The sequence below is a fragment of the Haloarcula sp. Atlit-120R genome (assembly GCF_003665885.1).
GTDB classification, from domain to species: domain Archaea; phylum Halobacteriota; class Halobacteria; order Halobacteriales; family Haloarculaceae; genus Haloarcula; species Haloarcula taiwanensis.
Genome location: NZ_QPLN01000001.1, coordinates 499,998 through 556,596, shown reverse-complemented (window position 1 = coordinate 556,596; position 56,599 = coordinate 499,998). Strand labels below are relative to the sequence as shown.

At 64.7% G+C, this 56,599-nt stretch carries 52 protein-coding genes (2 of these 52 only partly in view); 18 read left to right on the top strand and 34 right to left on the bottom strand.

Annotated features, from left to right (window positions below; all coding sequences use genetic code 11):
- The 3 genes from DVK01_RS02895 to nth all read left to right on the top strand — a co-directional run.
- On the top strand, positions 1–83 hold the 3' end of the coding sequence (locus tag DVK01_RS02895; protein WP_101350808.1) for an S-adenosyl-l-methionine hydroxide adenosyltransferase family protein. The gene continues 694 nt to the left of window position 1, outside the view; only the last 83 of its 777 coding nucleotides appear in the window; its start codon lies beyond the left edge, outside the window; it ends in the stop codon at positions 81–83.
- A gap of 78 nt (positions 84–161) precedes the next feature.
- Positions 162–2,627, top strand: a complete 2,466-nt coding sequence (locus DVK01_RS02890) for a DUF5059 domain-containing protein (RefSeq protein WP_101350807.1) — start codon at positions 162–164, stop codon at positions 2,625–2,627.
- Between the two features lie 438 nt (positions 2,628–3,065).
- A complete protein-coding gene (nth, locus tag DVK01_RS02885; RefSeq protein ID WP_121535325.1) occupies positions 3,066–3,878 on the top strand; it encodes an endonuclease III in 813 nt (270 codons plus the stop codon).
- Between the two features lie 189 nt (positions 3,879–4,067).
- On the opposite strand, the gene DVK01_RS02880 is transcribed toward nth, so the two are convergent.
- Positions 4,068–5,099, bottom strand: a complete 1,032-nt coding sequence (locus DVK01_RS02880) for an aldo/keto reductase (RefSeq protein WP_101350805.1) — start codon at positions 5,097–5,099, stop codon at positions 4,068–4,070.
- Between the two features lie 63 nt (positions 5,100–5,162).
- The gene (locus DVK01_RS02875; RefSeq protein WP_121511545.1) at positions 5,163–5,579 is read right to left on the bottom strand and encodes a disulfide bond formation protein B; all 417 of its coding nucleotides are present in this window, start codon (positions 5,577–5,579) and stop codon (positions 5,163–5,165) included.
- A 111-nt stretch (positions 5,580–5,690) separates the two neighbouring features.
- Here DVK01_RS02875 and DVK01_RS02870 point away from each other — a divergent pair, with 111 nt between their 5' ends.
- Positions 5,691–5,990, top strand: a complete 300-nt coding sequence (locus DVK01_RS02870; RefSeq protein WP_121535323.1) for a hypothetical protein — start codon at positions 5,691–5,693, stop codon at positions 5,988–5,990.
- Between the two features lie 16 nt (positions 5,991–6,006).
- Here DVK01_RS02870 and hpt read toward each other — a convergent pair whose 3' ends face one another.
- Both hpt and DVK01_RS02860 read right to left on the bottom strand, forming a co-directional pair.
- Positions 6,007–6,555 carry a hypoxanthine/guanine phosphoribosyltransferase gene (gene hpt, locus DVK01_RS02865; protein WP_101350802.1) on the bottom strand — a complete coding sequence of 183 codons (549 nt, stop codon included), beginning with the start codon at positions 6,553–6,555 and terminating at the stop codon, positions 6,007–6,009.
- A 107-nt stretch (positions 6,556–6,662) separates the two neighbouring features.
- Positions 6,663–8,186: an NAD(P)/FAD-dependent oxidoreductase gene (locus DVK01_RS02860; protein WP_121535321.1), complete on the bottom strand. Its 1,524-nt coding sequence runs from the start codon at positions 8,184–8,186 to the stop codon at positions 6,663–6,665.
- 148 nt (positions 8,187–8,334) lie between these two features.
- On the opposite strand from DVK01_RS02860, the gene DVK01_RS02855 reads away from it, so the two are divergent.
- Together DVK01_RS02855 and eis are read left to right on the top strand one after the other, a co-directional pair.
- Positions 8,335–9,399, top strand: coding sequence for a Brp/Blh family beta-carotene 15,15'-dioxygenase (locus DVK01_RS02855; RefSeq protein ID WP_121511548.1), 1,065 nt, complete (start codon positions 8,335–8,337; stop codon positions 9,397–9,399).
- Positions 9,400–9,477: 78 nt separating this feature from the next.
- The gene (eis, locus tag DVK01_RS02850; protein ID WP_121535319.1) at positions 9,478–10,668 is read left to right on the top strand and encodes an enhanced intracellular survival protein Eis; all 1,191 of its coding nucleotides are present in this window, start codon (positions 9,478–9,480) and stop codon (positions 10,666–10,668) included.
- Positions 10,669–10,676: 8 nt separating this feature from the next.
- Here eis and DVK01_RS02845 read toward each other — a convergent pair whose 3' ends face one another.
- The 5 genes from DVK01_RS02845 to DVK01_RS02825 all read right to left on the bottom strand — a co-directional run bounded on the left by DVK01_RS02845 (position 10,677) and on the right by DVK01_RS02825 (position 18,117).
- Complete coding sequence (locus tag DVK01_RS02845) at positions 10,677–12,053, bottom strand: hemolysin family protein (protein ID WP_121535317.1); 1,377 nt, start codon at positions 12,051–12,053, stop codon at positions 10,677–10,679.
- A gap of 54 nt (positions 12,054–12,107) precedes the next feature.
- Complete coding sequence (locus tag DVK01_RS02840) at positions 12,108–13,697, bottom strand: oleate hydratase (RefSeq protein WP_101350797.1); 1,590 nt, start codon at positions 13,695–13,697, stop codon at positions 12,108–12,110.
- Positions 13,698–13,819: 122 nt separating this feature from the next.
- Positions 13,820–14,461, bottom strand: coding sequence for a helix-turn-helix domain-containing protein (locus DVK01_RS02835; protein WP_101350796.1), 642 nt, complete (start codon positions 14,459–14,461; stop codon positions 13,820–13,822).
- A 197-nt stretch (positions 14,462–14,658) separates the two neighbouring features.
- Entirely contained in the window at positions 14,659–17,091 is a 2,433-nt protein-coding gene (locus tag DVK01_RS02830) for a methyl-accepting chemotaxis protein (protein WP_233560748.1), read from the bottom strand.
- Positions 17,092–17,097: 6 nt separating this feature from the next.
- Positions 17,098–18,117 (bottom strand): glycine betaine ABC transporter substrate-binding protein, encoded by a 1,020-nt coding sequence (locus tag DVK01_RS02825; protein WP_232794478.1) that lies wholly within the window; start codon positions 18,115–18,117, stop codon positions 17,098–17,100.
- A gap of 410 nt (positions 18,118–18,527) precedes the next feature.
- On the opposite strand from DVK01_RS02825, the gene DVK01_RS02820 reads away from it, so the two are divergent.
- The 3 genes from DVK01_RS02820 to DVK01_RS02810 all read left to right on the top strand — a co-directional run bounded on the left by DVK01_RS02820 (position 18,528) and on the right by DVK01_RS02810 (position 20,423).
- Positions 18,528–19,184 carry a thioredoxin domain-containing protein gene (locus tag DVK01_RS02820; protein ID WP_121535315.1) on the top strand — a complete coding sequence of 219 codons (657 nt, stop codon included), beginning with the start codon at positions 18,528–18,530 and terminating at the stop codon, positions 19,182–19,184.
- On the top strand, positions 19,181–19,780 hold the full coding sequence (locus tag DVK01_RS02815) for a hypothetical protein (protein ID WP_101350794.1): 600 nt from the start codon (positions 19,181–19,183) through the stop codon (positions 19,778–19,780). The genes DVK01_RS02820 and DVK01_RS02815 overlap by 4 nt, the downstream gene beginning before the upstream one ends.
- 103 nt (positions 19,781–19,883) lie before the next feature.
- On the top strand, positions 19,884–20,423 hold the full coding sequence (locus DVK01_RS02810) for a hypothetical protein (RefSeq protein ID WP_101350793.1): 540 nt from the start codon (positions 19,884–19,886) through the stop codon (positions 20,421–20,423).
- 47 nt (positions 20,424–20,470) lie between these two features.
- Here the strand turns inward: DVK01_RS02810 and DVK01_RS02805 are convergent, their stop codons facing one another.
- The 3 genes from DVK01_RS02805 to DVK01_RS02795 form a co-directional block, all read right to left on the bottom strand.
- On the bottom strand, positions 20,471–22,108 hold the full coding sequence (locus DVK01_RS02805; RefSeq protein WP_121535313.1) for a methyl-accepting chemotaxis protein: 1,638 nt from the start codon (positions 22,106–22,108) through the stop codon (positions 20,471–20,473).
- A gap of 125 nt (positions 22,109–22,233) precedes the next feature.
- A complete protein-coding gene (locus DVK01_RS02800; protein WP_101350792.1) occupies positions 22,234–23,421 on the bottom strand; it encodes a redox-regulated ATPase YchF in 1,188 nt (395 codons plus the stop codon).
- Between the two features lie 83 nt (positions 23,422–23,504).
- Entirely contained in the window at positions 23,505–24,002 is a 498-nt protein-coding gene (locus tag DVK01_RS02795) for a GNAT family N-acetyltransferase (protein ID WP_101350791.1), read from the bottom strand.
- A 130-nt stretch (positions 24,003–24,132) separates the two neighbouring features.
- Here DVK01_RS02795 and trpC point away from each other — a divergent pair, with 130 nt between their 5' ends.
- The 4 genes from trpC to DVK01_RS02775 are packed head-to-tail and all read left to right on the top strand — an operon-like array spanning position 24,133 to position 27,867.
- Positions 24,133–24,948: an indole-3-glycerol phosphate synthase gene (trpC, locus tag DVK01_RS02790; protein WP_101350790.1), complete on the top strand. Its 816-nt coding sequence runs from the start codon at positions 24,133–24,135 to the stop codon at positions 24,946–24,948.
- Positions 24,945–26,207 (top strand): tryptophan synthase subunit beta, encoded by a 1,263-nt coding sequence (trpB, locus tag DVK01_RS02785; protein WP_121535311.1) that lies wholly within the window; start codon positions 24,945–24,947, stop codon positions 26,205–26,207. The genes trpC and trpB overlap by 4 nt, the downstream gene beginning before the upstream one ends.
- Positions 26,207–27,037: a tryptophan synthase subunit alpha gene (gene trpA, locus DVK01_RS02780; RefSeq protein ID WP_101350788.1), complete on the top strand. Its 831-nt coding sequence runs from the start codon at positions 26,207–26,209 to the stop codon at positions 27,035–27,037. The genes trpB and trpA overlap by 1 nt, the downstream gene beginning before the upstream one ends.
- Before the next feature lie 26 nt (positions 27,038–27,063).
- Positions 27,064–27,867 carry a 2-amino-3,7-dideoxy-D-threo-hept-6-ulosonate synthase gene (locus DVK01_RS02775; RefSeq protein ID WP_101350787.1) on the top strand — a complete coding sequence of 268 codons (804 nt, stop codon included), beginning with the start codon at positions 27,064–27,066 and terminating at the stop codon, positions 27,865–27,867.
- Here DVK01_RS02775 and DVK01_RS02770 read toward each other — a convergent pair.
- Positions 27,864–29,108: a P-loop NTPase gene (locus tag DVK01_RS02770; RefSeq protein WP_121535309.1), complete on the bottom strand. Its 1,245-nt coding sequence runs from the start codon at positions 29,106–29,108 to the stop codon at positions 27,864–27,866. The genes DVK01_RS02775 and DVK01_RS02770 overlap by 4 nt on opposite strands.
- A 240-nt stretch (positions 29,109–29,348) precedes the next feature.
- Between DVK01_RS02770 and DVK01_RS02765 the strand changes: the two genes are divergently transcribed.
- The gene (locus DVK01_RS02765) at positions 29,349–30,515 is read left to right on the top strand and encodes a 3-dehydroquinate synthase II (RefSeq protein WP_101350785.1); all 1,167 of its coding nucleotides are present in this window, start codon (positions 29,349–29,351) and stop codon (positions 30,513–30,515) included.
- 35 nt (positions 30,516–30,550) lie between these two features.
- Here DVK01_RS02765 and DVK01_RS02760 read toward each other — a convergent pair whose 3' ends face one another.
- From DVK01_RS02760 to DVK01_RS02730, 7 genes are all read right to left on the bottom strand, one after another.
- The gene (locus tag DVK01_RS02760; RefSeq protein WP_101350784.1) at positions 30,551–30,967 is read right to left on the bottom strand and encodes a DUF6677 family protein; all 417 of its coding nucleotides are present in this window, start codon (positions 30,965–30,967) and stop codon (positions 30,551–30,553) included.
- Positions 30,968–31,050: 83 nt separating this feature from the next.
- Entirely contained in the window at positions 31,051–31,740 is a 690-nt protein-coding gene (locus DVK01_RS02755) for a type I 3-dehydroquinate dehydratase (protein ID WP_101350783.1), read from the bottom strand.
- A gap of 36 nt (positions 31,741–31,776) precedes the next feature.
- Positions 31,777–32,805 (bottom strand): site-specific DNA-methyltransferase, encoded by a 1,029-nt coding sequence (locus DVK01_RS02750; RefSeq protein ID WP_121535307.1) that lies wholly within the window; start codon positions 32,803–32,805, stop codon positions 31,777–31,779.
- 117 nt (positions 32,806–32,922) lie between these two features.
- A complete protein-coding gene (locus DVK01_RS02745) occupies positions 32,923–33,888 on the bottom strand; it encodes a transcription initiation factor IIB family protein (RefSeq protein ID WP_004591241.1) in 966 nt (321 codons plus the stop codon).
- 257 nt (positions 33,889–34,145) lie between these two features.
- Positions 34,146–34,979, bottom strand: coding sequence for a DUF726 domain-containing protein (locus DVK01_RS02740; RefSeq protein ID WP_232794477.1), 834 nt, complete (start codon positions 34,977–34,979; stop codon positions 34,146–34,148).
- Between the two features lie 306 nt (positions 34,980–35,285).
- Positions 35,286–37,103, bottom strand: coding sequence for a flippase-like domain-containing protein (locus DVK01_RS02735; RefSeq protein WP_121535305.1), 1,818 nt, complete (start codon positions 37,101–37,103; stop codon positions 35,286–35,288).
- A gap of 68 nt (positions 37,104–37,171) precedes the next feature.
- Positions 37,172–38,890, bottom strand: a complete 1,719-nt coding sequence (locus DVK01_RS02730; RefSeq protein ID WP_101350780.1) for a radical SAM protein — start codon at positions 38,888–38,890, stop codon at positions 37,172–37,174.
- 148 nt (positions 38,891–39,038) lie between these two features.
- On the opposite strand from DVK01_RS02730, the gene DVK01_RS02725 reads away from it, so the two are divergent.
- Entirely contained in the window at positions 39,039–39,377 is a 339-nt protein-coding gene (locus DVK01_RS02725; RefSeq protein WP_121535304.1) for a hypothetical protein, read from the top strand.
- A gap of 59 nt (positions 39,378–39,436) precedes the next feature.
- Here the strand turns inward: DVK01_RS02725 and nhaC are convergent, their stop codons facing one another.
- From nhaC to DVK01_RS02710, 3 genes are all read right to left on the bottom strand, one after another.
- Positions 39,437–40,891 carry a Na+/H+ antiporter NhaC gene (gene nhaC / locus DVK01_RS02720; protein ID WP_121535302.1) on the bottom strand — a complete coding sequence of 485 codons (1,455 nt, stop codon included), beginning with the start codon at positions 40,889–40,891 and terminating at the stop codon, positions 39,437–39,439.
- Positions 40,892–41,157: 266 nt separating this feature from the next.
- Positions 41,158–43,080 carry an ABC transporter ATP-binding protein gene (locus DVK01_RS02715; RefSeq protein WP_101350778.1) on the bottom strand — a complete coding sequence of 641 codons (1,923 nt, stop codon included), beginning with the start codon at positions 43,078–43,080 and terminating at the stop codon, positions 41,158–41,160.
- Between the two features lie 68 nt (positions 43,081–43,148).
- Complete coding sequence (locus tag DVK01_RS02710; RefSeq protein ID WP_121535300.1) at positions 43,149–43,946, bottom strand: DUF429 domain-containing protein; 798 nt, start codon at positions 43,944–43,946, stop codon at positions 43,149–43,151.
- 104 nt (positions 43,947–44,050) lie between these two features.
- On the opposite strand from DVK01_RS02710, the gene DVK01_RS22070 reads away from it, so the two are divergent.
- Together DVK01_RS22070 and DVK01_RS02705 are read left to right on the top strand one after the other, a co-directional pair.
- Positions 44,051–44,209 (top strand): hypothetical protein, encoded by a 159-nt coding sequence (locus DVK01_RS22070; protein ID WP_004517194.1) that lies wholly within the window; start codon positions 44,051–44,053, stop codon positions 44,207–44,209.
- The gene (locus DVK01_RS02705) at positions 44,206–44,718 is read left to right on the top strand and encodes an Hsp20/alpha crystallin family protein (RefSeq protein WP_101350776.1); all 513 of its coding nucleotides are present in this window, start codon (positions 44,206–44,208) and stop codon (positions 44,716–44,718) included. Before DVK01_RS22070 ends, DVK01_RS02705 begins: the two co-directional genes overlap by 4 nt.
- A 30-nt stretch (positions 44,719–44,748) precedes the next feature.
- On the opposite strand, the gene DVK01_RS02700 is transcribed toward DVK01_RS02705, so the two are convergent.
- From DVK01_RS02700 to DVK01_RS02680, 5 genes are all read right to left on the bottom strand, one after another.
- A complete protein-coding gene (locus DVK01_RS02700; RefSeq protein ID WP_121535298.1) occupies positions 44,749–45,852 on the bottom strand; it encodes an FAD-binding oxidoreductase in 1,104 nt (367 codons plus the stop codon).
- Entirely contained in the window at positions 45,853–46,638 is a 786-nt protein-coding gene (locus tag DVK01_RS02695) for a luciferase (protein ID WP_101350774.1), read from the bottom strand.
- 70 nt (positions 46,639–46,708) lie between these two features.
- On the bottom strand, positions 46,709–47,329 hold the full coding sequence (locus DVK01_RS02690) for a CoA pyrophosphatase (protein ID WP_101350773.1): 621 nt from the start codon (positions 47,327–47,329) through the stop codon (positions 46,709–46,711).
- 91 nt (positions 47,330–47,420) lie between these two features.
- Positions 47,421–47,891 (bottom strand): hypothetical protein, encoded by a 471-nt coding sequence (locus DVK01_RS02685; RefSeq protein ID WP_101350772.1) that lies wholly within the window; start codon positions 47,889–47,891, stop codon positions 47,421–47,423.
- Between the two features lie 32 nt (positions 47,892–47,923).
- Entirely contained in the window at positions 47,924–49,060 is a 1,137-nt protein-coding gene (locus tag DVK01_RS02680; RefSeq protein WP_101351468.1) for an MFS transporter, read from the bottom strand.
- A 119-nt stretch (positions 49,061–49,179) separates the two neighbouring features.
- On the opposite strand from DVK01_RS02680, the gene DVK01_RS22065 reads away from it, so the two are divergent.
- Positions 49,180–49,350 (top strand): HVO_0758 family zinc finger protein, encoded by a 171-nt coding sequence (locus DVK01_RS22065; protein WP_198560187.1) that lies wholly within the window; start codon positions 49,180–49,182, stop codon positions 49,348–49,350.
- On the opposite strand, the gene DVK01_RS02675 is transcribed toward DVK01_RS22065, so the two are convergent.
- The 6 genes from DVK01_RS02675 to DVK01_RS02650 all read right to left on the bottom strand — a co-directional run.
- Entirely contained in the window at positions 49,351–50,436 is a 1,086-nt protein-coding gene (locus DVK01_RS02675) for an aldo/keto reductase (protein WP_121535296.1), read from the bottom strand. It abuts the gene before it with no gap.
- Positions 50,437–50,508: 72 nt separating this feature from the next.
- Positions 50,509–51,687 carry a bifunctional oligoribonuclease/PAP phosphatase NrnA gene (locus tag DVK01_RS02670; protein WP_101350770.1) on the bottom strand — a complete coding sequence of 393 codons (1,179 nt, stop codon included), beginning with the start codon at positions 51,685–51,687 and terminating at the stop codon, positions 50,509–50,511.
- A 49-nt stretch (positions 51,688–51,736) separates the two neighbouring features.
- Positions 51,737–52,627, bottom strand: coding sequence for an SDR family oxidoreductase (locus DVK01_RS02665; RefSeq protein ID WP_121535294.1), 891 nt, complete (start codon positions 52,625–52,627; stop codon positions 51,737–51,739).
- On the bottom strand, positions 52,624–53,052 hold the full coding sequence (locus DVK01_RS02660; protein WP_121535292.1) for a DUF5791 family protein: 429 nt from the start codon (positions 53,050–53,052) through the stop codon (positions 52,624–52,626). Before DVK01_RS02660 ends, DVK01_RS02665 begins: the two co-directional genes overlap by 4 nt.
- A gap of 50 nt (positions 53,053–53,102) precedes the next feature.
- Positions 53,103–56,105 (bottom strand): hypothetical protein, encoded by a 3,003-nt coding sequence (locus tag DVK01_RS02655; protein ID WP_121535290.1) that lies wholly within the window; start codon positions 56,103–56,105, stop codon positions 53,103–53,105.
- On the bottom strand, positions 56,093–56,599 hold the 3' portion of the coding sequence (locus tag DVK01_RS02650; RefSeq protein WP_121535288.1) for a hypothetical protein. 354 nt of this gene lie beyond the right edge of the window; 507 of the gene's 861 nt are visible here — the last part of the coding sequence; the start codon falls outside the window, past its right edge; the stop codon is at positions 56,093–56,095. Before DVK01_RS02650 ends, DVK01_RS02655 begins: the two co-directional genes overlap by 13 nt.

The window sequence follows — 56,599 nt, the reverse complement described above, 5'->3', positions numbered from 1 at the left end:
ACGTCGAACTTGCCGTCAACCGCGGTCGCGGCGACGAAGCGTTCGGTGTCAGTACCGGGGATAGTGTGGACCTCTCGCTGTAAGAGCGCATTACTTCTCGTGGTTTAGGGACGCCAAAATATCGGTGGTGTTAAGTCTTTTAGGCCACCCTAATCATCTGTATGCCACAGAGACGTGACTTGCTGAAGACAGTGGGGATCGCTGCGACGGGACTGCTTGCCGGGTGTCCCAGCCAGGGGTCGTCAGAATCGAACACGGCGGCGAACACCGAAACGACAGCACAGGAAGCGACCGCAGGCACAGACAGTAGCGGCGAAAGCGGCGTTTCGGTCGGGCCGATGACCGCTGTCGCGACTGAGTGGAATGTCTATCGGGCGCGGCTGTACGATGCTGTCGCGCTGGGCCGGGCCGGTGCGCCCGGTGCCGGGGCGACCATCGCACAGAACATCTTCGCCCGCTTCGAGGGCGCGTCCGGTGAGTACGGTGCCCACGAACAGCTTGAATCTACGTCCAAGGCAGCATACGAGGGGTTCGAAGAGGCACTCGGCGCGGTCCAGTCGTCGCTGTCTGAGAGCGACGTGTCCGGAGCCGCGTCGGCCGCCAACGAGGCGTCAGGCCACCTCCAGACGGCCCAGCAGGCCGCTGCCGGACAGCGGGCTACCAGAGTGCTGGACCTGCTCTTGCTGGGCAGCCGGGCGAGCAATGCCGCCATGGCCGGGACCCTGGGCGCTTTCGAGGGGGCCGCCACTATCGCGGAGGAGACGATGACCGCGTTCGAGGACGCACTGGTCTACAGTCAGATTGAGGAGGCGGACGCGGAGTCGTACGAAGCCTTCGAGAGCGCACTGGCTGGCATCAGTTCCGCTGCGGGTAGTGAAGACGCGAGCGGTGTCACCGAACAGGCCCGTGCCGCGCTCGATGCGACCGTTTCGGGCGCGTATGCGCTGGCTCAGGAGGAGTCAGTCGCCGGCGCGGGCCACCTCGCAACGATGCAGGCCCGCGGCTGGGACGCGGCCGCGCTCGCCGCAGGCGGTGGTGCCGGGGCTGACTACGCCCACGCGACGACGCTGAACACGTACCGGGCTCGTGTCCACGACGCTGGGTGGCTGGCCCGTGCCGGGGAGCTGGACACCGCGGCGACGATGGTCGAGGACGTGTTCGCTCACTTCGAAAGTGCGGCCGCCCACGACGCCCTCGAAGAGGCGGACGGCGAGGCCTACGAAGCGTTCGAGTCCGGTCTGTCGGACCTCTCGTCGGCCATCGAGAATGAGAACACCGAGGGCGTCGCGTCGGCTGTCGAGACCGTCGACACCAACCTCGTCGCCGGCATCGAGGCGCTGGCCGGGGGCAACGCGCCGGTCCTCCAGTCGGGCTTCTTCAGAGCCCGCTTCGCCGACGCACGCGAACTGTACCGCCAGGGCAAGGCGAGCCGGGCGGCGACGCTCGTTTCGGACCTCTTCGGCCGGTTCGAGAAGAACCAGCTGGACTTCCACGAGACGCTGGAGGAGACCAGCGAGGACCTCTATCACCGCTTCGAGGAAGAGCACCTGGCGGGGCTCCAGTCGGCCTACGAGAACGGCGAGGACGACGCGGTCGGCACCCACCACGACGGTGTCCTCGCGGCGCTGCTGGAGTTCGAGTCGGCTCACAGCGCCGCCGTTGCCAGCGGGTCCGGCGCGACATACATGGCCGGCCTGACATTCGACGCGGCGGCGACAAGCACGCTCGGGAACGCCGACCGCGCGGCGTCGACTGCTCAGGAGGCGCTTGCGTTCTTCGAATCCGGGGCCGCCGGCTACCACGAGGCGCTGGAAGAAGCGAATGAGGACCTGTATCACCGCTTTGAGGACGAAGCGCTCGGGGGCGTCATCTCCGCTGCGAACGATGGTGGCGACGTGTACGCGGCTGCGAAGACGTTCTACGGCGCGGCCATCGAATCGGTGACGGCCGTCGTCGGGTCGAGCAGCGGCGAGACCGGTGCCGCGGCCGCGAGCATCGTCAGCGACGTGTTCGCGACCTTCGAGAACGCCGCGGTACACGACAAACTCGAGAACGCGGACGCGGCGGCGTACGAAGGCTACGAGGCCGCGCTGAACGACTATGTCGCCGGCCTGGAGAGCGGGTCGACCGACGGCGCGACCGCGTTCGCAGACGCCGCCCGAACTGCGGCCTTCGCCGTCGTCGGCGCTGTCGACAGCGCCCCGAGCGGTTCCAGCGGCCACGGCGGCGAGGCGTCCGAGGAAACCGAATCGTCACTGTCCGGCGGCCCGAACGTCGTTGAAGGCGTTCCAGAGGATGCCGACCACGTCGTTGACATGCAGGCCGTGGCGTTCAATCCAGAGGAACTCACCGTCAGCGTCGGCGACAAGGTCGCCTGGAAACACGCCGGTGGCGAGGCACACAACGTCGTCGCATACGAAGAGGAACTCCCGGAGGATGCGACCTACTGGGCCTCCGGCGGGTTCGAAACCGAGTCGGCCGCACGCGAGGGCTGGGAGAACGGTAAGGGGGCTGTTCAGTCCGGCCAGAGCTACGTTCACACGTTCGAAACGGCCGGCGAGCACGGCTACTTCTGTGTACCACACGAGGCCGCGGGGATGGTTGGCACCGTCGTCGTCGAGGAATAACTGACACCTTTTTTGGTCCGCCTAGAAACCGATGGCTTTTTGTGTTTTAGGGTAGCCTAAATAATTGTATGCCGGACGAACAGGCCACATCGAGGCGGGATATCTGTCGCCGTAGCGAGTCGGGTACTGCCGTCCCTGTCGTCCGCGCAAACGCCGCCCGACGGGAGGTGAGAGCCCAGGCCGTGCCCGCAGACTGACCTGTCAGTCTCGACCATCTTTCGCGGCGACGACCACCGTGGGCATAGCCCGTCGCCGCGCGCCACGAGCTTTTCGTGTCTGTCCCGTGGGCGTCTCGCCCCAAGGACGCCCCATTTCAGGTCCTTTACTGTGGACCACGCTGGAACACCGATTCTTCCTAGCGACCGGTGTCCGACGAATCTGAACTGGTCCCGGAATTTCGGGACAGGCGTTTTGGGTTCGCCAGCCCTGACATCGACTATGAGCGACGAGGAACCAGCGGAGAACATCAGCGGTGGGGCCGCTGGCGGCGGTCGGTCGGCCACGTTCGACCCGGAGACGGCGGGCACGCGGGCCGAAGCCGTCGTGGACCGCCTCGGCGACCTGTACTGGCAGAAGACCTACGGCGGCCAGGACGCCTTCGAATGTCTCGTCCGAACGATACTCAGCCAGAACACCTCCGACAAGGCAAGTCAGCCCGCTCACGACGAGCTGATGGCGCGGTACAGGGACGAGTCGGACGACGGGGACCTCGCCCGCACGCTGGCCGACGCCGACCAGCCCGAACTCGCCGAAACCATCTCCTCGGCCGGACTCTACAACCAGAAGTCCGAGCGCATCGTCGCCCTCGCCCAGCGTATCTGCGAGGAGTACAGCGGCGAGGACGGCTTCGACGAGTTCGTCAGGGAGGGCGACCCCGAGACGGTACGGTCGGCGCTGCTGGACATGAACGGCGTCGGCCCGAAGACCGCCGACTGCGTTCTGCTGTTCGCCGGCGGCCGCGGCGGCGTGTTTCCCGTCGACACGCACGTCCACCGCATCGCCCGCCGGATGGGGCTGGCCCCGGCCGACGCCGACCACGAGACCGTCCGCGAGTACCTGGAGCGGGACGTGCCCGCCGAGAAGTGCGGCTTTGGCCACACCGCGATGATTCAGTTCGGCCGGGAGTACTGTAGCGCCCGCAAGCCGGCCTGTCTGGACGACCCCGACGCCTGCCCGCTGGCGGGCCACTGCGACCAGGTCGGCGTGTATCCGGCTTCCGGCGAGGTCGTCGACCCCGCTGAAGTAGAGTGATTTAGCCACCCGGCTACGGGTGGGACTGAAAGGGGCCGCGCTATCGGCGAACCCCGACGAAGCAAGCACTGGAACGAGCGTAGCGAGTGAAGCGCGCAGCGAGTCGCGGAAGCCCGATAGCGCGGGGGCTTTCTGGCCGTTAGAAGGGACGATCTAAGAGAACCGGACTGAGAATACACTCCCTAGCAGTTACTCGCGGTGGCCCCAGCGCTCGCCGTCCTCGGCGTAGCGGGCGCTCACGATGCGGTTGAACTGCTCGTCGGACAGCGAGATGTCGGTCGCGCCGACGTTCTCGTCGAGCTGGTCGGCGGTGCGAGCGCCGACGATGGGGACGCAGGTGATGTCCGGCTGTTCGATGAGCCAGCGGAGCGCGACCTGGGCGGGCGTGGCGTCGAGTTCGTCCGCGACCGCGCGGAGTTCATCGAGGACGTGCCAGCCACGCTCCGAGAGGTAAAAGTCCTCGAAGCGGTCGGACAGCGAGCCGCGAGCGCCCTCCGGCCCCTCGAAGGCCGTCGGGTCGTCGTCGTCAGTGCGCTCGTACTTGCCGGTGAGGAAGCCACCGGCCAGTGGCGAGTACGGGCAGACCGCGATGTCCTGGTCGGCGCACACGTCGAGGTAGTCTTTCACGTCGTCGCGGTAGCCGGCGTGAAAGAGCGGTTGTGTCACCTCGAAGCGCTCGTAGTCCTCGACGTCGCTCTTCCAGAGGGCCTTGGTCAGCTGCCAGGCGGCCATCGTCGACGCGCCGAGGTGGTGGACCTTGCCCGAGCGAACGAGGTCGTCGAGGGTCGACAGCGTCTCCTCGATGTCGCTGTGCTCGTCCCAGCGGTGGATGTAATAGAGGTCCAGATAGTCCGTGTCGAGGCGGTCAAGCGTGCCCTGTATCTGGGCGCGGATGTGCTTGCGACCGAGGCCGGAGTCGTTGGGGCCGGGCTCGCCGCGGCCGTCGAAGGGGAAGTACACCTTCGACGCGATGACGAAGTCCTCCCGGTCGTAGTCCTCGAGCCACTCCCCGATGTACTCCTCGCTGGTCCCGTTGGGGTTGCCGTAGACGTTGGCGGTGTCGATGAAGTTGATGCCCCGCTCCCAGGCCGCGTCCAGCAGGTCGTGGGCCTGCTCGCGGTCGGTCTCGACCACGCCGCCGGTCTCCCGCCCGAAGCGCCAGGTGCCGAAACACAGCTGTGAAACCGTCGTCCCGGTCGAACCGAGTCTGGTGTACTCCATATCGGGGCCACGTCGGGCGACCCGAAAAAGGGGCGCGGTCCCGGCGAGGGCCGTCCGGTACTCCTACGACCGCACGGACGCCGCGACGACCAGGCCGGTCACCAGCAGAAACGCCGTCAGCGCGAGGTTCGGCACGGTCAGGCCGAGTACCCGGTACTGTATCTGGGCGCAGCTAACCGCCCCGAGGCCGCAGGTCGTCTGGCTCACCTGCAGCCAGGAGTGGAAGGCCGCGACGGCGGCCCCCGGCACCGCGAGCGGCAGCGCCGTCCGGACGACGCCGGGGCGGTTCTCGACGGCGGCGACGCCGAGGACGACCACCAGCGGGTACATCAGGATCCGCTGGTACCAGCAGAGCCGGCAGGGCGTCAGTCCCAGTCCCAGCGAGAGATAGAGGCTGCCGGCCGTCGCGACGGCAGCGACGGCTGTCGCCGCGGCCAGCAGGAGCCGAGGTCGGTCGAAGGCGGAGCGCGGGTCGGCCACAGCAAAGCCGGCGGCGGCCGCCGAAAAAAGCGTTCCGAGAGCCTTTCTCGGCTCCCGCTTGGTCGGAGCGCCAGCGCTCGCTTTTTCACTCCTGCCGCCGACAGCCAGCGTATGCCCGACGATTCGGACCCCGAGGCGAACCTCGAACAGTGGAAATCGGCGATGCAGGAAGAACACGCCGAGGCCATCGCGAACCCGGACCCCGACGAGACCCACCGCATCGAGGGCGTGGCACAGGTCACGTATCGGGTGACCTTCGACTACGACGCCGCCGAGGACGCGCTCGAACGGGCCAGCGCCGAGGAGGTCGACGACCTGACCGACCCCGAACTGCTCTCCTGTGTGTGCGGGGTCCGCGGGATGACCCCCGAGGAGGCTCGGGAGCACATGGCCGCCGTCGAACAGGGGTAGGTAGCCGCCCGGCGTCTCAGTCGTGGATTGTGACGCCGTCTTGGTCGACCGAGATGTCGACCAGGCTGGTCACCTCGTAGTCGGTGTCGTCCAGCGCGGACTCGCCCTGTTTCCGGAAGACGACGACGATATCGGAGATGTTCGCGCCGATGCCGTCCAGCGCCTCGCAGATGGCGGCCATCGTCCCGCCGGTCGAGAGCAGGTCGTCGACGATGAGCAGGTCGTCGCCCGCCTCAATGTCGTTGATGAACATCTCCGACTCGGAGTAGCCGGTGGTCTTGTGCAGCGGGACCTCGTCGTCGAGGCCGTAGGAGCGCTTGCGGATGACCACCAGCGGGATATCGGTCTGTAGCGAGAGCGCGGTCGCGATGTGGATGCCCATCGCCTCCGGCGCGACGATTTTGTCCACGTCGAGGTCGGCTGCCCGCGTCACGCCGACGACGACCTCGCGGAGGAGTTCCGGTTCCAGCATCGGCACGCCGTTGCTGAGCGGGTGGACCAGGTAGGAGTACCCGTCCTTGTCGATTATCGGGGCCTCGTGCAGCGACTCGCGAAGCTTCTCCATGCCTCCGTTTCCCGAAGGGGGACAATAAACCGTTCGAGGCTCCGGCGTGGTGTGTGCCGCGATAGCGCACTGTGAGCCGGCCCACGAACTGCCACTCGGTCGCGGCGTCAGTCGGCCGTCGAGGTCGAGCGGTCCCCCGCCGTCTCGAAGGGGCTGTCCTCGATGACGTCCCGGGCGGTGTGTTCGCCGCTGATGAGGCACATCGGCATCCCGATGCCGGGGGTCGTGTAGGCCCCGGTGTAGTAGAGCCCGTCCAGGCCGGCGCGGTGGCCGGGGCGGAGCGGTCCGGTCTGGAACAGGGTGTGGGCCAGCCCGAGCGCCGTCCCCTGCGGGTCGCCAAAGCGGTCTGCGAATTCGCTGACACACGCCGTCTCCTCAACGACGATGCGGTCGCGGAGGTCCACGCCGGTCTGTTCGGCGAGGTCGTCAAGAATGAACTCCCGGTATTCTTCGCGGACCTCGGGACCGTCGTCCAGCCCCGGCGCGATGGGGACGAGGACGACGACGGCGTGGTGGCCATCGGGAGCGACCGTCTCATCGGTCTGCGACGCGACAGAGAGATAATACGCGGGCTCGTCGGGCCACGCTGGCCGGTCGAATATCTGCTCGAAGTGGTCGTCCCAGTCCGTCGGCAGGACCAGTGAGTGGTGGGCCAGCGGCTCCACGCTCCCCTCGACGCCGAGATACAGCATGAACGCCGACGGCGCGTAGGTCTGGTCGTCCCAGTATTCGGGGTCGTGGTCGCGTGCGGCGGCGTCGAGCAGATTCTGCTCGGTGTAGGCCGGGTTGGCGTTGCTGACCACGAGGTCGGCGGTGACGACGCCGTTCTCGGTAGTCAGTTCGAACGCCCCCGCCTCGCCGGCGATGTGCTGGACCTCGGTCCCAGTCTGAATATCGACACCGAGTTCGCGGGCGAGCGACCCGAGGCTGTCGACGACGCCGGCGATGCCGCCCTCCGGGTAGAACACGTTCATGTTCAGGTCGACGTGGCTCATGATGCTGTACAGCGCCGGCGTGTTGTACGGGGCCCCGCCGAGAAACACCAGCGTGTATTCGAGCAACTGCCGGAGCTTTGGGTGGTCGATGTAGCGGCTGACGTAGTCGTCCATCGAGCCGAACAGCCGCGCCCGCGGCGCGAGCGGGAGGAGGTCGGTGTCGACGTAGTCCCGCAGGCGCTCGCGGCCCTCGTAGACGACCCGGTCCATCGCGAGGTCGTAGTTCTGTTCGGCCCGTTCGAGATACTCGGCCAGCGCGTCGCCGGCCCCGTCCTCGTAAGACTCGAACACCTCACGGGCGTTCTCTCGGTTGGGCCGCATCGTCACGCGGTCCCCGTCCTTCCAGAACACCCGGTACTGGGGGTCCAGCCGCTCCAGTTCGTAGTAGTCGCTCGGCTCGCGGTCGAAGTGCCCGAAGAACCGCTCGAACACGTCGGGCATCAGGTACCACGACGGGCCGGTGTCGAACCGGAAGCCGTCGCGTTCGAGGACGCCCGCGTGGCCGCCGAGACGGTCGTGGCGTTCGAGCAGTCGCACGTCGGCCCCGGCGTCGGCGAGGTAGCACGCCGCCGAGAGGCCGCCGAAGCCGCCGCCGACGACGGTCACCGTCCGGTCCTGTGAGAGGGCATCACGCATAACAAGCGCTAGCGACTATTGCTGAAAAAGGGTTGTCTGGATTCTCAGGACCTCACAACAGACACTGTCATCATTAATCCACTGGGCCGTTCCCAGTTCTCTGGAATCGCTTGTTTCGTTTATTGTGAATATTTCCCTAGCTCGCGATATGGCAACGACCGGCCTGGAGTCCCTCTGGCAGCGGCATCGGGATACCGACCGCCATCCGTCGCTCCTGCTCTCTCGGGCGAGCCTGCTGGTACTCGCTGTCACGTTCGGGCTCCTCGGCGCTGCCGAGGTCAGAGTTCCGCTCCGGGCCCAGATGGTGGTGTACCTCGTCGGGATGGTCGCGCTCAATCTCCCCCACGGCGGCTACGAGCACTTCGAGAACCTCCGCCGCCGTCGCCCATCGTTTCGCTGGCGCTACGTCGCGGTGTATCTGGCGGCTATCGGCGGGTTCGTCGGCCTGTTCCTCGCCGCGCCAGTCGCCGGCCTCGCGCTGGCGCTGACCGTCGCCATGGCGAAGGGTGGCCTCGGCGGCCTGCAGGTGCTGGAGGCCACGAGCGGTACCGCCCATCTCCAGACCCGGTTCCAGCGTGGTCTGGCAGCGGCCGTCCGGGGTGGCGCAGTGATGCTCGTCCCGATCGTGTTCTGGCCGGAGACGTTCCACGCGTTCAGTTCGTTGATGGTCGGCCTCGTCGAACCTGGTGCCCTCTCGTCGTACGCAGGGTCATTCGACACAACTCGGCTCGTCATCGGGTCGGGGTACGGACTCGCCCTGACGGCGCATATCGTGCTGGGCTACGTGCGCGGCGGCGGCCGCTCCTGGCTCGTCGACGCCGGAGAGTCGGTCCTGCTGGCGGCGTACTTCGCGTTCGTGCCGGTCCTCGTCGCCGTCGGCCTGTACTTCCCGTTCTGGTACTCCGCCCGGCAGGTGGCGCGGACGGCGTCCGTCGAGACAGAACCGGTCGGGGACGAGCGCTGGGACCTGCTCGGCGGCGCGGATGCCTCGACCGTCGCACTGCGCGCCTGGCTCGTCCTCGTCGTCGGGGCGCTTGCCACTTTCGGCGTCCTTGTCGCCGTCTACTGGGCGTTCCCGAACCCGCTGGGGACGGGCAACGCGCTTCCCGGCGCGGTAGCGTTCTGGAGTATGTTCATCAGTATCGTCGCGCTCCCGCACATCGTTGTCGGGTCACTCCTCGATCGGGGCCGAGGTATCTGGTACGTGCCGTGACGGCCCACTCCCGCGAAGGACTGCGACACCGACCCGCAGATGACTAGATTTCTGTAGCTGGCGGACACCCGGGACAGTATGTCCGAGTTCCGCCCCATCCCGACGACCGACCGCGAGGCCTGTCAGTGGATACTCCAGTACGCGTTCACGCCCGAAACAGGTCCGGTGACGCCGGACCCGGACGGCGACTGGCCGCCATCGCTGTTCGACCAGCGAGGCCTCTACGACGGCGACACGCTTCGAGCAGTCTGCAAACTGTACTATCTCGACACGACCGTTCGCGGCGAAGCGGCGACGGTCGGTGGCCTCGGCGCGGTCGCGACGCCGCCCGAGCACCGCGGGCAGGGATACGCCGCCGACCTCTGTCGGCACGCATTGCGTGAGTACCGCGAGGCCGAGGCCGGCTTCGTCACCCTCTGGCCGTTCTCGACCCCGTTCTACCGCCGTCTGGGCTGGGGGACGGCGAACACCTACCGCCGCTTCGACCTGCCGCCGTCGGCGCTCCCGGACCACTCCATTGCCGGGCAGCTGGTCCGCCTCGACGCCGACGACTGGGAGCGGCTCCGTCGGGTCGAGTCTGTTGCAGCCGCCGGGACGGCGCTTTCGCTCCGCCGCTCGGAGGCGTGGTGGCGCGAGCGGACGCTCGCCGACTGGGACGGCGACGGCGTCCCGTACTGCTACGGCTACGAACGCGACGGCGACCTCCGTGGCTATCTCATGTACACCGTCGCGGACGATGCTGCCCACACGCTCTCGGTTTCGAACTTCGCGGCCGTCGACGAGGAGGCCCGCCGCGCACTGCTTGCGTTCCTCGGGAATCACGGCGCGCAGGTCGAGCGCGTCACGCTCCAGTTGCCTCCCGACGCCGACCTTCTCCATCGCGTCGACGACCCCGGCGCGGTCGACTGCACGGTCGAGGCCGGGCCGATGGTTCGGCTTACCGACGTTGGGTACCTCGAACGTCTCGACTGGCCCGGGGGCGACCTCGACTGTACGCTCTCGGTCAGCGACCCGCTGCTGGACCGCAACGACGGCCTGTTCCGACTGTCTGTGAGCGGTGGGACCGCGACGGTCGACCCGCTCTCACCTGCCGACTCGCCAGCCGACGTGACCGTCGACATCGGGACGCTCTCCCAACTGGCGGTCGGAACACACGGGGTCGCTGCCGCTGAACGCCTGGCCGGGCTGGAGATACGGGACGCGTCCGCTCGCGATCCGCTCGCGGACGTCTTCGAGTCCGAATCCGTCTACCTAGGCGAGTTCTTCTGAGCGGTCGCTTACCCGGCCGACGGTGAGTCGTCAGCGCCGTTACTGATAACAACCGTCGAGATGCGGGTGCCGTCGACGCTCGTTACTTCGAACACGTATCCGCCCGCTTCGGCGGTGTCGCCGACCTCCGGGGCGCGGTCGAGTTGACTGAGCACCAACCCGCCGACGGTTTCGACCGCGTCCCTGTCGAGGTCGACACCGAGAGCCTCGCTCACTGTCGACAGCGGGACGCCGCCGTCGGCGTCGTAGCTCCCGTCGCTTTGCTTGCGGATGGCGTGCTCGCGGCCGTCGACGTCGAATTCGTCGCGAAGGTCGCCGAGGACGGCCTCGACCACGTCCTCGATGGTCGCGATGCCTTCGAGCGACCCCCATTCGTCGATGACCGCGGCCATCTGCCGGCGGTCCTGCCTGAACTGCAACAGGAGGTCGTTGATAGCTGTCGTCTCCGGGACGACCGGTATCTCGCGGGCGATGTCGCCGGCAGTCGCGTTCTCGGTGCCTTCCTCGCCGGCTCGCAGCACGTCCTTGACGTCGATGAACCCGACGATCTGATCGCTATCGTCGGCTTCGACCACCGGATAGCGGGTGTGTCCTTCGTCGAGAACGACCGCCCGGATATCCGACAGTGTGGCGTCGGCCGGCACGCTCACAACGTCGGGCCGCGGGACCATGACTTCCCGGACGACAGTATCGTCGAGGTCGAACACGCGCTCTATCATGTCGACCTCCGCCGCGTCGATATTCCCTTCCTCGCCAGACCGAGCCAGCACCCGGCGTATCTCACGCTCGCCGAGCGTCTCGTCCGTTTCCGAGGCCGCCGGGACACCCAGCAACTGCGTAAAGGCGTTGGCCGAGCCGTTGAACACGACGATACCGGGGTAAAACAGGTAGTAAAACAGCTTCATCGGCGGTGCGAGCAGCAGCGAGAGCCGCTCAGTCCGGGCAATTGCGAACGTCTTCGGCGCGAGTTCCCCGAAGACGACGTGGAGGAACGTGATGATACTGAATCCGACTGCGAACGCCACGAGGTGGAGGAGGCTCTCCGGCAGTAGCGGAGCCAGCACAGGTTCCAGCAGCGCCGCGACGGCGGGCTCACCGACCCATCCCAGCCCCAGCGAAGCAAGCGTAATGCCGAGCTGGGTCACTGCGAGGTAGTTGTCCAGGTCTGCCATCACTGCCTGAAGCGAGCCTGCGCCGGCCCGCCCCTCGTCGGCGAGCTGTTCGACCGACGTGCCGCGAACGCGAACAAAAGCGAACTCAGCGGCGACAAAAAAGCCGTTCAGTCCCACGAGCACCAGCGCTACGAAGAGTTGCGCCGCAGAAAGCGCGAGGTTTACCATCGAACCCTCCAGGCGGGGCGCGTCGATATGTACACACACACCCATCTCCGTCACCGCACTAAAATACTGGAATATCCGCGTCCGTACCGCGCTCGCTTCTCAGCGGTACGCGGCACGGACAGTGTCTGCGATGACACCCGGCTTCCGGTAGTGTTTGGTCACCGGAGGCACCTCCCGGTCGAGATCGAGCATCTCGTAGACGGCGGTCATCGCCGACCGGACCGAGTACTCGACAGTGAACACCACGTCCCGCGGCTGTTCGGCGTACTGTCCGAGGAACGCCAGATTGTTCGACCCGTCAGGAACGACTTCGGGTCGGTCACCGGGCTCCCGGGGCTGGAAGTGCGCCGTGATGAACGGCATCATCGCCGGGATACAGGTCACGTCGTCGAGTAGCTCCGGGAGCCGGTCCTCGCACTGCAGGTGGTAACACAGCTCTTGGAGGATCTCCCGGCCGGTACACTCGGACATCGGTTTCTCCACGTAGTTCCCCTCGCGGTCCGGGAACAGCGCGTAGCCCCAGAAGACCTTCACGTCGTCCGGCTGGTTCGCGAAGTGGGGCTGTGCGGCGACGACCGTCGACAACAGCCAGTTCGACCCGAGGTAGGTGACGAGCCCGTTGCCCGGTTCCTCGCTGGTGAAATCGACGATGTGGTCGAACAAGTCGGTGTTGTGCAGGGTAACGGTGAACGACTCCCATTTCGTCTCCGTGACGTTATCGGCGAACACTGACGGATTGCCGAACTGTGGATTGTCCTCGGCGATGGACTTCCACAGCTCCCACGACGCCCCGGTCTCGTTCAGCTCTGGGGCCTCGTCCATCCCGCCAATAGACGAACCGTCGGTCATCGACCCGTTCGTCACGAACACGAGGTCGGACGGCTCGACGGGGACCGACTCGGTGCCGCTGTTGGTCTCACAGTAGAGCCGCTCGACAGTGCGCCCCGTCCGCGACGGGACGATGTCCATATCGGTCACCTCGTGGCCGTACTCGAAGGAGACGCCCCTGTCTTCGAGCCAGCGCCGGAGTGGGAGAATCATCGAGTCGTACTGGTTGTACTTCGTCCGGTCGATGCCCTCCATGGTGTGCAAGCGCGGGAACTCGTGGAGGAACCGGTACATGTACCGCCGAACTTCGGCGACGCTGTGCCACGGCTGGAACGCGAAGATGGTCGCCCAGACGTACCAGAAGTTCGTCTCCAGGAACGACTCGTCGAACCACTCCTCGATGCGCGTGTCACCGAGTCGCGGTTCGGGCGTGAGGAGCAACCGAGCTATCGACTGTCGATGCTGGCTCGTCAGTCCGTACTCGCCCGCGTCGATCCGCTCGCCCTCGTGCATCAGCCGCGTTTTCGCGTACGAGGGGTGCGCTTCGTTGAACTCGTCCATCACGTCTTTGACCGACCGCGAGTCGTCTTCGAGTGACGGAATCGTCTCGAAGAGGTCCCACGTACATTCGTACGTCGGATAGTTGAACATCCTGCCGCCCCGGATCAGGTACGCCTCCTCCGGGTCGCCGGCACCGTCCATCGCGCCACCGACGACGTCCAGCTTTTCGTAGACATGGATGTTTTCGCCGGGCATGTTGCCGTCCCGTACTAGGAACGCCGCGCCGGCGAGAGAGGCGATACCGCCGCCGACGAAGTGTGCGTCGCGGTCAGTGACGTGTGGGTGCTGGTGGCCAGTCATATTGAATCACCGTCATGTAGTCCTACACAAGTCCCAGCCCTAACGGTTGCCAACATATGTACAGCAATTTATAAGAGGGGGTATCTCACCGGAACAGCTCCGCTCTGACCGGGCTGCTGTCACTATTCGGAACTGGCAATCGTGTGGTCGATCAACTGGTCCGTTCCACGACGGAGGCGCTCCGAGATGGCGGACGTGGTCGCGTCGAGTTCCCTCGCGAGTTCCGACAGGTCTGCCTCGCGGGGGACGGCGAAGTATCCCTGTCGGTTGGCTGCCAGTAGTGCTTCTCGTTGCGGGGCGGTGAGTCCGTAGTCGTCGCCGCCGTGTTCCGTCTCACAGAGCCGGTGCGGGCGGAACGTGACACTGCTTGACTGACAGGCGTCACGGAACGCTTCGAGGTCCGCTCGGTCGGCGAACTGTGTGCTCACCTTCCACCCGTGCTCGGTCACGAGCGCACCCATCGGATACGTCTGCCGGTCGACGAGCTGGGTGTACATCTCGACGTAATCCGTATCGAGGACGACCCGATACCGCGACTCGACGATAGCCGAGTCCATGGCGACAAACTCCACGACCGACTCGTCGCCGAGCAATGCCGATTCGAGCGCGTCCGGTTCGACGCCCGTCGCAGAGAACACGAGTGCCGGCTCGTCGGTCGTCCCGGAAACGACGTTGTCGACGATCAATCGGGTGTTCAGCTCAGCGGCGACCGCACAGAGCGGCATATCCGCGGACTGCAACTCGAATTCACAGATGACGCTCATGTGTATTATTCAGCCGACCGAAATAAAGGCATACTGGGGATTCTCACGCGCCGAAACTGACCGCCGGTATCGGAGTCGTTCGACGAACATCTACTGGGACGCGTTGCGCGTTGTGGTGGCTACACGTAGCGAAACGTCACAGGAAAACGGATGTTCCGGGCTTCCCCGAGCGTCAATCTGTGTTTCCGCTGTTACCGTCAGCGGTGTCGGGACTGCTCGTTCCCATCGACCGCGACGTCAAACTCCGACAGGAGTGCCTTGAGCTGCTCGGCCTGTCCGCTCAGCGATTTGATGCTGTCGTTGATTTCCGACATCGAGGCCGCCTGCTCCTCTGCGGCGGCGGACACGCTCTGTACCTCGTCGGCGGTAGATTCACTGAGGTCAGCAACCTCCTCGGTCATCGATACCGCTTCTTCAGTGCTGGCGGCCTGGTCGTCAGTCGTGTCACTGATTTCCTGAACGCCGGCGTCCGTTTTGTCGGCGTACTCCGATACCTCTGTGAACGCCGACATGACCTCTTCAACTGCATCGATGCCTGCCTCCATCGATTCTTCAGCCACTTTGGCTTCGTCGACAGTTGTCTCCGTCTGTGACTGGATGTCGGTAATGAGTTGTTCTATTTCGGTCGCCGATGCCTGTGTCTCCCCGGCGAGTTCCTTGACCTCGTCGGCCACGACGGCGAACCCTTCGCCGTCTTTGTCGGCACGCGCAGCTTCGATGTTCGCGTTCAACGCGAGCATGTTCGTCTGCTCGGCGATGTCCGCGATCAGCTCGACGATGGTGCTGATCTCCGCCATCTGCTCGTCTAACCGTTCGACGTTCTCGACAGTCGCGTCGATTGCTTCCTGTACTCTGTGCGAACTTTCGAGGGCGTCTCTGGCCGTTTCCTCGCCTTTTCGGGCGACGTCAGCGGTCTGATTCGAGTGCTCCGCAACCGAGTCAGCGGACGCAGCTACCTCTTCGATAGCTGCCGAAAGGTCAGTCATCTCTCCCGAGACTGTGTCCAGCATATCGCGTTGCTCGTCGGCGGCAGCCGCGATCTCCTGAACTGATTCGCTGACCTCGCCGCTCGCACGCTCGGCGTCAGCCGCCCCGACTTCGGCCTCCTCGCTGGCGGCTGTGACGGTCTCCGCGAACTTCTGAATGTCGACGATAGTGCGTTCCCACTGTGTGAGCATATCGTTGAACGAGGACGCGATAGCCGCCATCGCCTCGTTATCGGTCTCGTCTTCGGGGAGACGCCGGGTCAGGTCGCCGTCCGCGCACGCTTCCATCACGTCGCTGTATACCTCTGCTTGCTGTTCGAGTTCCGCCGCGAGTGCCTCGGCCTCTTCCTTTGCCTGCTCGGCGCGGGCGCGCTCTTCTTCCGCCTCCTCCCGGGCGTCTGTCGCCTGCTCGCGGGCGGCCTCGGCTTCGTCGATTTTTGAGACGAGTGCGTCGCGCATACTCCCGATAGACGTGAACAACTGCCCGATCTCGTCCCGGCGAGAGCTCGAAACGTCGACATCGTACTCTCCCTGCTCGATGGCAGTAGCGGCCGCAGAGAGCTGTTGCACGGATGTCGCCGTGTTTCGTCCAATCGTTCCACCAATGACGACTACACCACCGAGCGCGACCAGAATGAACGCCAAGATATCAGTCCGAATCTGCTCGCTCAGCGCGAACGCGTTCGCCGCAGGCGCATGCTTGATAACGACCCAGTTTGTGCCGGGAATGGTCGCGTATGCGGCGACGTGCTCGGTGTCAAGCACTGCGTCTTTTGTCGGCGCGTCGGTGAAGGTGCCCTGTTCGGTAGCCGTGCTGATCTCTGGGATGTCAGCCTGTGACTTGTTCGAGATGTACGGCTGTCCAACAGCACCGGTGCCAGCGTCAGAGAACAACACCTCAGTCGAACTCGATGTCGGGCGGACCACCTGTGTGAACGTCCCGTCGATACCAGTGCTGAACTGCTTGCTCAGGTCGCTGGCGTCGTACTCGACCACGAGTACGTGTGTGAAGTCGGCGGCGACACTCATCGAACTGACCACTCGCTTGCCGTTCGCGTTCGTGTACGGGTTCGATGAAACCACTGTGTCGCGGCCGATAGACCGAGTCCGGTCGACCCACGGATGTGCGTCCGATGTGACACGCGTTCCGCGGAGTGTTTCGTCAGTACTTGCCACAATCCTTGCCTCCCCCGCTGTGCCGACAGTGGGGTCTGCAAGGTGGACGGCAGCGACGCGGTCGGACTGGAGCTCATCCGCGGCGAGCCGTTCCGTGTAGGCCTGCTGGTCTTCGCGCGTCGCGTTGAAACCGAGCAGCGGATTGTTTGACGCGACGAGCACCGGCCGTTCGTTGCGCTCAATCCACTCGTTCAACAGGCCGGACTCGGCGTTGACCTCCTGTACGAGCTGTTGTGCCGTGTCGTCTTCGAGTGTGGCAGTTGCGTTCCCCTGCACCCAGAACCCGCCGGCCGCGATGAGTACCACGATCACGAGCAACGCAACAGCGAACTTGACGAGGTACGACCGGACTGGCAGCAGCGCAACGGCTTTCGCTCGCTCCAGCGCTGTCGTGTCCGAGGCCGCTGACGCTGTCGCGTCTGCTGATTCGTCGTCACCGTCGCCTGAATGTGCTGTAGATTCTTCCATACTGATTCAGATGAAGCCGTTGGCCGTGAGGTGGTCAACAACCGCCTGCTGGCTGCCGACCTCGGTTGCGTGACTGTTCAGCTCTTGCATCGTTTTCGCGTCCGGAATGGCGTCCGGCATCTTGTTCAGCGCCGACACCACGGCGTCCGTCGCGACGTCCTCGTGAACGACGCCGACCGGGTGGAAAAACGGCCAGAAGTTCCGGTCGTCATCGAGGTACACGATGTCTTCAACGGTTGTGAGCCACGCGCTGGTGCTGTACCCGAAGCTGAGGTCGGCGTAGCCTTCGTCGACAGCCGTACCAGCCGCCTGTGCCGACGCCGCCTCGATAAACTCCTGTTCTGCTTCCCAGCGCTCCACATGCTCGGCCTCAAACCCGTAGTAATCAAGCAAAGCATCGAAACCGTCACTACGAGTCTTGAACCCGTCGCCAAACGCCGGCCGGATATCGTAGTTCCCGTCGTTGACGTAACCGGCGAGGTCACTGATTGTCTCGATCCCGGTCCCTTCGATAGCGTCCTCGCGGATGAACACGGCCCACGTGTTCTGCCAGTCTGCGCGGTCGAGAATTCGAATCGGGTGTTCCGACTCCATCTCGGACTTCAACGCTTCGTACTGTTCATCTGGTGTCTCGAAGTCGGCTTCGTCGTGCTTGGGCGGGTGCGCAGCCCACAGTGACCCCATGTAATCGTAGTACGCGTGGATATCGCCGACCTGATACGCCTCGGCGTGTGCAGCGTTCCCGCCGAAGCCAGTTTCGTCTACAAGACTCACACCCGTATTGTTCGCGAGCAATTCGTAGGCGATGTACCCGAGATTTAGTTGCTCTGTGTAGCCTTTCGAACTGACAACGACGGACATCGAGCCGTCGGTGGACCCGGCGGCTTCAGCTTCGCTCTCGGCTGTACTTGATTCCGTCTCTCCGCCAGTCGAACAGCCGACCAGCGTGGCGGCTCCGCCAGTTGCGAGCATCCCGAGTAACCGTCGCCGGCTCCCGGTCCATTGTTCCTTTCTTTCATCTACCATTGCTCAACTCGTCGCTAATGATAATCAAAAAAACCGTTGCCGAGAATATCAACATTGATAGCAAAACAATAAAATCGTGTACAATTTAGTCCCTAACTGTTGGGGATCTCCACAGAGGGGACTCTCTACAGGAGAGTCATCGCAGTCGCTGTCGTCCCAGATCCAGATCATGTCAGTCGCAACCGAACCACAGAGATACCCGTGGCAAACGGTCGTCGGCTACAGCTACCAGTTGGAGCAAGAGCCTCGGCACTCATAGGGCTCGTCACCAGCGGGGAGTCACCCCGGTTCGGCCCTGTGAGTTGTCGTCATCGGCCGTCAGATGGTACCGCCGCCGGCGACAAGACGGTTACTCATCGTGGCCACACAGTGGAACAAACGCTAAACCCACGCGGGTCAACCAGTCGTATATGAACAGACGACGCTTTCTCACACTTTTCGGGACGGGTGTCGTCGGCGCCATCGCGGGGTGCAGTGGTGAAGCAGACAACGCCGAAACCATTGACAGCCACCCGGCGGCCGCCGACCTCGAAGCCCAGCCCCGCCGCGGCGAACTGGGCGGCCACGTCGTCCTGGCGTTCGAAGACCCCTCCTGTCCGACCTGCCGCCGCTTCCACGAGAACACGGTGCCGGCTATCCGGGAGAACATCGTGGGGACGGGCAAGGGCGCATACGTCGTCCGGACGTACCCGGTCATCTATCCCTGGGGTGAGCCGGCGACACAGGCGCTGGAGTCGACGTTTGCCCGCGACAGCGAGGCGTACTGGGCGCTGTTCGAGCACTACTTCGCCGAACAGTCGTCGTTCGATACGGACAACGTTCTGGACCGGACGGCGACGTTTCTCACCGAGGAGACAGCGGTTGACGGCGAGGCGGTCGCACGCGATGCGCGGGAGCGAGCGCACGACGACGCTGTACAGGCTGATATCCAGGCGGCCGAGAACGCCGGGTTGGGTGAAACGACGCCGATAATTCTGCTGTTTGAGGACGGAGAGTTCGTGACGAAGGTCAACGGGAGCGTCAGCTACGACCTCATCGCCGAGGCGCTGGGAGAGCGCGACGGATGAGCATCGCACGCGGCCTCCGCCTGCCAACCACGCGCGGTGACTGGCGGCTCATGGGCCGAACGGTCAGGCTCGTACTCACGCTGCCGGTCTATGCGGCGGTCGCCGTGGTCGCTGCCGTCGTCTCGCTGACGGTATTCGTCGTCTCGCTGAACGTCCCGCTAGTGCTTGACCTCGTTATCGGTGGGTCGCTCCCGCTTGCCAGCCGGCTGCGCGTGCTCGCTGAACTGTACCCGTTTATCGGCACGTCGTTCAACCCTGCCCAGGGTACCCTGCTGCTCGTCGTCGCCGTCCTCACGGGCGTCGACATCGGTCTGGTGGCGTACCACTTCCGCGAGCACGGGCTCGACCTCCAGCAGGGTGGCGCGGGTGTCGCGGGCGTTGTTCTCGGCACACTCGGCGCTGGCTGTGCGGCCTGTGGGTCGGCGGTTTTGCTGGGACTGCTGTCGCTACTCGGCGTTTCGACCTCGCTGCTGTTTCTGCCGCTCGACGGGCTGGAGTTCGCGCTGCTTGCGCTCGTGGTGTTGACCCTCTCCATTTACTGGCTCGCAGAGGGGATGCGCGGCGGCGAAATCAACGGGTGTCCGGTCGACATCTGACTGTGTCGCCGTGCAGTCATCCGTCCGGCTCTCTCGAGGAGATATCCGTGTCAGCGAGAGAAAACGTATAGTATCGTCAGCCGAACACCCATACCGAGAAGGTATGTCCGAGACGGAGCCTCAGGTGACGGTTTCGACGGAGTCCCCCGCCGAGTACGAGCACCTCCACCGGAAGCGGAAAGAGACAGTCGGGACAGTCGAACTGGCCGAAGTCGTCGATGTGTGGGTCGGTGAGAGCGAACTCGTCTGTCGGTTCCAGTTCGACTGGGCGACCGACCCGATACAGCGGCGCTACGACCTGAACAGCGACCGCGACATCGCCAAGGTCGAGCGACTCTGTGAAGCCAACGGCCTGCAGTTCGAGCAGGTCAGTCATCTACAGGGGTCGCTGGTCGAACTCGAATACACCGGTTCCCAGTGGCTGCCGCGGCCAGAGGCTGCCTACACAGACGGTGAAGGATCGGCGGTCGAGACGTTCCGCGCGGAGTGTCGGTTGCTGGTGGCTGAGCTGGCGCAGTCGCCCGCGTTCGTCCGGCGAGGCATCGAACGCGTCCGGGAACTGTCGACGACGCAACTGATTATTGGCATCATCCTCGTCAAAAAAGTCGCCATCATTGCTTTGCTCGCTCACCTTCTGCTGTAGCCGGACGCCTGCCGGCCTGCAGTGTGTAAGTCAGTTCTTGACTCGCCTCAGTCACTCATCGCGGGTCCGGAGCCAGCAGGCGTGTCCACGCAGTCGGTCCCGGCGGTCTCGAACTGTGAGAGTTCGTCGTTAAGAGTGGTGGCGTCGTCGGCGAACCGCTCCACCGAGTCGACCATCCCGGCAACGGTCTGGCCCTGCTGCTCGACCGTCGTGGCCATTTCACGGGCGTCGGTTGCGGTCTCCCCGGCGATGTCGTTGATATCGTCAATTATCCGCACGACTTCCTGTGCGCTGGTCGCCTGCTGGTCGGTCGCTCGGTCGATTTCCTGAATGCCGCCGTTGACATCGACGGTGGCGTCGACCACATCTTCGAGCGTGGTAATAGTCTCGGAGATGGTGTTGCTGCCGCGGTCGACAGCATCTTCCATCGTCTCCATGGCGTCGACGGATGTGCCGACTTGGGACCGCAGCGAGCCGATGAGGTCTTCCACGTCGCCGGTGGCGTTCTGTGTCTCGGTCGCAAGCTGTTTGATTTCGTCCGCGACGACGGCAAAGCCCGAACCCGCTTGGCCGGCACGAGCGGCTTCGATGGACGCGTTCAGCGCGAGCATATTCGTTTCCTCGGCGATGCCGTCGATGACTTCGACGATCTCGGCCATGTCCTCGGCGATGTCGTCTAGTTGCTGGACCTCGCTTGCGGCGTTCGTCGAGTGATGGCGGATCTCGTCGACGGCACTCTGGGCTTCCGACGAGGACCGCTGTGCGTCTCGGCCGAGATTCGCAGCAGTGTTGCTCTGGTCGGCGATTTCGGCCACGGACGACGCCATTTCCTCGACGGTCGCCGAGAGGTCGCTGAGTTCGCTCGCTGCGTCGTCTAGTTGCTGGCGCTGGGTTTCTGCCCCGTCGGCGATGTCGGATGCGGTGTCGGCCACGGACTGTGTCTCAGCACGGACCTGCTGCCCGTCGGCCAGGACAGTTTCACTTCCGGTGGCGATACGTGTCGAGGTCGACTGGCCGCTGCCGATAGCAGTCTCCAGATCACTCAGAGTCTCATTGATCGCGGTCCCGACGGCGGCCATAGCGTCGCTCATGCTGTCGGTGTCAACACGGGCAGTCAGGTCGCCGGCGGCCGCGTCGTCGAGCGCCGTCCGGTACTGTGTCGCTTTCAGTTCGAGGTGGCTGCTCAGCGCCTCCATCTCGCTTCGCTCGGCTTCTGCGGTTTCACGGGCTTCTTCGGCCGCTTCGCGGGCCTCCTCGGCACGCTCCTGAGCTTCGTTTGCTTCCTGAATGTTCCGGCCGAGTGAGGCCGCCGCCCGTTCGAGTTTCGTGTATGCGTCTCCGACCTCGTCAATCCGGTCGACGCCGAAGTCGATGTCGTACTGGCCGTTGTCGACTGCCGTCGCCTTTCGATTAATCTCGATTATCGCGCGGTACATCTCACAGTAGCCCAGAAATCCGGTCACAGCGACGACGAACCCGATGAACACTGCGGCGGCTGTCACAGAGGAAAACAGCACGATAGCTAGTGCCGGTGCGCCCACAATCGACATCGCTGCCAGCAGGAAGACACGGGCGCTGAACGTCCGCCGGAGTGGCGTCGGCAGGTGCGGTTCGATTGTCATGGGCACAGTGCCGACCGCAAGCATGAGCCGGCCAAGTGCGCCCGTCGAATCATCCGTCGTCATCGAAACCACCTCAAAACAGATGACGAGCAAACGACAAAAATAGGCCTTTTCGGGTGCATGTGTTCCGTTCTCTCCGACGTATAAAAAGCCGCACCCTCAGAGTATCAGCGGTGAATCTCCCAGTGTTAGTTCGTTGTCGTGATTTCGACCACGTCGCGGTGGTCGAGTTCGGTGTCAGCGCCGATCTGGCGTTCGGTTCGCACGTCGTGCGCATGGAGGAATCCGTCGCCGATGTCGGTGTGCAGGAAGTACGCGAAGTCCTCTGCAGTCGACCCGTCTGGGAGGACGAAACAGTCCTGCAGGAAGGTCCCGTCCTCCTGGGGCTTGCGAGCGCCGGGGAACACCGCGATAGCTCCCAGTTCCTCGAACAGCGCGGTTTCGAGGGCCTGTTGGACGCCCGTCCCGCCGAACTCGGTCACGAACTCCCGAATCTGTTCCAGCCCCGCGGCCTTCTCCTCTGGTAGGTCCGCCGTCACGGTAAACTCTTCGTCGCCCGGCCGGTAGTCGAGTACGCCCTGCTCGTTGCCGTTTTTCAGGGCCTTCTCCGCGTGGGCCGAGACGGGGACGAACGTCAGGTGCTCGTACTCGGGGTCCTCGGTGACGGTTTCCCAGTTCGCCTGGGCTTCCGGGGTGTCCATCTTGTTCGCCGCGATGAGCATCGGCTTGGTCCGGATGCGAATCTCGCGGGCCAGAGCCTCCTTGTCCGCGTCGTCCCAGGTGTCGGGGTCCAGTTCCAGGTCCAGGGCGAGCACGACCTGCTTGATCTCGTCGGCGTTGATCTTGAACGCTGACATCTGCTCGGCGAGGTCGTCCTCGATGGCCTTGTCCTCGCCGTGGTAGCCCGAGCGGTAGCGCTCGATGCCTTTCTCAAGAATATCGAGATACCACATGTCCAGCTCGTCTTCGAGGAAGTCAATGTCCTCGCGCGGGTCGTGGTCCTCAGTGGGTTCACCCTCCAGGTCCGTCTCGCCGGTGAAATCGACGACGTGGACGAGCACGTCGGCCTCGTTGAGGTCTGTGAGGAACTGATTCCCCAGCCCCTTCCCTTCGTGTGCGCCGGGAACGAGGCCGGCCACGTCGACAAGCTTCGTCGGGACGAACCGGACGCCGTCGGTGCAGTAGCCGTGGTTGGGCGTGCAGGTGTGGTCGAACTCCGGGGCCGCACAGTTGACGCGGACGTAGGCTTCGCCCATCGACGGGTCGATTGTCGTGAACGGGTACGCGCCCTCGGGCACGTCGTTCATCGTCGCCGCATTGAAGAACGTGGACTTGCCGACGGAGGGCTTGCCGACGAGTCCGATCTTGTAGCTCATTGCACCGACGAAGCGGTTTCAGCGGCTTAAACGCTGTTACACGAGCGACGAGAGCGTGTGAGTCACACGCAACGGGTGGGAAATTACACTGTCCGCTCGTACACGTTCACGGGGTGTTCCTGGCCGCCGAACTCGGCCGTCCGCTCGCCGATCTTCTCGAAGTGGGTCCGGTAGAACCCGTTGCCGACTTCGTTCTCGGCCAGCACCTCGTCGCGTATCTTCCGCACGGAGAGGTCCCGCAAGTGGCCCTCGCCCCGGCGAAGTAGTTCGGTCCCGATACCCTCGCCCCAGTAGTCCGGGTGGACGTACAGGTCGAGGTCGCCGAACCCGGTCGCGTCTGTCATCCCACAGCTCATGTACGCCACTACGTCGTCGTCGGCCGTCGAGACGAACAGTCCGACCTCGTCGAGTTCTATCATCCGTTCTAGTACCGGCGGCGCGTACCCCTCCCTGAGGTGGTCGTTTACCGTCTCCGCCCCGAGGATATCGTCGTACACCGCGTGCCACGCGGCCCGTGCGACCCGACGGATATCTGCGATATCCACCGATTCGGCCGGTCGGATGGCTGTCTGGAACGACATATGTGAACATCTAGCGTGAACCCTCATAGAACTGTGGTCTGTCTGACACCGTACGGTATCCGCCGTGGTCCGCTTCGCCTGAGATAATAGGGCAACTCTTATGTACACTTCTGTACGTTAGTGTTCAGTAATGGACGACAGTGAGGAGATAGACCCAGCGGTTCAGTCGATTCTCGACGCGGCGCGGGAGCGCGGTGGCGGCGGCGACAGGGTGTCGGTGTCGCCCCGGTCGCTGTCGGACGCCTTCGACGCGGTGGCGGCCGACGGACGGACGCCGGTCATCGCCGAAATCAAGCCCACGAGTCCGACCGCGGACGGCGAGCGGACTGACGACCCGGTCGACCTCGCCCGCCAGATGGTTGAGGGCGGCGCGGCGGCGCTCTCGGTGCTGACGGAACCAGACCACTTCGGCGGGTCGGCGGCGGCGCTCGAACGGGTTCGCGATGCCGTCGACGTGCCCGTCCTGCGAAAGGATTTCATTCTCCACGAGGACCAGCTGGACGTCGTCGAGGCGGATGTCGTCCTGCTCATCGTCCGCTTTCTCGAAGCCGACGGGACGGACGACCTCGCGGACCTCCTCACGGCCGCACGCGAGCGGGGCTTCCAGGTCCTCGTGGAGGCCCACACCCCGGCGGAGGTCGAGACGGCGCTGGAAGCGGGCGCGGACATCATCGGCGTCAACAACCGCGACCTCGCCGAACTCGACGTGGACCTCGGAACGTTCGAGTCCGTCGCGCCAGACGTCCCGGAGGGCGTCACACTCATTGCTGAAAGTGGCATACAGACAGCAGACGACGTCACACGGATGTGCGATGCCGGTGCGGACGCCCTGCTAATCGGCTCGGCGATCATGGACCACGACGCGGCGACGGACGTGGAAGCGAACACGCGGCGACTGACACGCGCGGACACTGATGCAGTTGAGACGACACCTACAGACACATGAGCACTGACGACGCATACGACCCCAAGTTCGGTGAGTACGGTGGACAGTACGTGCCCGAGGCACTGATGCCAGCTATCGAAGAGCTGACCGACGCCTACCAGCGGTACGTGCTGGAAAACGAGGACGGCTTCATGGACGAGTTCCGGGAGCGGCTGACCGACTTCGGCGGCCGACCGACGCCGCTCCAGTACGCGGACCAGCTTTCTGCCCGGTACGATACCGACGTGTATCTCAAGCGCGAGGACCTGCTCCACGGCGGCGCACACAAGCTCAACAACGCGCTCGGGCAGGTCCTGCTGGCGAAGTACATGGGCAAGGAGCGCATCATTGCCGAGACCGGCGCGGGCCAGCACGGCACGGCGACGGCGATGGCGGCGGCCCACCTCGACATGCCCTGCGAAATCTACATGGGCGAGACTGACATCGCGCGCCAGCGTCCCAACGTCTTCCGCATGCGCATCAACGGCTCCGAGGTCAACCCTGTCACGGTCGGCCGCGGCACGCTGAAAGAGGCCATCTCCGAGACGATGCGCGACTGGGCGACCACCGTCGAGAACACCCACTACGTCATCGGGAGTATCGTCGGCCCGCACCCGTTCCCGAAGATGGTCCGGGACTTTCAGGCGGTCATCTCTGAGGAGGCCCGCGAGCAGGTTATCGAGAAGACCGGCGGGCTGCCCGATTCGGTCCTCGCCTGCGCTGGCGGCGGCTCGAACACCATGGGCACCTTCGCCCACTTTGTTGATGATACCGACGTCGACCTCTACGCCGTCGAAGCCGGCGGCTCCTCACTGCAGGTCGATGAGGAAGAGGGCGTTGCGCCCAACTCCGCCACTCTCTCGACCGGCGACGAGGGCGTCCTCCACGGCGCGCGCACGAAGCTCCTACAGGACTCTGATGGCCAGATCATGGAGTCTCACTCCGTTTCGTCGGGGCTCGACTACGCCGGTGTCGGCCCGGAACTGGCCCACCTCGTCGACGAAGACCGCGTCACGCCGGTCAACGTCGACGACGACATCGCGCTAGAGGCGTTCCACCGCCTCTCCCAGGACGAGGGTATCATCCCGGCTCTGGAGACGGCCCACGCCTTCGGCTATCTTGAAGAGCACCACGACGAAGTCGGTGACTCTGTCATCATCAACGTCTCCGGCCGTGGCGACAAGGACCTCGAAATAGCCATCGAAGAGACCGCGAAGCGCGACCTCGATATCGCGCCGGACATGTCTATCTTCGAGCGCGTCGGCGGAGGTGGCCTCTGATGGGTCTTGAACGCGCCTTCGCCGACGAGCCCGCCTTCGTTCCCTACCTCGCGGCCGGCGACCCGAGTTACGAGGCGTCGCTAGAGTACGTCGAGGCGCTGGCTCGCGGCGGGGCAGACGTCATCGAACTCGGCCTGCCGTTCTCCGAGCCCATCGCGGAGGGCAAGACCATCCAGAACGCTATCGTCCGCGCGCTGGAAGCCGGGATGACGCCCGACCGCTTCTTCGAGTTCGTCGAAGACCTCGATGTGGACGTACCGCTCGTCTGTATGACCTACTATAACCTCATCTATCAGTATGGCGAGAGCGAGGGGCCGCGCCCCTTCGTCGAGAAGGCCGCCGCGGTGGGCATTGAGGGGCTCGTCGTCCCGGACCTCCCTGGGGAGGAAGCCGGCCCGCTCCGGACGGCCTGCGACGAGTTCGGGCTCGATCTGGTGTTCATCGTCGCGCCGACGACGAGAGGCGACCGGCTCGAACGGATGCTCGAACAGGTGTCGGGCTACGTCTACGTCCAGGCACGTCTGGGCGTCACTGGCGCACGAGAGAACGTGGACGATGCCACCGAGGAGTCGCTGGCTCGCCTCTCAGACTGGAACGTGCCAAAGGCCGTCGGGTTCGGCATCAAGACCGGCGACCACGCCGAGCGAATCGTGTCTGCCGGCGCTGACGGCGTCATCGTCGGCTCCGCGCTGGTGGATATTGTCGCCGAGGGCCACGAAAACGGCGATGCTGTCGGTGCGGTAGCCGACCGGCTCGAGGCGAAGGCTCGCGAACTCAAAGAAGGTGCGCTCCGGGGCGGACCAGAACAACCGCAACCGGAACGCACATAATCGTACTTGCCACACTGTCTCATATCATGACTGCAGGAAAACGCGCACGACTCGAACGCATCGGGACAGACGACACATACGTCATCATCCCGATGGACCACGGCATCACGATGGGGGCGGTAAAGGGCCTCAAAGACATCGAATCGACGATTGACGCGGTTACCAGCGGCGGCGCAGACGCCGTCCTTACCCAGCGTGGCATCGCCGGACGGGTCCACCCCAACAAGAACGACGCGGGCTATATCACCCATCTCAACGGCTCTACTACTATCGGCCCGGACGAGCAGGACAAGCGGACCACGGGAACGGTGGAAGACGCCATCCGCGCCGGGGCCGACGCCGTCTCGTTCCACATCAACGTCGGCAGCCAGTACGAACCCGAACAGATCGAGGAACTCTCCGAACTGACGACCGAAGCCAGCCAGTACGGCCTGCCGGTACTGGCGATGGCCTACGCCCGTGGCCCTGACATCGACGCCGAGAACGAGGACTACAACCAGTCCGTTGGCCACGCCGTCCGACTGGCCGAGGAACTGGGCGCGGACATCGTCAAGACCGGCTACACCGGCTCTGCCGAGACGTTCCAGCACGTCGTCGAGTCCACGTCACTGCCGGTGGTCATCGCCGGCGGCTCGAAGGGCACCGACGAGGAGACCGTCCGGATGGTCCGGGGAACGATGGACGCCGGGGCCGCCGGCGTCTCGATGGGCCGCTCTATTTTCCAGCACGACGAACCGGAGAAAATCGCTCGCGCCGTCTCCGCTGTCGTTCACGACGACGCCACCACCGAAGAGGCGCTCCGCGAGGCCGGACTGGCCGTCGAGGCCTAAAAGCCAAACAGCGACCGCATTCGCGAACCGAGACCGTCTCCGTCGCTGGCATCCGCGTCGCGCTCGCTTGGCGTGTCCGACGGCGAGTCACTGGGTTCTTCTTCCGGTGTGTCGGCACCTCGTGACACACTGCCGTCTCGCTCTACCTCGTCAGCATCCTGTTCTGGCCCGTCCATCGGTGCTGGTTCGCTCTCCACCAGCTCAGTCCCGTCGATTACCGACGGGGTTTCGGCTTCGTTTTCGGTGTCCGTCTCCGAAGCGGCTGGGTTATCGAGGTCGCTCAGCTCGGCCCCGTCGTCTGCCGCTGGCTCGTCCTCTCTGTACTGCTCGGCTGGCGCTGGACCGATCAGACAGCTGTCGTCCCTGATTGCGTCCGATGGGGGGACTGTCTTGCCGCCGTCGGTTGTCCCGAGGCTGTGGCTCTGTGGTGGCTGCTCCGTTGGCCGGGCCTTCGGTTCTAGGTCGTCCGAGTCAGTGGACTCCTTCAGAGCGCCTGCGTTTGTGGTGTCGGTCGACGCCTTCTCGGTGTCGACGAGCTGTTCGGATATCCGCTCGTAGGCAATCGCGGCACCGCTGTTGGGCGCGTTCCTGACGACGGGCGTGCCACTGTCCTGTGAATGTGGGACGGCGTCGTCTTCCGGCACGTGGCCGAGCAGTTCGACGTTGAGAAACGTCGCGATTTCATCGGCACCCGGCGACGCGCCTGTCCCAGACTTCGTGAGGATCAGGCCTCGAACCGGCGCATCGACCCGCTCTGCGAGTTCTTTGGTGTTCGAGACGTTCCGTATTGATGCCACTCGCGGTGTCGACACGAGCAACACGTCGTCGGCGAGTTTGAGCGGCTGAATCGTCTCTTCGCTCAGTCCCGCCGGGGTGTCCAACAGGACGATGTCGTGGTGCCACCTGAGGGTTTCGACGATACCGGGCAGCCGGTCGAGGTCGGTGTCCGCGTACCCTTCAAGTGTGGTCCCGCTCGGCACGATTGACAGGTTCACGTCGGTTTCGTACATCGCGTCCGTGACCGACGCGTCGCCGGCGAGCACGTCGTGAAACGTCGCGTGCTTGTCAGTGTCGATGCCGACATCGAGAAAATCGACGAGGTTCGCCATCGCCAGGTCCATCTCCACGACAACGGTCGAGTAGCCGGCCCTCGCCAGCAGTGTACCGAGGTTGATGCTGGACGTCGTCTTTCCGACCCCCCCTTTCGCCCCGGCAATCGTGTAGACGTGGTTAGTAACCATCTGTAGCTGGACCGTATTTTGTAGTTACTTTATTAGTAAGGCTCATTGATAAGTTTACTGGCTAACAATTAATTACGATAATCGGATGTAGATAAATAACAAGTGTCGTATTTCTTCTGGTTCTAATTCCAGGAACCCACCCGAATCGCCTGTCGTACCCATTTCTCTTCTCTGTTCACCACTCGACAGACCCACCCGGGTTCCGCCACGTTCAAGCCTCGCCGTTGCGGACGTGGGCGTATGACTCGAAGCGTCTGGCTCAAAGCCGACAGCGAGGTCGGCGACTGGGAGACACGGAAACGCCGGATAACCGCTGGTATCGAGGCCGGCGTCGACTGGGTACTGGTCGACGAGGACGATGTCGAACGCGTCTCGGAACTCGGCGAAATAAACATCGCTGCGTTCACCAACGGCGATGTCCACGTAATGGAGGCCGAGGCAGCGGACTCAAAGGCCGACGCCACCATCGTCGGGAAAGACGGAGAGGGCGACGGCACGGTCGACCTCCCGTCCGACTTCTCCGGGTCCGCGGACCTCTCGACGCTCCGGCAGAACGGAGCCGCTCCCGACGGCGGCTACGTCCGCATCTTCGACGAGGACTACGAGGCCTTCGCCGAGGCGGTCGCCGCCGAAGCCGACTTCACCATTGTCATCGGCGAGAACTGGCAGATTATTCCACTCGAAAACCTCATCGCCCGCGTCGGCGAGGAGACAGACCTCATCGCCGGCGTCCGGACCGCCGAAGACGCCCGAACGGCCTACGAGACGCTGGAACTGGGTGCCGACGGCGTCCTGCTAGATACCGACGACGTCGACGAAATCCGCAAGACGGTGGAGGTCCGCGACGAGATGGGACGGGAATCGCTCGACCTAGAGTACGCCGAGGTCACCGCCATCGAGCAGACCGGCTCCGCTGACCGCGTCTGTATCGACACGGGCAGCCTGATGGAACACGACGAGGGGATGCTCGTCGGGTCGATGGCTCGCGGACTCTTCTTCGTTCACGCAGAGACGGCAGAATCACCGTACGTCGCTTCCCGGCCGTTCCGGGTCAACGCCGGCGCGGTCCACGCCTACGTCCGGACGCCTGACGGCGGGACGAAATATCTCTCGGAACTCCAGTCCGGCGATGAGGTCCAGATAGTCGACGCGAACGGTCGGACCCGCGAGGCTATCGTCGGCCGCGCGAAAATCGAGAAGCGCCCGATGTTCCGCGTGCAGGCCGAAACCAAGGACGGTGACCGTATCGAGACGCTGCTCCAGAACGCCGAGACAATAAAGGTCCACACCCAGAACGGCCGAACCGCCGTCACGGACCTCGAACCCGGCGACGAAATTCTCATTCACCACGAGGATACGGCGACGCACTTCGGCGAACGGATCGAAGAGAGCATCATCGAAAAGTAAGCCGACCCCATTCGGGGCTGACCGCAGCCGTCGGGCTACTGCTGGTCCGCCTCGAGCGGGTCCAGTTGCGTCGTACACCAGTGACAGAAGTCGATGTCTTCGTCGAGTTCCTTGCCGCAGTTCGGGCACGTTGTGCCGGCTTCGACTTCCGTGGCCTGATTTTCGTTGACCGCGACCCAGTAGGCGTCGACGACGTTGAGCGTCGTAATCACAACCGAGCCGATTGTCACTTCGGTGGGTCTGGACTGATACGACGACGAGATAGCCTCTACGCTTAGCTGGGTGACAGGGTCGATAGCGCCAGTGACGACGAACACCACCGACAGCATGAACAGTAACCCGAGCCACAGCAGTCCCCGCACCCACTTACGGAGGTAGAAATGTCCCAACCCGGGGAAGATGAACGCAAGCACCACGGCCAGCAACGGCCGCTTGCGTCCTTTGCCAGTCATACTCAGCGAGTCTATCTCGCATACCCCTATATCTTCCGAAGGATCCCTGTCCGGACGAAAGCCCCGTACAGGCGGCTCCCCCATCAGCCGTCGCTCTGTAGCTGTCTGACCAGCGTCCGGAGCGTTGCGAGGTCGTACTGACCCGGCGCGGTCGCGTCAGCGGGATCAACCGGTGCATAGCCGATGCGGGAGCCGTACAGCGGGGCAACGGCCCGGGAGTGGCGACCGGCCGACCCCATGCACATCGTGGCGACCTGTTTGCCCGCGGTGGTCAGCGCTCGGGTCGCCCCGAGCATCGCCAACACGTCGTCGGGCGACTGGGCTGTGCTGGCCATCTTCCCCACGTCGCCCTGAGCGCAGGCCCGTTCGAGCCGACTTACAATCGCCTCACGGGCAGGTGTGGACTCGAAGTTGTGCGTCGAGACGACCACGGACGCATCGCGGTCGCGGGCAGCGTCGGCGACGCGGCCAGCGTTGTGGTCGCCGGCTCCCTCCAGCGCTGCGAGTTCGAGGTCGACGGCCCTCACAGCGTCGTGTTCGAGCGCAGCTTCGAGTGTATCGAGGCGGCCTGCGGTATCAGCGGCCTCGCCACCCTCCCACGTCGGTCGGTTCGTGACGAGTATCGGGAGATCGCCGTCGTAGGCGTCCAACTGTGCCAGCGGCTCGTCGGCGAAATCCATCCGTAACTCCAGCCCGTCGGCGTCGGCGCGAGCGGCCGGCTCCACCCCAAGGTCGTCGGTGGCAGCGAGCAGGGTGAACGACTCGAAGTCCATGGGTCGGCTTGGACGGAGTCACACAAAAAGGCGTGCTTACTCGACCCGCTCGTGGACAGCCCGAAAGCCGTCATCGGTCGCTGTGACTGAGTCAACCGCGTAGAACTGGATCCGTTTTTCCTGTTTCGTGTTGACGACGAAGTCGTACTGCTCGGCCTCGTAGCCCGGTTCCTTGCCGTCGGCGCGCCGTTGCTCTACCCACGAGCGGTGGTCGGCGAGGCGCTCCTGAGCGATGGTTCGGGAGCGCTCCGGAGCGGTGGCAACCCGATCTTCCAGCGTCGACAGCAGGTCCGGGTCGCGGTCCACGCCCACCGAATTGCGGCCGGCGACCATCGCCGCCAGCGTCGTCGTCCCGGTGCCGAGAAACGGGTCGAGCACGGTGTCGCCGTACACCGAGAACATCGAGATGAGCCGATAGGGCACCGTCAGCGGGAAGGCTCCCGAGCGGTCCCGAAGGCCATCCTCAAGGTCCTGCGTCTCGCCGGGCAGTTCCCAGAGGTCGGAGAACCACTCGTTGCGCTCCTCCCAGAAGTAGGCGCTCTCGTAGCGGCGGTCTGCGCCCGGTTCGAGGCGGCGGCGCTCCCCGTTGCGGAACACGAGGATGTGTTCGTGTTCGAGCGTCGGATAGGCGTTGGGCGGCACCATCCCCGAACCCATGAACTTCGCGCCGCTGTTGGTTGGTTTCCGCCACAGAATATCGGGCAGCGCCCGCAGGCCGTGGTCGGTCAGTCGGTCGGTTATCTCCGCGTGGTTGGGATAGGAGCGAAAGCCGTCCGCCATTGATCGCGTCGCGTCCCCGACGTTGATGCAGGCGATGCCGCCGGGGACCAGCACGCGCTCTATCTCAGCCCACACCGCATCGAGCACGTCGTGCATCAGGATAAACGCCCGGTCGCCGTCCCCGCGGTCCAGCGCCGCCCCGATGTCGGGGTCTAACTCTGTGAAGATGTCGTCCCACATCTCTATCATCGGATAGGGCGGGGACGTGACCACCAGTTCGACGCTGTCGTCGGGGCAGTTGAGCGTGCGGGCGTCACCGGTTCGAACCCGGTGTGTCGTCTCCATACCGGTCCCAGCGGGCGGGCCGACTCTAGTCTTGCGGTTATCGGTCGGTGAGTCTGCTCGCTGAGCGGTCGATACTAAAAAACGCTCTCCGACGCTCCCCTGTGACACCTGAACGGGTTACGCGACGGGCAGGTCCTGCTCGGCTTCCAGCAGCTCGTGGTAGCGGTTGCGGATGGTGACCTCGGAGATGTCGGCGACCTCGGAGACGGCGGCTTGCGTCGTCTTCTCGTTGGTCAGCAGTGCGGCGGCGTAGACGGCGGCGGCGGCGAGGCCGACCGGCGACTTCCCGGAGTGGACGCCCTGTTCCTTGGCGTTCTGGAGGAGCTGACGGGCGCGGTGTTCGGCCTCGTCGGACAGTTCCAGCGAGGAGGCAAAGCGCGGGACGTAGCTCTCGGGGTCGGCAGGACGGACTTCGAGCGAGAGTTCGCGGACGACGTAGCGGTAGGTCCGCGCGATTTCGCTTTTCTCGACCCGGGAGACCTCCGTGATCTCGTCGAGCGAGCGCGGGACACCGGCCTGGCGCGCGGCGGCGTAGACGGACGCCGTCGAGACACCTTCGATGGAGCGGCCGGGCAGGAGGTCCTCGTCCAGCGCGCGGCGGTAGATGACGCTGGCCGTCTCGCGGACGTTTTCCGGGAGTCCGAGTGCCGAAGCCATCCGGTCAATCTCACCGAGGGCCTGCTTGAGGTTGCGTTCCTTGGAGTCCCGCGTTCTAAAGCGCTCGTTCCACTTGCGCAGGCGCTGCATCTTCTGGCGCTGTTTACCCGACAGAGAGTTACCGTAAGCGTCCTTGTCGCGCCAGTCGATATTGGTCGAGAGGCCCTTGTCGTGCATCATGTTCGTCGTCGGTGCGCCGACGCGGGACTTCTCGTCTTTCTCGCTGGAGTCGAACGCGCGCCACTCGGGGCCGCGGTCGATCTCGTCAGACTCGACGACAAGGCCACAATCCTCACAGACTGTTTCGCCGTGTTCGTCGTCGATAACGAGCGAGCCACTGCACTCCGGGCACGCCGTGCTCTCTGATTCCGTCGACTCCGTCGTCTGTTCTTCACGTTGCTGTCGTGTCCGTGTGTGTTCACTCATTGGTTGCGAAGGCGGGTGCTCACCGGGTGGGAGACATCACAGAACCCGGAGGCAGTCGGTAACACTGTATTCGAACGAAAGTCATTAAAACATTCCGGTATTGTCATCGAGACCACCGATACACGTCACGAAACCCACGTTTGTGCATCAGTCGCATGACCATTCATATAATAGCTGTCGGGTATTTTCGGGGTCAGTTCCCACAACCCGGTTATAATTGCGTACAATAAGTAGCGCCACCCCTTCGTTGTCACTGCCTACTGAAATGTTTCGACGACAGCGGGCAGACACCCCTCCCCGGGCTCGTAATAGGAATTGTGGTCGGCAACGGCCGCCGTGACATCGTAATCGGTGTAATTCCCGGGAGCGTCTTCGGGACTCTGGACACCCTTTTCACCGACTGCTTCCGTCCACTCCGCAGCACTGAATGCAGTCCCCAGCACCACGTCGTCGTCCTTGTGGAAGTTGTCGAAAGACGCGGTGGCGTACTTGATGGACTCGCCGTATGTCTCATCGACCTCAACGACGGAGTCACCGATAGCGCCCCCCAGTAGAGCTACCGACTCGACTGCATCTTCGCGTTCACGCTCGTGGAGCGACGCCATCGTTTCCACAGCCACTTTCGCACCGAGTGAATGGCCGAGTATCCGGACTGGTAGCCCACCGCTGTCGTTGTGGTCGACAACCCACTGCGCGAGCTTCGGACCGTTCTGTTCGGCGATGGCGACCCCTTCGCTCCAGCCAATGCCGTCGCCCATATCGGCATCCCAGGTGAACCCCACGGTGAACTGGTCGTACTCGTTCGCTTCAAGCCCGATCTGACAGGTGTAGGCGGCGTCTCTGGCATCCGTCTCCCCGAGGCTCCAGCCATGGACGAAGATGACGAGTTCCGTATCGTCGTTAGTCCGGTTAGACTGCCAGTCCCCGACTGTTTCGTACTCTGTCTCTGTATATTTGGCCTTCAGTTTACCGTCGTCAGTGAACTGCTCACGTGTCGAAACGAGCGGGAACTCCGCTGGAGCCGTGTACTCTCCGTCATCACCGCCGAGCTTGCCCCCTCGCACAGAGCCACTCGTACCGAGTGCTGCCATCGATGCCACGGCACCAGTCGAGGCTCTGAGGAAACTGCGTCGCGTTTGCCCGTCCAGTTCGCTCGATCGTATGCTACGTTGAAGCATAGCAAAATCGCGTAGCTTTCCACTTTATATAACATTAACTATTATGATTAACATTGTTAGTAAAGGTTCCCTTATTTGTAATATTAATAAAGAAGGGAACCGCCTGAGGACTGCTAGCTGGACGCGAAGTCTCAGTGGGGCGTTGTTGTATCGGCCCGAGTGTTGCCAGCGCAATCCCAGTCGAGTGGGGTGCTGTTGCAGGACGCGGCGGCACTGCGATCAGTCGTTCGTTTCCGGTTCGATAGCGTCCGTCGACTGGGACTCCTCGACGGCTGTGGTCAACGAGACGTTGAGCCAGGCCATAGACACGACGCCGCCGATGATGGTGACGATGTTCTTGACCGCGTGGTCGACGATAGCGACACCGATGGCCGCGGCGACACCGACCGGTGTTAGCGACGCGACGATGACGGTGAACGCACCCTCGTAAAGACCGACCCCGCCGGGCGTCAGCGGCAGAACCTTGGCCAGGTTCCCAACGCTGACCGCGAAGAAGCCAACGGCAACCAGTGACGGCGTCAGGCTGTAGCCGAAGGCCGCAAAAACGATTAGAGCCGTTATCACGTCGAACGTCCAGATCAGGAGACTTCCGATGCCGACACGAGTGAACGCTGACCCATCAGCGGCCACCGTCTGTACGTCACCGACGAACCCCTCGATAATGCCGGCAACGTAATCAGCATAGGAGTCACCGCTCAGTCGCTCGATGACGGCCCGAACGAGGTTGCGGTCGCTCCGCGCACTGGCGACAATAGCCACCACGGCTCCGATTGCTACAAGGCCAACACCACCAGCTACGGCCACGGCAGTCCGTCCGCTGCTGGCTGCGTCGCCGCCGACTGTATCGCCCGTCAGCGCCGTCAGCAACTGTTCGGCCGACCCCGTTACAGCCAGCCCGATCATGACGACACCAGCAAGTAACGTTATCGTCAGCAGATCAAACACCCGCTCGACGGCCAGCGACGCGAACCCGGACGGGTACGGAATCGAACGACGCGCTTTGATAACATACGCTCGGACCGCGTCACCGGCTCGCGCCGGGAACACAAGGTTCCCGGTCTGGCTGATGAATACCGCCCCCGTCAGGAAGCGCCACCGCTCCCGATACCCCATCGAGACGAGGATGTCCCGGTAGCGGATGCCCCGGAGCGGCCACGAGACGGCGTAGACGACGGCGCTCAGCGCGACGATTTCGGGCGCTGCCCCGGCCATCTCCGCGAGGACGCGGTCGGGGTCGAGGTACTGCGTCATCAACAGGAGGGCGACGACGACGAGCAGCGTCCCCGCGCCCAGCGACACCTCACGGGTAATCCGGGGGCTGACCGACAGCTCCCAGAACGTCCGGAGAATCTGGCTGCCCATGCCGAACACGTCCCGGACGATGTCGACCTTCGAGTCGCCCTTGGGCGTCCAGTCGACGGGGAACTCCTTCACCCGGTAGCCGTTGCGCTGGGCCTTCACGAGCAGTTCCGTGTCCCAGAACCAGTGTTCGTCTTGGACGAGGGGCAACAGCGTCTCCAGCGCCCCCCGGTCGAAGGCCTTGAAGCCACACTGGTGGTCCCTGATGTCCGACCGGAGGAGCGTCCGGACGAGCGTGTTGTAGCCGAAGCTCGGAACCCCCCGCTTGGCAGGTCTGTCGGCGCGGTTCTCGGGCATCCAGCGCGACCCCGTCGCCACGTCGTAGCCGTCGACGCGGACGGCGTCGACGAGTTCTTGGAGGTGCCCCATGTCCGTCGCCAGGTCGGTGTCGAAATACACCAGCGTGTCGCCGTCGGCCCGCTCGAAGGCGTACTCCAACGCGCCCCCGCGGCCGAGCCGCTCGTCGCTGTGGACGTGTCGGACCCGGCTGTCCTCGTCTGCGAGCCGCGCCGCTATCTCCGGCGTGCGGTCCGAGCACCCGTCCTCCGCGACGATGACCTCGAACGCGTCTTCGGGGAGAAACGAGGCGAGCGTCCCGACCGTCGTCGAGACTGTGCTCTCGATGGTGTCTTCCTCGTTGTAGGCGGGGAGAACGACGCTCACCTCGACCGCAGTCATACGCTCTTGGTCATCCCCGGAATGAAAAGTACTTTCCGTTCGTTACGCTCCCGGGACGGGAACGGCAGTTAGTCAGCGCCTTCCCCAGACTGGGTAGTCGCGAACCGCTCGATGGACGCGACGTCGATGTCTCCGACCGACTCGTAGGGTCTGTTTACCACCACGTCGCCGGCGGTGCTGCGGCCGATGCCGGGAATCGCGGTGAGTTCGTCCATCGACGCGCTGTTGAGGTCCAGCGGGTAGGGGACCCCGGTGACCGATCGGTAGCCGTGGTCCGTGACCGCGATGTCGACGACGCTGCCGAGTTCGCGCTCGCCCGGGATGCCCACGAGAAGCGGGTAGGTCCCCAGTTGCCGGCCGAAGGTCTTGCCGTCCTGGTGGTACTCCAGGTGTACGTCGGGCAGGACGGTCCCCGGCGGCGCGACCCGCTGGAGCATCGGGTTATCGATGGTCTCTCGGACCTCGCGCTTGTACTGTTTGAACAGTTGCTTGTGGTCCTTCGCGATGTCCGCGCCGGTGTCGGCCATGTCGGTCCCCTCGAAGGCCATCACCTGGCGGATGTTCACCCGCCGGAGCATCAGCCCCTCGTCGTAGACGCGCTGGAGGAACCGTTTGTTGTGCTCGAAGGTCTCCCGCGTCTCGCCTTTCAGCCCGTGGACGAGGTTGATGCCCGGCAGGAGCTTCGGGAGCCGGCGTGCGGCGTCGTCGCCGAAGTTGGGAGCAGTGTCTCTGTCCCCTCCCGGCCGCCAGCCGGCTACCTCGTTGACGATTTTCACCGCCTCGAAGCACTGGTCGGCGGTGACGTTGAGGTTGTTGTCGCTCATCACGTTCGGGTCGGCCGACTCCAGGCCGAACGCGGCGGTGTCGCCGGGCGTGTTGTGCTCGGCGATGATGCGGATGCCCTCGCGGGCTTTCTCCGGCCACTTGACGACCGTGATGGGGTTCATGTTGTCGAGGTGCAGCGTCTCCAGGTCCGGCGCGACCTCGCGGATGCCGCCGTAGAGCCGCCGCAGGGCGTCGGGATTGGGTGCCTCGCCGTCGCCGCCGTAGGCGAGGATGTCGGCCTGCCGCCCGAGTCGGAAGTGCTTCACGCCGCGGTCCGAGAGGGCGTCGACCTCGTCGACGACGCTCTCGGGCGGCCGGAAGTCCGGGTCGCCGTACATCGGCTCCGTGCAGAAGGAACAGCGGTACGGACAGCCCCGGGACGTCTCCATCTCGCAGATGAGGTAGTCGGGGTGGTTCGGGTGCTGTTCGACGACGAACGCGCCGGCCCGGGCCCAGCGGGTCTCCTCCTCGACCGAGCGGTAGCGGTCGTTGAACCCCTCCAGCCCGGAGTCGACGAGGTCGTACACCGCGGCCTCCACGTCGGCCATCGCCAGGAAGTCGAAATCGAGGTCGTCGCGGGCCGTCTCGCTCGCGCCCTCGTTGGCCTCGCCGACGCCGAAGCGGACCGGGCCGCCCATCAGCGAGGTGCCGTCGGCCGTCCAGGCGAGTTCGCGCACTTCGTCGGGTTCCGCCGGCGTCCCGCCGACGTACTTGCCGGGGACGGTCATGCCGCCGACGTACACCATGAGGTCGGCGGCCTCCACGTCTCGCCAGACTGCGTTATCCTCCCGGAGTTCGTCGATAGTGTGATACGTTATCTGCTCGCGGGGGACGCCGGCGTCGACCAGCGCGCCGGCGGCGTACCGCGGGTACGTCGAGATGTACGGCGGCACCCCGAAGTGTGCGGGCTCGTCGACGTAGCCGTCGACGATGGTCACGTCGAGCGTCTCGGGGTCAGTCATACCCGCCGCTTGACGCTCGACACTCAAAACCGTGTCTGGTCAGCCGTGGCGACATACACGGCCAGGTGCGGGCTCAAGAAAACGTAGTCAGTACTATCGCTACCCTCGGTTGCAAATCACTTTCTCCCAGCCCGCGCCATGGCCTCGTATGGAACGGGTCGAATTTACTGTCCGTGGCGCGGACGCGAGCACGCTGCCCAGGGCGTTCCATGACATTGATGAGGAGAACCGCGAACTGTATGACGGCAACGGGTTCGTTGTGGCGGTTACGGAGAACCACTATCGCATGGAACTCACTGAGGTACAGGCGACGACCGTGCTGGAGCTAATAGATGAGACGACTTGCGAGGTGACGATCATCGCTGGCGGCGGCGGATACGGATTGACGGCCGATGCGGGTGGCCGTGAATCCGAGGAGGCTCGAAAGATCAGGCGGCGGCTCGAAACGTTCTGTGAGGATCGTGACCTCACTGTCGAACGGATGTAGGCCAGCAGCATTGCCGGAGGGGATGATGCAGTGACAGAATCACCCAGAGGTAGACGAACTCAGTCGTCGGCGACAGCGGACGACGCGACCGAATCAGCCTGCTCGGACCCGTCGTACCGTCCGCCGAACAGCGTTGTCGCAAACAGGAGCAACGGCGAGAGGAACGCGAAGAAGTAGTACGGGGCGTAGGCAAGCGTTCCAACCCCGAAGACCGCAGACATGTAGACGGCACCGGCGTGCCACGGGAAGAGTGCGCCGGTCGGGGTCCCGGCGGATTCGATAGCCTGCGAGAGATCGTCGCTTGTCAGGCCGTACTCGTCGTAGAGGTTCCGGAGCGTGAGCCCGGGCACGACGATGCTCATGTACTGCTGGGCCGAGAAGGCGTTGACAAAGATGGCCGAAATGCCGGTCCCGACGACTAGGCTGCGCTGGCCGCGGACAGCGGTTGCGAGGTGGTGTGCGAGCACAGCGAGGACACCGGTCCGTTCGAGGAGTCCGCCAAGACTGAGGGCCGCGACGACGACGGCAATCGTCCAGGCCGACCCCGAGATACCACCGCTGGCCAGCAGATCGTTCACGAGTGCCGTCCCCGTCTCAGGGGCCGTCCCATCGAGAAAGACAGTCCAGGCGGCAGTGAACGACCGGCCCTGCACGAAGATGGTCGTGAAAGCCCCGGCAAAGACCCCGGCGACGAGCGTCGGGAGTGCCGGCATTCCGTACAGCGCCAGCCCGAAGGTGACAACGAGCGGGATGAGTACCAGCACTGAGAGGTCGTAGCTCCCAGCGAGTGCGCCCTGTATCTCGGCGACACGCCCGGTCGGGATTTCACCGACGGCACGCAGTCCCAGAACAGCGTAGAGCAGGACTGAGAGGCCAAACGCCAGCACAGTCCCGTTGCGCATCGCCCGGATGTGGTCATAGAGGTCGGTGTTCGTCACGGCGGCCGCGAGGTTCGTCGTGTCCGAGAGGGGAGACTGTTTGTCGCCCGCGTAGGCACCCGAGAGGATGGCACCAGCGGTCATCGGGGTCGGCACACCCAGACCGGAGCCGATGCCGATGAAGGCCACGCCGAGGGTACCGGCCGTCGTCCACGACGACCCGATGGAAAACGCGACGACCATCGCAAGCAGCGCTGTCGCCGGCAGGAACACGTCCGGTGTCAGTATCGAGAGGCCGTAGTACATCAGCCCGGGGATGGTCCCCGCGCTCACCCACGTCGCGATGAGGCCGTAGATGATGAACAGGATGAGAATCGCCTGCAGTCCCATCAGCAGACTGTCCGCGAGCCCCTCGTAGAGGTCGTCCCACGAGTAGCCAAGCCAGTATTTGCCGACTGCACCAGTCAGTACAATGCTCCAGAGCAGCGGCCCGTGTGGGGCCAGCTTCAGATATCCCGATCCGATGCCGAGGAACAGGACGACACCGAGTACAGGGACTAGCGCCTGAAGGACCCCCGGCCGGCGCTCCGACGGGATGTCCTCGTACGTCAGCGGTTCGAGAGTGAGTGATGTCACGCTTACGCCGACCTAATAACTGATATGTATTAAAAAGAGCGATAATATCTCTGTAGTGCATATGAGAAAGTATCTCTTTCAGGGGTGTTGTTGGCACGCGCCAGTGTAGCAGACGCGAAGTCGCGACTAAGATGCACTCGACTGGCGTCCTCTTGGCGAGCCACGCTGGGTGCTGTGGACTTGAACGGTGGAATCACGTCTTCGGCGGCGCGGTAAGTTCGAGTAGACCCAATCGAGGACTTGGCGGTGGTCGGACAGCAGCAGTCTCAGTCGTCGGCGCTGACCGTTCGGTCGTCGGCCTGGGCGTGCCAGAGATCAGCGTAATCGCCGTCGGCCGCGAGCAGGTCGGTGTGGCTACCGCGTTCGACGATTTCGCCGTCGTCCATCACAACGATGCGGTCCGCGTCCTGAATCGTCGAGAGGCGGTGAGCGATGACGAAGGCGGTGCGGTCCGCGACCAGCTGTTCGATACTCTCCTGAATGCGGTCCTCCGTCTCCGTGTCTACGTCGCTGGTCGCCTCGTCGAAGATGATAATTTCGGGGTCGTTCAGCAGGGCACGGGCGATGGCGACGCGCTGGCGCTGGCCGCCGGAGAGCTTGATGCCGCGCTCGCCGATCTGCGTGTCGTACCCATCCGGCAGGTCCTCGATGAATTCGTGGGCCTGTGCGGCTTCCGCCGCGTCGCGGACGCGGTCGCGGGCTGTCTCCCAGCCAGTCTCTCGCGCCTCGCTGTCCGCCTGCTCGGCATCAAGCACCTCGCGGTCGCCGTAAGCGATGTTCTCGGCGACCGTCCCCGAGAACAGGTACGGCTGCTGTTCGACGACGGCGATTTCGCTCCTGAGGCTCTGGAGGCCGTACTCGCGCACGTCGACGCCGTCAACCCGGACCGCACCAGCATCCACGTCGTGGAACCGCGGCACCAGTTTCAGCAAGGTTGATTTGCCGGCTCCGGTCGCACCAGCCAGCCCGATGGTCGCGCCGGCGGGCACGTCCAGCGACACGTCACGAACGACCGGCGGCTCGTCGCCGTAGCCGAAGGTCACGTCGTCGAACTCGACCGACCCGTCGATGCTATCGGGTTCGTACGGGTCCGCGGGGTCGGTGACTTCGGGTTCCTGCCCCAGTAGGCCGAACACGCGCTCTGCGCTGGACTTCGCGAGTTGGTACTTGTTTGCCGACTTGCCCACGCGGCGCATCGGCGAGTACAGCCGGCGGATGTAGAGGAAGAAGGCGGTAAAGGCCCCCGCTGACAGCGCCGCCTCACCCTGTGGGTTCGTGATGAAGTCCATCCCGGCGACGTACAGAATCAGGACGAACACGATGCCGGTCAGCAGTCGCAGGCCGGCGAAGAAGGCCCGGCGGATTCGAAGGGCTGCGACTTTCTCGTCGTGGTACGTCTGGCTCTGGTCGGTCACCCGCTTGCGCTCGAAGTCGTAGCGGTCGAACGCTTTGATGACCGGCGCGCCGCTAAGGTTGTTCTCTAGCCGGGTGTTGAGTCGCGAGACCGTCTGGCGAATCGAGCGGTACCGCGGCTCGATCCACGTGAGAAAAAAGCCGCTGGCGACGCCGATAATCGGGACCGGCGCGAGCGCGATGAGCGCCAGCTTCGGGGAGTATGTGTAGAGGATAACGGCGATGCCGCCGACGGTCGCCACCACCCGGATTAGCTGGCGGAACTCCGTGTTGAGAAACGACTCCAGGCGGTTGATATCGCTGTTGAGTATCGACATCATCCCGCCGGTCTGGTGGTTCGCAAAGAACGACAGCGAGAGGTGCTGGAGGTGGTCGTACGTGTCGTTCCGGAGGTCCCGCTGTATCTTCTGGGCGCTGGACTGGAGCAGGTATCTGGAGCCGAAACGCGCCGCTGACCGGATGAGATACGCGATGGCTGCGATGACGACGAGCCGCTGGAGGAAGGCGATCCGGGCGGCTTCGCCCGTGATTTCGCCGGGCGGCAACAGCCCAGCGTCGGTCAGCAGCCCCGGTTCGCCGCTGGTGAGGACGACGCGGTCGATGGCTGCAGCTACGATTATCGGCGGCACGAGGCGGGCGAACCGGGTACAGAACGCCGCCAGAATACCGACGAACAGCCGGAGCCAGTAGGACGTGGCGTAGCCGACGAGGTTGACCATCGGGTGGCCGTCGACGTTCTCGCGGACGCCCTCGAAGCCGCCCTGGTCGTCAGGCATAGACGCTAGTTGGTCCGGAAACTGATATATGCCGGGCTTCGATCTGGGACATCGACGCCACTGCGTCGTCAGACGTAGATACAGCCTTCACTCTGTGGGCCTGCTGCGGGCGGTCTGGCACCGTCAGCCAGTCGGCTTGCGGAGACGACAGCGGCCAGCGAGTCCAGCGCGTCGTGGTTCCCGAGGTAGGTATCGCGGTGGTCGCCGACGGTGACGCTACAGGCTTCGACCGCCGCAACGTTTGCTTCCCGGCGCTGTCGGGGGTCATCGACGTTCTTGTATCCCTCACGGTAACAGCCCAACCAGCCAAAGGTTGCAGCGGGGTACACCTCGGCGACGAGCGTGTCGGCGTCCCAGCCCTGCATCGGCACGACGGCCGTGTCGTCGTCGGCTCGCAGTTTCCCGAGTACGTCCCGGACGCCGTAGAAGGTCATGCTCCGGGTCCGATTCGTGTACGGACACAGCGCTCCGCGGCGGAAATCCGTCTCCCGGCGCAGGTCCCGGTTGCCAGTCGTCATTTCTGCGGTGTGCCGGCACGCCTCGGAGAGCGACCCCGGGTCGGTCGGGCCGCTCCCGCTCGCGAGCCAGTCCACGAAACCGGTCCAGGTCCCACCACACTGCGCATCAAGTAGCGCCTGTGGCAGGCTGAACGGGAAATCCAGCCCGACCGTGCTCACATCGTCGTCGGTAATGCGGTCGACGAGGCCTGCATGGGCCGCTTCACGGTCACGACCCCACTCATCGGTTCCGCGGTAGCACCGTTGAATTTCGAGCCCGTCGTCCGTCGATATCGCCTCGGTGACCCAGAGCGCGTCGCCAGCGGCTGCTGCGCCGCTGAAATCCGCCCCGAGGACGCGTTCACTCATACGCCCGAGTACGCCGGTGACGGCATCAATGTTGGGACTGGCAGGACGGGGTAACCCCGGCCCCGTCCGTAAGGGGTTTGTCCCCGACGGACCAACGGAATAGTATGCCAGCCACTATGGAGGTCGTCTGCACGGACGACAGCTGCGAACTCGACATGTTCGAGATGCACTACACGTACGATATGCCGGACGATGTCGAACTCGCGGCGTTCTCCTGCCCGTACTGTGGCGGGACGGACTGTCTTGACGAAGTGGAACTATGATGCGGGACATCGGCTCCTCTATCAGCGACGCGATATTCGAGAACATCGGTCGGGCCGCCGGTCGAGTTCAGGAGAACAAGCCGCTGGCCTCGGACCTGCTGGAGTCGGAAGACGCCTATCTCGTCGTCTTCGACGCGCCCGGAACGACCGCGTCGGACATTCAGGTCCGGTACGTCGATGACCGCGTGGAGGTCCGTATCGACCGGTTCCGTGATTTCTACGAGGGCTTCGAGATGCGCTACCCCGGCCGCGGGCTCGCACTCGACGGAAGCGTCACCCTGCCGAGCGACGCCGCTGTCGACCCGGAGGCGGCCCAAGCCACGCTCAAGAGCAACGGAACGCTCCACGTCCGTGTTCCGAAGGCCGAGGCGGACCACGATGAGGACGAGGCAACGGATGTCGGCGTTGCAACCGACGACAGCGAGAGCCACGAAGGGGCCGACGCAGATGCAGACGCCGATGTCGAAGACGTGACCGACTCGGCCGACGAAAGCGAAGACGACGCCTGATCGATCTGCATACAGATTCTCACAGCGAATTCAGCCGCCCCAGTCACGCGTCGGGTCGTCCAGCGCAGCGAACTCTTCGGAGCCGTCGAACCGTGTCGGGTCGACGCGATCAGGCAGGTGTTCCGAAAGCGGGTTCGGGCGATTGAGAACGTCTGCGGCGAGATAGTTCCCAAGCGCCGGAGCCCGCATGAGCCCGTGGCCCTGCCAGCCAGTCGCCACCCAGAGCCCGTCGGCGACCTGTCCGGCCAACGGCGCGCCGTCGGGCGTCGCCGTACACAGGCCAGCCCAGGCTCTGTCACAGGCCGGCGTGAGCGCCGACGCTTGCTCGACGCGGTCGAGAGTCCGAGTGACGAACTCGGCGTCCGCGTCCGGGTTCCAGTCCGTCGGGTCGGTCTCGTGTGCGCCGTCACCGACTAGTAGTGCGTCGGCTTTCGGCCGCCAGTAGAACTCCCGCGTCGCGTCGTAAAACGACGGTAGCGTGGCATCGACCGGCTCGGTCACGAGGGCCTGTGCTCGATAGGTTTTCAGTGCGAGCGAGACGCCAACAGTGGCGACGAGCGATTTCGTTCGCGGGCCAGCCGCGACGACCACCGCGTCGAACGCCCGGGTTTGGTCCGCTGTTTCGACGCCGGTCGGCGAGCCGAGCGAGACTGGTGTGTGCGTCTCGATAGCCGCGCCGTTTTCCTCGGCCCGCTCAGCGAGCGTCGCCACCACCTCGTCCGGGTCGAGTACGCCGGCGTCGCGGGCGAGACCGGCCACCTCGATGCCGCTGGTATCGAGTGCGGGGTAGCGGTCGCCGAGTGCCGTCGGCGTGAGCGCCTTGACGGCGACACCGTTGCGCTGCATCCCCGCTATCTGCTCGCGGACAGCTGTGGCGTCGCTTTCGTTGCGTGCAACCCAGACGTAGGGCTGTGGCTCGAACAGGTCAAGATCGCGGTAGCGACCGAGCGCGTCCGCAGCGACGCCCGCGTCCACGCCGTCGGCGAAGGCGTCGTAACACAGGCCCGCCGCGCGGCCGGTCGCACCGCTCCCGAGGGCGTCGCGTTCGAACACCGTGACCGATTCGCCGCGGCGACACAGTGCCAGCGCGGTCGAGAGACCGACGGCCCCGCCGCCGACAACGGCGACGGTCATCTACGAGAGGAAGGGGTCGAGTCCACGCGCCGGATAGCCGACAATCGTGTCGACACCGATGTCGCGGAGCCGCTCGGTTCGCTCGGCGACTGTCTCGACGGAGCCGACGAGCGCGTAATCGCGGATGGCCTGTTTGAGTACATCTCTGGCCCGCCCCGTCGCTCGGCTGTCCGTCGGTGCGCCATCGGGCAGTGCGTTCCGGACCGGGCCGCGCCGGGCCGCGTAGTCGCCGACGGCGTCCAGCATCGCGTCCTCGCTGTTCGAGAGCACCAAGGGGGCGTAAACGGCAATCGAACCGTCGAAGCCCGCCGTGCGGAGCGTCCGAACGTCGCGGGCCGTCGTCCGCGAGAGGAGTTCGTACTGTGTCCCGCCGACTGCCAGCGCGAGGCGCTCAATGCCCTCCGTGCCGACCCATGGATCGCTGGCGTCGTCGACGGCCGCCCGAAGCCGCGGTGCGACGGCTCGTTCACCCTCGTCTTCGGAGAGATACGCGCTGTGGCCGGCGACCAGAACACGGCCCGCATCCGCCGGCAGCGCGTCGAACCCGCTATCGTCGCCCAGTGGGTCGAAGCCGTCGGCCCGGACTGGCGTAGTGACGCGCACGTCAGCGGCCGACGCCAGTCGCTCGATGGCCTCGGCGTCTGGGACGTGGGCCGCACCCTCGTAATCGATTGCAAGCGTCTCAACATCGAGGGCCGTTGCCTGCGACACGTCCACTTCCGTCGGCTTGAGCGCCACCGCGTCGATGCCGGCGGCCGCCAGTGTCGCACCGGTAAGCGTGGTCATCCAGTACGCGGTCAACGTCACGGGGCTGGAAAATCCTGTCGCTCTCGGCCCCGGCACAGTCGGCCCTGCTTCACTCAGCTTCGTCGCGCACGCTCGGCGGCAGCTCGTCGTCGGGCTCCATGTATCGGTCAGGTTCGGGCGGCATCCGCCAGTCGGTCGCGAGTTCGAGCAACTGGACGAGCATCCGCGCCGTCGCGCCCCAGACAGTGTAGCCGTCGACGTAAAAGAAATGGAGGCGAATCTCCCCGTAGTGGGGGTGGTCGCGGTGCTCTGACTCGTAGTTGTCTAAGTCAGTCAGTTCCGACACCGGAAGCGTGACGATCTCCGCGACTTCTTCGTCCGAGGGCAGGTAGTCACGGTCTGGGATTCGTCCGACGAACGGGCGCACGGAGTAGCGCGTGATGGTCCTGATGTCGTCCAGCCGACCGACGACGTTGACCGCCAGCGGGTCGAGCCCGATCTCCTCGTTTGCCTCTCGAAGCGCAGTCCGCAGCAGGTCATCGTCTTCGGGTTCGCGGCCGCCGCCGGGGAACGACATCTGCCCGGGGTGGTCCGACAGGTGGTCGGCGCGCTTCGTGAACAGTATCGCCTCGCCCGCAGGTCGCGTGACGACCGGAGCGATGACGGCGGCCTCCTGTGGCTCATCGTCCACGACGACTGGCTCGTGGGCCGCAACCCGGTCGAACTGCATAGCATACGGTAGGTGACCGACCGTCTTAATTCGGGTGGCTCACTCGCTCGAAACATCTGATTTAATCGTTTGGGATTTCGGAGCGCTGGCTTCACACGTCGTCGAGGCGGTCGCGGAGGCCGTCCATCTCGACGTTCTCCCAGGCTTCGATGTCGTAGCTCACGTCCAGCAGCGTCTCGACGCGGTCCCCGTCGTCGTTCTTGACGGCCATCACCGCGTCCTCTCGGAAGCGGGACTTGACAGCCTCGATAACAGCGTCACGCGCGAGGTCGCGGGCCGGCACATCCATGATGTGCGGGAGGTCAGCCGCACCGTCGGGCAGGGTTGGGAACGCGACCGGGCCGACGACCAGCACCGTCTCGTCGGTGCCGGCGGCGTGGTCGTCGACGGCGACGAGGTGGTACGAATCGACGGCGTCGTCGATGGCTGCCGCTACTGCGTCCGGGTCGGCGTCGACGCCCTGCTTGAACGCGAGTTCGCCGCAGGCGTCGACGAGCTCCGCTCTTGTGAGCGAGCCAAAGAGGTCGACGACGCCAGCCAGCTCGTCCGGTTGCAGGTCCATACAGGTGACGCGGTACCGAGCGGCTTCAGCCTTTAGGCTCGGGCGGCGCTCGGCAGTCGGCCGTTGCGGTGCAGCGACACCATTGCCACGAGGACGACGAGCAACGCGATGCCCATGCCCCGAAGCAGCGTCGGAAACGTGACGCCGGCATCAAGCAGTCGGCCGACGAGCGCGCTTCCGGGCGCCTGTAGCAGCATCATCCCCGCGCCGTAGGTGGCGTAGGCGCTCGCGCGGTGGCGGTCCGGGAGCGAGCCGAGCAGGTACGCGTCCACCGCCGGGAAGATGCTGTGGATGACGTAGCCGACGACGACGCTGAACGCGGCCAGCGACCAGAACCCGGTCAGCGATGGGAGCACCAGCACACAGCCGGTAAAGGCCGCAAGCATCGTCAGGAGGTACGGAATCGACGGGAGCCGGTCGGCCAGCCGACCGCTGACGTAGAAGGCCGGCACCCCCGCTCCGAACGCGAGCAACAGGAGCGTCCGTCCCCGACCGGGCGTGAGACCGACGCTCGTGGCGTAGGTGACGTAGAAGTTGAACAGCCCGTTCCAGACCAGCCCCGCGACGCCGATGGTCGCGACGCTGGTGACGATGATATGCCACTGAGCACGCGCCGCGCCAAGGAGGTCGCGGTCTTCGCTCCCAGCGTCAGGGAGTCGGGAGCGTCTTGCGATGATAGTGAAAGCGACGGTCACCAGCCCCGCGGCGACGGCAATCCCTTGTAGCGCGGTCCGCCACGTCCCGACGATGAGAACAAACGATATCAGCGCCGGCGCTCCGACAGCGGCGAGCTGGGCGGCGACGCCGTGTTGCCCGAGCGCGCGGCCGGGCCGCTCCGGAAACAGCTCACTGACCAGCGTGTTTGCCGCGGTCAGGTAGACGCCGCTCGCAATCCCCATGGTGAACGCCCCGACGAGCAACAGCGTCGGGTCAAACGCGAGGGCGGTGAACGTCGTTCCGATGGTCAACACGACACCGGAACCGAAGATGACCTTCGCCCGCGATATCCGAGTCAGCAGGACGCCGGTGGGGAGCCGTGGGAGGGCACTCCCGGCCCAGACCATCGTTGCGAGCAGTCCCAGTGTCGCATCAGAAGCGCCCGTCGTCGCTCGAATCGGTTCGATGAGTGGTGCGAAGACGACTCTCGCGAGGTTGATGCAGAACACCATCCCCAGCAGCGAGCCGAAGATGCGGCGACGGGACACGACCGGTGATAGACCGGAACACCTGAACAACGTTCCGGAACGCCGCCACGGGGTTTTTACACGCGGGTAGCACACTGGCAGGTATGGACTCAGTGAGGAAGGCCCTCCGGGCCGGCGATGTCGAGAAGGACAACTACGGGCGACTCTCCTGTACCAGTTGTGACGAGCCGCTTGCGACAGAGAACGACCCGGACGAAGTCGGGAAGGTGCGGGTCTGTCCCGAGTGTGATAGCAAGTGGAAAGAGCTCAGTTAGCTACTCGAAGACCGCGTCGAACGCGTCAGCACCGAGCGGCTCGTACCGACCGGCATCGACGTTCTCCCGGGCGTGTTCGACCGATCCCGTGCCGACCAGCGAGCAGGTCACGCCCGGCGCGCTGCGTGCGAAGTTGACAGCGCGCTGTGCGCTTGTTTCGCCTGCGAGTTTCGCCGCGACGTCGTCCGGGAGCTCCGCGGCCAGCTTGCCCTGCATGATGGATGCGCTGGTGAACACGTCCAGCCCGGCCTCGTGAGCGAACCACAGCGCCGACTGCGGCCCTTCCGCGCCGTTGTGGGACTCAACGGTGAACGCGTCGGCCATCGCGACGTTAAAGGGCAACTGAATCGCGCGGAGGTGCGTCGCCGCGTTGCCGATTGTCTCTGCCGCCGCGCGTGCACGCTCGACGACCTCAGGGAGCGAGAGATAGCTGTCGTGGTCGGTGGGTACGCGGAACCCCTCCCACGTCGCGACGCCGTAGTGTCTGATATCGCCGGCCGCCGCTCGTTCCTCCAGTTGCTCGAAGGTTGCTTCTAGCTGGTCATACACTGCCTTTCGGGATTTCGACTTTAGTTGCGTCTCCGGATTGTGAACGTAGTAGAGATCGATTGTATCCAGTCCAAGATTCGCCAGCGACCGGTCGACCTGGTCGTCGATGTAGTCAGGCGCAATGCAGTGCTGGCCGGCAACGAGGTCGTCGCGGTCGACGATGCCGGTGTCGAGGTACTCCGACCGGACGAACGCGCCGGGGTCGTCCGGCCGAGCCCCGTCGAAGGGGACGAAGCCGCCCTTGGTTGCGACGGCGACGGCCTCACGGTCCACGTCGGCGTCCGCGACGGCGTCGCCGACGACACGCTCGGAGCGCTGGTGGCGGTAGTTTATCGCCGTGTCGACGACATTGATGCCGGATTCGAGCGCCGTGACGATAGCGTCGTGGTAGCTCGCATCCCGCTCGTCGGTCGCGTCGCCCAGATACGTGCCGATGCCGATGCTGGAGACGACGCCGTCGCCGAACCGCCGATAAAAAGTACGCGCGAACTCGTCGTGGTCGTCCCGGTACGCCCAGGTCGCCTCCCGTGTAGCCATACCAGTCGTTGGTCGGGCAGTGACAAAAGGACAGAGATTCACTGGAACCGGCGGGTATGTTTCTGTCGCCCGTTACAGGTCGCCACTCATAGCGTCGAACACTCGTTCGCGGAAGTCTTCACGGGAGACTCCATCGCTGGGTCCGAGACCGGCCATGTGCTTGATCGGGACTTTCCCGCCGCCCATCCGCGCGTGGCCGCCCCCCTCGGCCATCGGGATATTGTCGACGACGGCCTCTATCGCCCGGCCGATGTGGACGCGGTCGTCCCGCGAGCGCCCGGCGATGCGCATGGTCCCTTCCTTCTCGCCGACGACGACGACTGCAGAGACACCCTCTAACGTCTCCAGCTCGTCGGCTGCCTGTGGAATCGCATCCGTGTTCGACACCTCGCCAACGTCGCTGAACGCGTACGGCGCGCGCACCTCTCGTTTCCCGATGGCCCGGGATTTCACGTCGAGCACTTCCGCGTCGACTTGGGGGTTTGCGATACGGTTGAGCAAATCGCTGTCCATCCCATCGTAGAGGAACGCAGCGGCCGCGAAGTCCTCGGACTCACACCCGTTTGTCAGCGACCGGGTATCTGACTGGATGCCGTACATCAGCCCCGTTGCCAGCGCACAGGGGATGGTTTCTGCCGGTGCCGCGTCGATATCGATACTCTCCCCCGTGTCGCTGAACTCGAACTCTAACTGATTGAAGTAGCTCGCGAAAATGGTCGCACAGGCCCCGTAGTCGGACCGGATGTCGGTGAACTCGTTGCCACTCCCGTTGCCGGGATGATGGTCGATGACGGCAACCGGCTCGACCTCCTCGGCCCCGGGGAAGCCGCGTGCCGTGTTGTGGTCGACGAGGACGACTGCCTCCCCGTTGATGTCGTTGACAGTCTCGATGTGGTCGAAGTCCAGATCCAACACCGTCTGGAAGGCCCGGTTCTCCGGACGGCGTATCTCCCCCGGGTACTGTAGCGACGCCGATGTCTCGGTGCCGGCGATGAGTTGGTTGACAGCCAGAGCAGAGGCCATCGCGTCTGGATCGGGATTCGGGTGCATCAACACCGTAATCCGGTCGTAGTGGGTCAACGTTCGACGCAGTCGTTCGCCGGGCGTTCGGTTGAGATACCGGTGTACCCAGATACCGGTACCGAGGAGGGCGAGAAGGACCACAGCGACACCAGCGATCAACAAAGGGTTCTCGCTAGCGAACGCCGCGGCGGCGTCAATCTGGAGTCCGCCGGCGGCAACGCGTGTCATACCACGACTTTCGCCAGCCTATCAGTAATAAAGTTCGCCCCTGATACAGCTAATATTGCCGGTATCCTCGGATAGCGTCGCGGTATCCCTCCCGGAACGTCGGGTACTTTAGGTCGTAGCCCAGTTCCCGTAGCCGTTCGTTCGAGCACCGCTTGCTCGTCTGAATACGGCGCTTTGCGGTCTCCGAGAGGCTCTCGTCAGCCAGTCGTTCCTCGGTCGTCTGTTTCGGCGGGAACGGGACGTCGCACTGCTCGGCCAGCCAGTCGGCAAAAGCCCACTTCTCGACGGGTTCGTCGTCGACGACCAGTACAACTTCCTCGCGGTGCCCCTCTGTCAGCAGGTGGCGCACTGCACCGGCCGCGTCGGCCCGGTGGATCATGTTCAGGTAGCCCGCCGTCACTGGTCCCTCCAGATACCGCTCCAGTCGGTAGCGGTCTGGACCGTACAGGCCGGCGAAGCGGGCGACGGTTCCGTGGCCATCGTGTTCTACTGGGCGCTCACGAGCGACCCGCTCCGCCTCGGCCAGTACTTCGGTCTTCTCGGTCTGTGGGTCCAGTGGTGTGTCCTCGTCGACCCACGCGCCGTCGTGGTCGCCGTAGACACCGGTACTGGAGGTGTACACCAGTCGCTCGGGCGGGTCGGCCCGCGACCAGAAGTGGTCGATAGCTGTCCGGAGCCCCTCGACGTATACCTCGCGGGCCGCCTCGGCTCCCCGCCCGCCGGAGCTTGCGGCGAAGACAAGCCAGTCGGCGTCCGGCACCGCAGACAGCGACTCGGCGTCAGTTACGTCGGCCCGGACCGCCTCGAAACCGGCGTCTTCGATAGCCGAGATGCCGCTATCGGACCGGCGAACGCCCACGACCTCGTAGTCGTCGCGCAGTTGTCGACCGAGTTCGAGGCCGACGTAGCCACAGCCCAGAACGGCAACGCGCTTCGTCACCGCTGTTCCCCCTCGATGTGACTGTGCAGGAGTGCGTACTCCGCCAGTGTCACCGGGTAGCGGCCTTCGATTTTCTGCTGGATTTCCTTTGGCTCCAGTTCGTCGTCGATGCCGGAGGCCAGCGATTCCACGTCCATTACGGCTGTCGTCATCCCCATCAGGAGGATATCCTGGGCCTCGGCTTGCAGCGCGTCGGCGTCCGGCCGGTCCGGCCCGGTCGCCAGTACGGTGACCGCCTCACCGAGCGTCCGGTCGGCGATATCGCCGTCGGCGAACGCTGTCACCGTCGCCTGATCGAGACTGGTCTCGGCGACGATCTCCTCGACCCCGACTGTCTCGACTGTCTCGGCCAGCACGGTGCCGTAGGCCGCCAGTAACTCCTCGGGGGACTGCTCGCCCGCGTCCGGAAACTCGCCTCGAAGCATGGGAATCGGTATGGCCCCGGGGTATTTTACTTCGGTTATGCGGCCTGTGGTTAGGAGCCTGCGTCCGGCCACCCGCTGGATTCCTCCACGGCGTTGCCGTCCTTGTCACCGACTCCGCGCGGTTTGGGTGGCACGACGACGACAACGCCCGTCTCGGCTCGGAACGAGACACGGTCGGCGGTACCCAATCGCTCGCCTGTTCCGTCGTCGTCCACGTCGAGCGTGACGTTGTGCCCGTCGCGTGCGTAGGTCGTTCGCGCGCCGGGCGCGCTTGGCCGGCCGTGGCTCGCGGAGACGGCGAACCGTGCGTACTCGCCCTCGACAGTCACCCACCAGATGTTCGCTGTCGCGTACCAAGGGACAACTGGCGGTGCCAGCGGGAGACCCGCCGGGAGCCTGTCCGTCCCGAGCCGCTTCTGTGCGAACTGCTGGACCTTCCGCTCGCCAGCGTTCGCCAGAGCGCTACTCAGTTCGGTTTTCGCAACGGAGCGCACCGCCGAGGCCGTCCCGTTTGTCGACCCCAGCGTCGGTTTAGTTGCCGGTGCATCGACCGAGAGCAGCTGCAGGCGGAGGCGGTCGCGTTCGACCCGTGTGAGGGTCAGTCGCGCACTGGCGACACGGGCGACCCGTTCCTGTGCGGAGCCGTTGGTCAGAGCCAGCGCTCGGACCGCCGATGTGTCCCACTGCTCCATCGCGTCAGCGACGATGGCCTTGCTCTCGTCCTGTTCAGCCTCAGTGTGTTGGGAGACCGCCAGCCAGAGTGCCGTCGTCATTTCCGTGTTGGCCGCCCCGACCTCCCGCTGGAGTGCGTCACGCTCTGAAGCGAGCGTCGCGTTCGACTCCGATTTGAGGGTCTCGTTCGCGGCCGCGAGTGTGTTCGCCGCCATTGCGAGGCGTACCCTGTCACCGCCCTCGAACGCACCACCAACGACGGCATCGGCGGCGTCACCGTATGGGACTGTGAACACGTTTGCGTTCCGCGCCACCAGCGGATGTTCGCCCCCATCCAGCGCGCGATACCGACTCTCGTCTAGTTCGGTCAGCGTCAGATACGGTGTCTGCGTATCGACCCGTGTTCTGACGGGACCGGCCGGCCCGACCGGCACTGGCCGTGACCGCGGAACGGGCGTCTCACTCGCAGTTAATCCTTTTCGGAGGGCACGCAGCGATCCTTCGGTGCGTTTCGATAGCTGTGTATTTACTCGCTTCCGGTGACCGTTCCGCGCCGAGGCCTGCCTGTCCAACTCTGCCGACACCGCATTCAGATATGTCAGCCGGGCCGCGACGCGTGCCTTCTGTGCCGCGCTGTCGTAGGTTTCCGGCACGGCCGCCAGAGTGGCACGACGTTTCTCGACCCGCTCCCGGAGTTCCTCCGGGGGACTCGTCTCGAAGGTCCCGACGCGTCCGCGCTCGACGGTAACGGTCGTGTTGCGGACTGACGCCCGGAGGTCCATCAGGTCCCGATACACCCAGTCGTGCAGTTCTGGCGGTCGGTCGGCCGCCACTGTCGCCTCCGTCCGGCTCAGGCTATCGTCGACGACTCGTTCGGCCACTCCGTCCCGGCCCCCGGCGTGGTTGACGAGCGAGCCTATCGCCTTCGGCTCCACGTCGGCGAAGTTCGACCCGTTCAACGGACTTGCGCTGGCGTCGTGTGCGGTCCGAATCGAGCGGTTCGGTGCCCGTGAACGGCCGTGATGGCGGCCGACGACGGCGGCAGTCACGCGATAGCGCACGGTGCTTGACCTTGTTGTGCGCCGACGTACTGACCCGTTCTGCCAGACAGCTGTCCGGGTGTACTGGCGCTCGACAGTTCGACTGAACGTCTCCAAGGTATGCCAGCTGTCCGGCGTTGCGACGCGACCGCTAGCCTTCCCGACTGCCTCCGTAGCGGTGGTCGTCCGGTCGGCGACCAGTGTCCACCCGGTGCCCGGCGACGGCGGCATCTCCGGCGGGCCTCCGCCCAGTCGATGCTTGTCGGTTTCCAGCGCCACCTCGACGGTGTATGCGTCCTCAAGCGTCTCGTTGAGCGTCGACGGGTCAGTGACAGCCCGGAACGTGGTGTCTGCTGTCTCGTTGACGCCGACAGTCATCGATTCGGTCGGGCTCGGTCCTGTCGTGGACTTCGGATGCAGTGGTGTCTCGCTGACCGGCTTGTACTGGGCTTGGTCGAGCACCGCACTTGAGTGGGCCGTTCCCTTGCTACCCCGAACGATGTCTTCGATTCCCGTCATCGCTGTCGCCTCTGCTATGGCACGGCGACCGGCAGGGTCGCTCCGGCCGAAGGTCGACCGCTGGACGCCGAGCAGTGCGCCGTTCGTCGCCAGCGAGACGTGCCGGTTTGCCACGACGTTTTCGATGCCAGCGCCGCCGTACTGGGCATACCCTCTTGCCCATGCTATCGGGTACAGCCGGGCTGTCATTCGCTGGCTCAGCCCCGGCCTGCCTAGACCGTTGTTCAGACGCGTCTGGTAGGTCGACACCTGATCGTGGAGCATGAGCGCCTGCGTCGGGACGACGACGGTCGGCGAAACGTGCCGCGTCGAGACCACCGCTCCGTTGCGCCGAACTGTCAGAACGATATTCTCAACCGTCGCCCGCATCGCGGTCTTGTTCGGCCCGGCGCGTTCGACCGAGATGCGGTGTTTCGCCGCTCGGAGACCGCTCGCGTTAGCAACCGCCGGCAGACTGGCAGTCACGGTCACGTCACCGCTTCGGCCGGAGACACGCTCTAGTCGGTCCGCAACCCGGAGATAGGCACGGATTCTGAGCGAGTCCCGGAACGCAGTCGAATCGTTCAGAACCCGACCAGCAGGTGTGTCAGCGGGTGTGACAACCGGGCTCGCGGCCGCCTGTTGGCCAGCCGTCGAAACGCCGTCCCGCACGGCGACCTGGGTCTCCGCTATGGCCTGATTCAGCGCCCGTTCGACCCCCGTCTCGCTCGGGGCTGGCTCGGTGACGAACGTCGGGGCCAGCGTGAGGCTGCTCACGAGCAGGAGAACGCCGAGCAACGCGAACGGCACTCGGCCGCGGCTGTCGTCTCTCACGGCGACCACGTCCTGACAGTTACGCGGACACGGCTCACCCGAACGGCGCGGGCGGCGTCTGCCGGTGAGTCGTACCGCGACCGCATATCGGTTCGAAGCCGCGTGGCAAGCGCCGGGGTCAGGTCGCGGTTCATTTCGACCGTCGACTGTCGTTCAACGGCAACGCTCGTCCCCGTCAGACCAGCCATCCGCTCGTATCGCGCGGCCATCAGCACGGCCGACGGGTAGTCGCCACGGAGGGCGTAGCGTGACTGCGCCGGCGGGAACAGTCCGTCGACGACGCTTCGAGCCACGACCGTCGACACGCCATCGTAGCCGCCTGTATCCGCCGCTTCGCGGGCTGGCTCCGAGACGTTCTCCATCCCGCTCGGGACGGTCACTGTCGCCGCCCGAACGTCGACAGTATCCGGCGGCCGGTCGCCGACGCGGTACTCGCCTCTGACTGGCGCACCGGGATACGGTGTCCAGGTGACACAGACGGACGTTCGATGGCCGCGGCTGTG

Excerpts from the sequence above, each read along its gene's own strand:
- DVK01_RS02890 (WP_101350807.1), top strand. The coding sequence starts at position 162 with ATGCCACAGAGACGTGACTTGCTGAAGACAGTGGGGATCGCTGCGACG.
- nth (WP_121535325.1), top strand. The coding sequence starts at position 3,066 with ATGAGCGACGAGGAACCAGCGGAGAACATCAGCGGTGGGGCCGCTGGC.
- DVK01_RS02880 (WP_101350805.1), bottom strand. The coding sequence starts at position 5,099 with ATGGAGTACACCAGACTCGGTTCGACCGGGACGACGGTTTCACAGCTG.
- DVK01_RS02870 (WP_121535323.1), top strand. The coding sequence starts at position 5,691 with ATGCCCGACGATTCGGACCCCGAGGCGAACCTCGAACAGTGGAAATCG.
- hpt (WP_101350802.1), bottom strand. The coding sequence starts at position 6,555 with ATGGAGAAGCTTCGCGAGTCGCTGCACGAGGCCCCGATAATCGACAAG.
- DVK01_RS02860 (WP_121535321.1), bottom strand. The coding sequence starts at position 8,186 with ATGCGTGATGCCCTCTCACAGGACCGGACGGTGACCGTCGTCGGCGGC.
- DVK01_RS02855 (WP_121511548.1), top strand. The coding sequence starts at position 8,335 with ATGGCAACGACCGGCCTGGAGTCCCTCTGGCAGCGGCATCGGGATACC.
- eis (WP_121535319.1), top strand. The coding sequence starts at position 9,478 with ATGTCCGAGTTCCGCCCCATCCCGACGACCGACCGCGAGGCCTGTCAG.
- DVK01_RS02845 (WP_121535317.1), bottom strand. The coding sequence starts at position 12,053 with ATGGGTGTGTGTGTACATATCGACGCGCCCCGCCTGGAGGGTTCGATG.
- DVK01_RS02840 (WP_101350797.1), bottom strand. The coding sequence starts at position 13,697 with ATGACTGGCCACCAGCACCCACACGTCACTGACCGCGACGCACACTTC.
- DVK01_RS02835 (WP_101350796.1), bottom strand. The coding sequence starts at position 14,461 with ATGAGCGTCATCTGTGAATTCGAGTTGCAGTCCGCGGATATGCCGCTC.
- DVK01_RS02830 (WP_233560748.1), bottom strand. The coding sequence starts at position 17,091 with ATGGAAGAATCTACAGCACATTCAGGCGACGGTGACGACGAATCAGCA.
- DVK01_RS02825 (WP_232794478.1), bottom strand. The coding sequence starts at position 18,117 with ATGGTAGATGAAAGAAAGGAACAATGGACCGGGAGCCGGCGACGGTTA.
- DVK01_RS02820 (WP_121535315.1), top strand. The coding sequence starts at position 18,528 with ATGAACAGACGACGCTTTCTCACACTTTTCGGGACGGGTGTCGTCGGC.
- DVK01_RS02815 (WP_101350794.1), top strand. The coding sequence starts at position 19,181 with ATGAGCATCGCACGCGGCCTCCGCCTGCCAACCACGCGCGGTGACTGG.
- DVK01_RS02810 (WP_101350793.1), top strand. The coding sequence starts at position 19,884 with ATGTCCGAGACGGAGCCTCAGGTGACGGTTTCGACGGAGTCCCCCGCC.
- DVK01_RS02805 (WP_121535313.1), bottom strand. The coding sequence starts at position 22,108 with ATGACGACGGATGATTCGACGGGCGCACTTGGCCGGCTCATGCTTGCG.
- DVK01_RS02800 (WP_101350792.1), bottom strand. The coding sequence starts at position 23,421 with ATGAGCTACAAGATCGGACTCGTCGGCAAGCCCTCCGTCGGCAAGTCC.
- DVK01_RS02795 (WP_101350791.1), bottom strand. The coding sequence starts at position 24,002 with ATGTCGTTCCAGACAGCCATCCGACCGGCCGAATCGGTGGATATCGCA.
- trpC (WP_101350790.1), top strand. The coding sequence starts at position 24,133 with ATGGACGACAGTGAGGAGATAGACCCAGCGGTTCAGTCGATTCTCGAC.
- trpB (WP_121535311.1), top strand. The coding sequence starts at position 24,945 with ATGAGCACTGACGACGCATACGACCCCAAGTTCGGTGAGTACGGTGGA.
- trpA (WP_101350788.1), top strand. The coding sequence starts at position 26,207 with ATGGGTCTTGAACGCGCCTTCGCCGACGAGCCCGCCTTCGTTCCCTAC.
- DVK01_RS02775 (WP_101350787.1), top strand. The coding sequence starts at position 27,064 with ATGACTGCAGGAAAACGCGCACGACTCGAACGCATCGGGACAGACGAC.
- DVK01_RS02770 (WP_121535309.1), bottom strand. The coding sequence starts at position 29,108 with ATGGTTACTAACCACGTCTACACGATTGCCGGGGCGAAAGGGGGGGTC.
- DVK01_RS02765 (WP_101350785.1), top strand. The coding sequence starts at position 29,349 with ATGACTCGAAGCGTCTGGCTCAAAGCCGACAGCGAGGTCGGCGACTGG.
- DVK01_RS02760 (WP_101350784.1), bottom strand. The coding sequence starts at position 30,967 with ATGACTGGCAAAGGACGCAAGCGGCCGTTGCTGGCCGTGGTGCTTGCG.
- DVK01_RS02755 (WP_101350783.1), bottom strand. The coding sequence starts at position 31,740 with ATGGACTTCGAGTCGTTCACCCTGCTCGCTGCCACCGACGACCTTGGG.
- DVK01_RS02750 (WP_121535307.1), bottom strand. The coding sequence starts at position 32,805 with ATGGAGACGACACACCGGGTTCGAACCGGTGACGCCCGCACGCTCAAC.
- DVK01_RS02745 (WP_004591241.1), bottom strand. The coding sequence starts at position 33,888 with ATGAGTGAACACACACGGACACGACAGCAACGTGAAGAACAGACGACG.
- DVK01_RS02740 (WP_232794477.1), bottom strand. The coding sequence starts at position 34,979 with ATGGCAGCACTCGGTACGAGTGGCTCTGTGCGAGGGGGCAAGCTCGGC.
- DVK01_RS02735 (WP_121535305.1), bottom strand. The coding sequence starts at position 37,103 with ATGACTGCGGTCGAGGTGAGCGTCGTTCTCCCCGCCTACAACGAGGAA.
- DVK01_RS02730 (WP_101350780.1), bottom strand. The coding sequence starts at position 38,890 with ATGACTGACCCCGAGACGCTCGACGTGACCATCGTCGACGGCTACGTC.
- DVK01_RS02725 (WP_121535304.1), top strand. The coding sequence starts at position 39,039 with ATGGAACGGGTCGAATTTACTGTCCGTGGCGCGGACGCGAGCACGCTG.
- DVK01_RS02715 (WP_101350778.1), bottom strand. The coding sequence starts at position 43,080 with ATGCCTGACGACCAGGGCGGCTTCGAGGGCGTCCGCGAGAACGTCGAC.
- DVK01_RS02710 (WP_121535300.1), bottom strand. The coding sequence starts at position 43,946 with ATGAGTGAACGCGTCCTCGGGGCGGATTTCAGCGGCGCAGCAGCCGCT.
- DVK01_RS22070 (WP_004517194.1), top strand. The coding sequence starts at position 44,051 with ATGCCAGCCACTATGGAGGTCGTCTGCACGGACGACAGCTGCGAACTC.
- DVK01_RS02705 (WP_101350776.1), top strand. The coding sequence starts at position 44,206 with ATGATGCGGGACATCGGCTCCTCTATCAGCGACGCGATATTCGAGAAC.
- DVK01_RS02700 (WP_121535298.1), bottom strand. The coding sequence starts at position 45,852 with ATGACCGTCGCCGTTGTCGGCGGCGGGGCCGTCGGTCTCTCGACCGCG.
- DVK01_RS02695 (WP_101350774.1), bottom strand. The coding sequence starts at position 46,638 with ATGACCACGCTTACCGGTGCGACACTGGCGGCCGCCGGCATCGACGCG.
- DVK01_RS02690 (WP_101350773.1), bottom strand. The coding sequence starts at position 47,329 with ATGCAGTTCGACCGGGTTGCGGCCCACGAGCCAGTCGTCGTGGACGAT.
- DVK01_RS02685 (WP_101350772.1), bottom strand. The coding sequence starts at position 47,891 with ATGGACCTGCAACCGGACGAGCTGGCTGGCGTCGTCGACCTCTTTGGC.
- DVK01_RS02680 (WP_101351468.1), bottom strand. The coding sequence starts at position 49,060 with ATGGTGTTCTGCATCAACCTCGCGAGAGTCGTCTTCGCACCACTCATC.
- DVK01_RS22065 (WP_198560187.1), top strand. The coding sequence starts at position 49,180 with ATGGACTCAGTGAGGAAGGCCCTCCGGGCCGGCGATGTCGAGAAGGAC.
- DVK01_RS02675 (WP_121535296.1), bottom strand. The coding sequence starts at position 50,436 with ATGGCTACACGGGAGGCGACCTGGGCGTACCGGGACGACCACGACGAG.
- DVK01_RS02670 (WP_101350770.1), bottom strand. The coding sequence starts at position 51,687 with ATGACACGCGTTGCCGCCGGCGGACTCCAGATTGACGCCGCCGCGGCG.
- DVK01_RS02660 (WP_121535292.1), bottom strand. The coding sequence starts at position 53,052 with ATGCTTCGAGGCGAGTTTCCGGACGCGGGCGAGCAGTCCCCCGAGGAG.